Raw genomic sequence first — 54,189 nt, forward strand, 5'->3', positions numbered from 1 at the left:
AATACACGCGCTTTGTCCCCGTTCGACGCCGACGGCGGGCGGGGCCTGCAACGCCAGGCTCCCCGGACACGCTGAAGTAACCCCCTCCAGCCCAGTCCCGCTCGATCGCCCCCCGCCGCCGCATCGGTCGCTGGCCTTGCGCCCTTTCCATGCGACGAGGTGAGTCAAGGATACGGGCGGTCTGGAGGGTGAGGACAGACGCGGGTCGAGAAAGTTCAGGGCGTTGAAATCGCGGGGGTTTGTTCGCTGAACGCCGAGCATAAGCGGTCAAAAGCCCTCTCCTACAGGGAGAGGGGTCAAGACCGCGCGGGCTCTGGCGCGTCGTGGGCGAGGCCTTGCGCGCCGGCCCCCGCCACGGCGATAAATCGATCCGGACGTCGCGCCGCGTGCGCGGCCGGCGCGATGAGGCAAGCGTGACAATCACCTTCGACAAGCTGGTCGCCAACTTCTACCCGGTGGACGACCTGGGCGACGGCCTGGTCCGATGCGGCGACGAACTGCCCAAGAAGACGATCCACACCTACTTCCTGTTGCCCGCCGCGGACGGCTTCACGCCCTTTGTCGTGTCGGACGACCTCATCGACGACGCCTTCGCCGTGATGGTCCTGAAGACCGTCGGCGACCAGGCGGTCGAGCGTCTCACCAAGTCCGCGCTGCCAGCGAACGCCTACGGCTTCACCCATGTCCTGTCCGCGCCGCAGGCTTATCACGCCCAGCTCAAGGGGCGGCTGGACGCCGAGCGACCGCGCGCCACGCTCTGCGTCCCGATTTTCGAGAGCGAGTTCTCGGGATCGGAGACGCCGGAAGCGTTCGGCCTGCTGTTCGGCCGTGTCGTGCCGACGTCGGACTGGCGCCGAGCGCCGCACCCCAAGATCGCGCTGCGCTTCGACAACACCAAGACCAAGGCTGGGACGGGAGATGGCTACGTCCTGGCCGGCTTCGACCTGATGCTCCGAGAGATCGACAACCTGCTTGGCGTCGCCGACGGCTTCATCGAGATCCTGAACCACCGCGACGAGGTCGTCGAACTTCTGTTCTCGCACGCGGACACCTTCACCCTGATCGAGAACCGCGACGATGCGGCGGGCGTCCAGATCGGCCGGGAGGCGCTTCCAGAACACCTCCGGGCCTTCCTGACGCGATGAGCCACGCGCCATCCGCCGGGAAAACGGTGGAGTCCCCCGCCCGAGCGCCGCTATAAAAGCCGAAACAGGCGTTTTCGCCCTTGCCTTGCGCCCGGTCCGACGGGCAGCTTCACCACATCCATAGGTCGTAACTCGTGCAAGATCTCGCCCAAGCCGTCTACCTGTCCCTCGGCCTCACCATCCTCGGCGGCTATCTGCTGGGGTCGATCCCGTTCGGCCTGATCGCCACGCGGCTGGGCGGGGCCGGCGACATCCGGCAGATCGGCTCGGGCAACATCGGCGCGACCAACGTGCTGCGTTCGGGCCGCAAGGACCTGGCGGCCATCACCCTGGTCGGCGACGCCGGCAAGGGCGTGGCGGCGGTGCTGCTGGCCCGCTGGCTGAGCCACGACAACGCCTTCATCGTCGCCCTGGCCGGCGGCGCGGCCTTCACCGGCCACCTGTTCCCCGTCTGGCTGAAGTTCAAGGGCGGCAAGGGCGTGGCCACCTTCTACGGCGTGCTGCTGGCCGCCTGCTGGCCGGTGGGCCTGCTGGCCGCCGTCACCTGGCTGGCCGTGGCCGCCCTGTTCCGCATCAGCTCGCTGGCCGCCCTGGTCGCCGCCGCCCTGGCCGCGCCGTTCGCCCTGGCCACCGACCAGGAGGTCGCCTTCCTGGGCCTTTGCCTGTTCATGGCCGTGCTGATCTTCATCCGCCACAAGGACAACATCAGCCGACTGCTGAAGGGCCAGGAGCCCCGCATCGGCAAGAAGAAGACGGCCGAAGCGCCGCCTCCCCAAAACACAAACGCGGGGGCCTGATGTCGCGGGGCCTCTCGGACCAAGAGCGCCTGGCCTGGCTTCGGCTGGCGCGCACCGAGACGGTCGGCCCCGTCGCTTTCGACCATCTGCTTTCGCGGTTCGGCTCGGCCGAGCGCGCCCTGATCGCCCTGCCCGACCTGGCCCGTCGCGCCGGCCGCGCCTCGCCCCTGCGCCCGCCGCCCGAGGACGAGATCCGTCGCGAACTCGACAGCGGCGAACGCCTCGGCGCGCGGCTGATCTGCGCCTGCGAACCGGACTTTCCGCCGCGCCTGGCCGCCCTGGACCCGCCGCCGCCGGTCCTGTGGGCCCTGGGCCACGCCGAGCTGCTGTCCCAGCCCAGCCTGGCCATCGTCGGCGCCCGGATCGCCTCGGCCGGCGGTCAGCGCTTCGCCCGCCAGCTGGCGACCGAGCTGGGCCGGCACGGCTATGTGGTGGTGTCGGGCCTGGCGCGCGGCGTCGACGGCGCGGCCCACGAAGGCGCCCTGGCCACGGGCACGGTGGCGGTGCTGGGCGGCGGGGTCAGCGACATCTACCCGCCCGAACACGCCGAGCTGCACGCCCGCATCGCCGGCCAAGGCGGCTGCGTGGTCAGCGAGAGCGCCCCCGACCGCCGGGCCATCGCAAAGGACTTCCCCCGCCGCAACCGCATCATCTCGGGCCTGTCCTTGGGCGTGATCGTGGTCGAGGCCGAGCTGAAGTCCGGTTCGCTGATCACCGCCCGCCTGGCCGCCGAGCAGGGCCGCGACGTCTTCGCCGTGCCCGGCTCGCCGCTGGACCCGCGCGCCAAGGGCCCCAACGACCTGATCCGCCAGGGCGCGATCCTGTGCGAGGGCGTCGAGGACGTGCTGCGCTCGCTGTCGGGCCAAGCCCACCTGCGCGAGCGCGAGCGGCCCTACGCGGCCGAGGACGAGGACGTCGACATCGACCACGACGCCCTGCGAGAGGAGGTCGCCCGCCTGCTCTCCCCCACCCCGGTCTCCCGCGACGAACTGGTCCGCGCCACCCGCGCCCCGACCTCGGCGGTGATGGCGGCGTTGGTCGAACTGGCCTTGGCCGAGCGGGCGGAACTGCTCCCGGGCGGGATGGTGGCGGGGGTCTGAGCGGAGCTCAAATATTCCTCTCTCTATAGAGAGAGCCGGGAACCAAATGCGCCGTCCGCCACGGCCGCCGTTGACAGACCCCTGGCGCCGCCCCCACTTTCCGGCCCTCGTCGCCCTGGTTCGCCTGGGGGACGACCCCAATTCCCAGGCATCAAGGTCCTAATGATCGTCGTCGTCGTCGAGAGCCCGGCCAAGGCCAAGACCATCAACAAGTACCTCGGGTCCGGCTACACGGTTCTCGCCTCGTACGGCCACATCCGCGACCTGCCGTCCAAGGACGGCTCGGTCGAGCCCGACAACGACTTCGCCATGAGCTGGGAAGTCGACGCCAAGGCCGCCAAGCGGATCGGCGATATCGTCGACGCCATGAAGGGCGCCGACGGCGTGATCCTGGCCACCGACCCCGACCGCGAAGGGGAAGCCATCAGCTGGCACGTGCTGGAGGTGCTGCAGAAGAAGAAGGCGATCAAGGACAAGACCGTCCAGCGCGTCACCTTCAACGCCATCACCAAGGCCTCGGTGCTCGAGGCCATGGCCCATCCGCGCGACATCGACATGGAGCTGGTCGAGGCCTACCTGGCCCGCCGCGCCCTGGACTACCTGGTCGGCTTCACCCTCTCGCCCGTCCTGTGGCGCAAGCTGCCGGGCAGCCGCTCGGCCGGTCGCGTGCAGTCGGTCTGCCTGCGCCTGATCGTCGATCGCGAGCTGGAGATCGAGCGCTTCAAGACCCAGGAATACTGGACCGTCGAGGCCGACGTCACGGCCGGCGCCGAGCCGTTCCTGGCCCGCCTGGTCAAGCACGAGAACAAGAAGCTCACCAAGTTCGACCTGGGCAACGAGGGCTCGGCCCTGGCCGCCCGCGCCGCCGTGCAGAAGGCGACCTTCAAGGTCGCCGCCGTCGAGAAGAAGCCCGGCAAGCGCTCGCCCGCCCCGCCCTTCACCACCTCGACCCTGCAGCAGGAAGCCTCGCGCAAGCTGGGCTTCAGCGCCCAGCGCACCATGCAGGCCGCCCAGAAGCTGTACGAAGGCATCGACATCGGCGGCGAGACCGTCGGCCTGATCACCTACATGCGGACCGACGGCGTGTCGGTCGAGCCGGAAGGCATCGCCGAAGCGCGCAGCGTGATCGGCAACGTCTACGGCGCGTCCTACGTCCCCGAGACCCCGCGCTACTACAAGGCCAAGGCCAAGAACGCCCAGGAGGCCCACGAAGCCATCCGCCCGACCAGCCTGGGCCGCAACCCCGGTTCGCTGCGCCTGGAGCCGGACCTGGGCCGTCTGTACGAGCTGATCTGGAAGCGGATGATCGCCTCGCAGATGGAGAGCGCCCGCATCGAGCGCACCACGGTCGACCTGGAGAGCGCCGACGGCCAGACCGGCATGCGCGCCACGGGCCAGGTCGTGCTCTTCCCCGGCTATCTGGCCGTCTACGAGGAAGGCCGCGACGACGAGGGCGACGAGGACAGCGCCCGCCTGCCGATCATCGAGGAAGGCGCCGCCGCCAAGGTGCTGGACGCCCGCGCCGACCAGCACTTCACCGAACCGCCCCCGCGCTATTCGGAAGCCAGCCTCGTCAAGAAGATGGAAGAGCTGGGCATCGGCCGTCCGTCGACCTACGCCTCGGTCCTGACCGTGCTGCGCGACCGCGCCTACGTGAAGATGGAGAAGCAGCGCTTCATCCCCGAGGACAAGGGCCGCCTGGTCACCGCGTTCCTGGAGCAGTTCTTCCGCCGCTACGTGGAGTACGACTTCACCGCCGCCCTGGAAGAGCAGCTGGACCTGGTGTCGGACGGCAAGTTGGACTGGAAACAGTTCCTGCGCGACTTCTGGAAGGACTTCGCGGCCGCGGTCGGCGAGATCGCCGAGCTGCGCACCACCAACGTCCTGGACGCCCTCAACGAGGCCCTGGGCCCGCACATCTTCCCCGACAAGGGCGACGGCTCCAACCCGCGCTCGTGCCCGACCTGCGGCACCGGCCTGCTGTCGCTGAAGACCGGCAAGTTCGGGGCCTTCATCGGCTGCTCGAACTATCCCGAATGCCGCTTCACCCGCCAGCTGGCCACCAGCGAAGGCGAAGGCGAAGCGGAAGCCGCCGACAAGGAGCTGGGCATCAACCCGGCGACCGGTCGCGCCGTGTGGCTGAAGAACGGCCGCTTCGGACCCTATGTCGAGGAACTGGCCGCGGCCGACAGCGGCGACAAGCCCAAGCGCTCCAGTCTGCCCAAGGGCTGGGTGGCGGCGGCGGTCGACCTGGAAAAGGCCCTGCGCCTGCTGTCCCTGCCCCGCGAAGTCGGCAAGCATCCGGACGACGGCAAGACCATCACGGCGGGCCTGGGCCGCTTCGGGCCGTTCGTGCTGCACGAGGGCACCTACGCCAACCTCGAGAATCCGGAAGACGTCTTCGACATCGGCCTGAACCGCGCGGTGGCCCTGCTGGCCGACAAGCGGGCCGGCGGCGGGCGTCCGCAGCGCGGCCAGGCGGCGGCGTTGGCGGAACTGGGCAACCACCCGGAAGACGGCAAGCCGATCCGCGTCCTGTCGGGGCGCTTCGGCCCCTACATCAAGCACGGCGACACCAACGCCAACGTGCCCAAGGGCGCTGACCCGGCGGCCCTGACCCTGGACGAAGCGGTGGCCCTGATCGCCGACCGCGTCGCCAAGGGCGGCGGCGGCAAGAAGCCGGCGAAGAAGGCGGCCCCCAAGAAAGCCCCGCCCAAGGCGAAGGCCGTGGCCGACGGCGCGGCGCCGGCGAAGAAGGCTCCGGCCAAGAAGCCGGCCGCCAAGAAACCGGCGGCGAAAAAGCCCGCCGCCAAGAAGGCCAAAGCCGAGGCGTGACGCGCCTCGGCGGTGGAGTTAGGCTAGGGTCATGACGACGCTCGAACGCCCTCTTCCGCTGCCTGTCGTGGTCGTGATCCTGTCGGCGATCAGCGTCGGCGGCTTCGCGTTCGGGCTCAAGAACGCCCTGGTGAAGACCGACCGGCAGGCGGTCTCGACCGCGCCGCTGGCCGAGGTCTCGGGCGTGCCGGTGCGCGACGCCGCGCCGGTGGCCGCCGAGGTCGCCCCGCCTCCGCCGGTCGAGGCCCCCAAGCCCAAGCCGGTCGAAGAGGTCGAGGCGCCGCCCGCCGAGGAGGCCCCGGTCGTCGAGGCCCCGCCCGTCCCGACCGAGCCCGAAAAGAAGCCCGAACCGCCGCCGCAATCCACGCCGCAGCGGATCGAGGACCTGTACTGACGCCGTGAAACCCCTCTCTCATAGAGAGAGGGAGGGGCCCGCCGCGAAGCGGTGGGAGGGTGAGAGGTTTCACCGCCAGCCGGAAAACCTCGGGTCTTTCCGTTGCGCGCTCTTCGAGGAATCCAAGCTCTCGCATGGATGCGACCGCCAACTGACCGATCCCAGCGGGCCCATCGACGACCTCCTGGCAGTGCTCCGTTCGGCGAGGCTGTAACCTCTCACCCTCCCACCGCCTGCGGCGGCGGGCCCCTCCCTCTCTCTATGAGAGAGGGGATCGAACGTCCGCTCACTTCGGGGAATGAGGCGCATCCAGCGCCATTTCCCTTTCCCATCTCCCCCCTCGCCGCGTTAGACGAGGAGCATGGCTAAACCGCGCTCGCCCAAGTCGTCCAAGTTCCCCGCCGCCTCGAAAGGGGCCAAGGCTCCCAAGCCGCCCGCCGGCCTGCCCGATCGCGAGACGCTGATCGCTTTCCTCCGCGACGCCGGCGAGAGCGGCAAAGCCGACATCGCCCGTCATTTCGGCCTGAAGGGCGCGGATCGCCGGGCCCTGCGCGAAATGCTGCGCGCCCTGGAGGCCGACGGCAGTCTGGGCAAGCGCGGTCGCCGGGGCTTCGCCGAAGCCGGCGCCCTGCCCCCGGTCGGGGTGGTGGACGTGGTCGAGCGCGACGCCGACGGCGACCTCTATGTCCGCCTGACCAAGGGCGGCGAGGACCTGCCGCAGGTGCGGCTGGCCCCGGGCAAGGGCGACGCCGCGGCCGGCGGCGCGCCGGGCATGGGCGACCGCCTGCTGGTCCGCTTCGAGCAACTGGAGAGCGGCGAGACCGAGGCCCGCCTGATCAAGCGCCTGGGCCAGAGCGCCCACAAGGTGCTGGGCGTCATCCGCAAGCATCGCCGCGAGACCCGCGTCGAGCCGGTCGACCGCAAGTCCAAGGAAAGCCTGCTGCTCAACGAGCAGGGGGCCAAGGACCTCAAGGACGGCGACCTGGTGCTGGCCCAGGTGGGCACGGCCTCGGCCCGCTACGGCCCCAAGTTCGGCAAGGTGCTGGAGGTGGTCGGCAGCGAGGACGATCCGCGCGCCGCCTCGCTGATCGCCATCCACAGCCACGGCATCCCGACCGGCTTCTCGGAGGAAGCCGAGGCCGAGGCCGCCGCCGCCAAGCCGCCGACGCTGGAGGGTCGCGACGACCTGCGCGATCTGCCGTTCGTGACCATCGACCCGGTCGACGCCCGCGACCACGACGACGCCGTCTACGCCCATCCCGATCCGGAACCCGGCAATGTGGGCGGCTGGGTGGTCTGGGTGGCGATCGCCGACGTCGCCGCCTATGTGCGCCCCGGCTCGGCCCTGGACCGCGACGCCCGCGAGAAGGGCAACAGCGTCTACTTCCCCGACCGGGTGGAGCCGATGCTGCCCGAGACCCTGTCCAACGGCCTGTGCAGCCTGCGCGAAGGCGAGAACCGCGCCACCCTGGCCGTGCGGATGGTGTTCGACGCTCAGGGCCGCAAGAAGAGCCACAAGTTCGTGCGCGGCCTGATGCGCAGCGCCGCCAAGCTGTCGTACGAGCAAGCCCAGGCCGCCATCGACGGCGTGGCTCCGCCCGACGGCCAGGACGCCGACAAGGCCGGTCCGCTGCTGGATCCGATCCTGCGCCCGCTGTGGGCCGCCTTCCGCCTGATGGGCAAGGGCCGCGAGCAGCGCTCGCCCCTGGCCATCGAGAGCGACGAGCGCCGCATCATCATCCGCGAGGGCGAGATCCAGTCGATCACCCGCCGCGCCAGCCTCGAGGCCCACAAGCTGATCGAGGAGATGATGATCCAGGCCAACGTCTCGGCCGCCGAGAGCCTGGAAGCCAAGCGCACGCCGCTGATCTACCGGGTGCACGACACGCCCAGCCAGGAAAAGGTCATGAGCCTGACCGAGTTCCTGCAGACGCTGGAGGTGAAATGGTCGAAGGGCGAGGCCCCGACCACGGCGCGCTTCAACAAGCTGCTGGACGACACGCGCGAGAGCCCGCACGCGGCGATCATCAACGAGGTGGTCCTGCGCACCCAGATGCAGGCCCACTATTCCAGCGACAACCTGGGCCACTTCGGCCTGAACCTGGCCCGCTACGCCCACTTCACCAGCCCGATCCGCCGCTATGCCGACCTGATCGTGCATAGGGCGCTGATCCGCGCCCTGGGCCTGGGCGATGACGGCCTGACCGACCAGGACATCTCGCAGATCAAGGACACCGCCGAGGTAATCACCCACGCCGAGCGCCGGGCCATGGCCGCCGAGCGCGACGCCACCGACCGCTACATCGCCGCCTTCCTGGCCGACCGGGTGGGCGCGACCTTCACCGGGCGGATCACGGGGGTCACGCGCTTTGGCCTGTTCGTGAAGCTGGACGAGACGGGCGCCGACGGCCTGGTGCCGGTCTCGACCCTGGGCGAGGAATATTTCGTCCACGACGACCGCATGCACGCCCTGGTCGGCGAGCGCACGGGCAAGCGCTTCCCGCTGGGCCTGGCGGTCGAGGTGAAGCTGCGCGAGGCCACGCCGGTGACCGGCGGGCTGTTGTTCGAGATGCTGACGGATGCGCTGCCGGTGGATCCGAAGGCTCCACGGCCGCGGCTGGGCATCCGGGGCAAGCCCGCCATCAAGCCGCGCGGCGGGCTGCCGAAGGGCGTGCGGCGCGGGAAGCGGCGGTAGGCTTAGAAACCCTCTCCCAGAGGGAGAAGGTGACTAGGGCAGAACCGCCTTCGCCGCCGCCTCAAGCCGATCCGCCATCATCCGCTGGTCGGCGATCGACGGGTGCCAGTCGCAGGCGCCCAGGTCCATGCCGGTGATCCGCACCGGGGTCGCCAGGCCCGGCGTCTCGGCATCGACCGCTTTGACCACTTCATCGACATCGGCCGCGAAGCTGTCGCCCGCGATCAGCAGGAAGCGGGCCTGGGGTTGGCGCTTGGCCAGGTCCCGGACGAAACCGGCATAGGTCTGGCGGTAGGCGGCGTGCAAGGCCGCCTCGTCGGCCCAGGCCTCGCCCGGCGCCACAGGCGTGGAGAAGTCGTTGGTGCCCAGGCCGATGACGATCAGGTCAGGTCGCCAGGAGTCCGCCGGATCCACGCTGGGCGCGGCCTGGCCGGGGATCATGCGCGAATAGAGCACCGGCAAGGTCTGGCCCGGCGCGCCGCCGCCGTAGTTGCGCACCACGCCCCGCCCGGAGAAGGCGACGATCCGATAGTCGGCGTCCAGCCGCCCCGCCAGGGTCGGTCCGAAGGCCAGGCTGGTGTCGGTCAGGTCGTGGATCTCGGCCTGGGTGCAGCTGCGCTTGGTCGCGCGCACGCCATAGCCGACCGTGTGGGAGTCGCCGATGAACTCGATCCTGCGCGGACGGCTGGGCGGCGGAAGGGCCTGGCCGCCCCTGCCGACGGTGAAGCCCAGGAACCGCGCCGAGCCGGTCTGGCTCTCGGTCAGCTTGTCCACCCGCACGACATGCTCGCCCGGGCCCAGGTCGTCGAAACTCATGCGCGTGACGCCGGGCAGGTCCAGCTCGGTGCGGACCTTGCCGTCGATGCTCACCGCCAGGTGCTCGAGCTGCGGATCGACCGCCACCTCGACCGATCGCCCCGTGAAGCGTCCCTCGAAATAGACGCCGGGCCAACCGAACGCGTAACCGCCGCCGGGCAGGGCCACCGTCCGGCCGCCGATGTTGGGCGTCAGGGCGGTCTGCGCCGTCGCCGGACTCGACAGGGCCAAGGCCGCGACGGCGGCCAGGAACAGGGATCGCAAGCAGGTCTCCTTCGAAGCGGTCATCGCCCCGGCAACCGCAGTTTCTTGGCCACCAGGGCCGTCAGCTCCGCCATGAGCGTCCGATGCAGGGCGTCCTGCTGGGCATTCATCTGGGCGTTGGTGTAGCGCCCCTCCGGAACCTCGCCTTTGACCTGCAGGCCGGTCGGCCGGTGGGTCAGCGTCAGGATGGTGGAGCGAACGTCGGTGATCGGGGAGCCCGGCTTGCCGCGTGTACGCGGGCTCATCTTCAGATAGCCGACATCGTTCGGATCCAGAGAGAAGTGCTCAGCCTTCATCGCTACTTCTTCGCCAGATAGTCCAGCGCCAGCAGCACCTCGGCCTTCACGCCGGTCTCCAGCACCGCCTCGTCGACATCGAAATAGGGCGAGTGATTGGCCGGGGCCGTGGCGGCGGGCACGCTGGCCGGGCGGCCGCCCAGCTGGATGAACACCGCCGGGACCTTCTCGCCGTAGCGCGAGAAGTCCTCGGCCCCGGTGACCAGGGCCGCCTGGTCGTCGACCTTGCCGGGCGAGGCCTGCTCCAGCACCGGCTTGACCCAGGCCGACAGGGCCGCGTCGTTGCGGGTGACCGGATAGGGCTGGGTGAACACCGCCTGGGCCTTGGCGCCGTAGCGGTCGCCGATGGCGGCCACGGTCTTCTGGACCTTGTCGATGACGTCGGCCCGGCGCTCGGCGTTGAAGGTGCGCAAGGTGCCGGTCATGGTCAGGTCTTCGGGGATGATGTTGTTGCGCACCCCCATGTTGATCGTCGCCACGGTCAGGACGGTGGGCGAGGCGCCGACGTCGATCTGGCGGGCCGACAGCTGGTTGAAGGCCTGGACGATGTCGGCCGCGACGCTGGCCATGTCGACGCCCGCCCAGGGCCGCGCCCCGTGGGTCTGCTTGCCCTTGACCGTGATCGTCAGACGGTCGGAGCCCGCATAGAAGCCGCCGGCCCGGTAGTTCAGGGCGTGGGCGTCGCCGGGGCCGATATGCAGGCCGAAGATCGCGTCGACCTTGGGATGGTCAAGGGCGCCGTCGCGGATCATCAGGCCCGCCCCGCCCTCTTCCCCGGCCTGGGAGCCCTCCTCGGCCGGCTGGAACAGCACCACGACCGTGCCGGGAATGTCGGCCTTCATGCCCGCCAGCACCGTCGCCGCGCCCAGCAGCATGGCCACATGGGTGTCGTGGCCGCAGGCGTGCATGACCGGCAGGGTCCGCCCCTCCCACTGGGCGGTGACCCTGGAGGCGAACGGCAGGCCGGTCTTCTCCTCGACCGGCAGGGCGTCCATGTCGGCGCGCAGGGCCACGACCTTGCCGGGCTTGCCGCCCTTCAGCACCCCGACCACGCCGGTGCGGCCGACGCCCTCGCGGACCTCGAAGCCCAGGGCGCGAAGCTCCTTGGCCACCAGGGCGGCGGTGCGGACCTCCTGGTTGCCCAGCTCGGGATGCTCGTGGATGTCGCGCCGCCAGGCCACGACCTTGGGCTGGACGGCCCTGGCGGCGGCTTGAACCTGAGCGACGGAGGGCGCGGCGAAGGCCGGTGCACTAGCCAATCCGATGGCCAGCGCCAATGCCGAAACCCTTGCGAACATGGCCATCCCTCAATCCCCGAAATCCCTGGGCGGAGCTTGGACTGGGTTGGGGACACGCCGCAAGGGCATGTCCCCGTCGCGAGCTGGGGACATGCCCTTGCGGCGTGTCCTCTGACCACTCACCGCCAGTTGCCCCTACGGACGGATGGCGCTGACGTGAGTCGGGTCTAAGCTCGCGTCCATGGACGAGCCGATCGACGCCAAATTCGACACCCGCAACGACGGCGACGTCCGCGATCTAGGCGCCGGCGCGCTGAAGCCCCGCCATGCCGCCACCCTGATCGTCGTGCGTGACGACGGTCCCAAGCCCCAACTGCTGATGGGCCGCCGCAACCGAGGCCTGGCCTTCATGGCCGACAAGTGGGTGTTTCCCGGCGGCCGGGTCGACCGCGGCGACTACCTGGCGCCCTCGGCCAGCGAACTGGCGCCCGAGACCGCCGCGCGCCTGGCCCTGGAGCCGCGCCACGCCAATCCCCCTCGCCTGGCCCGCGCCCTGGCCCTGGCGGCGGTGCGCGAGACCTTCGAGGAGACCGGCCTGCTGCTGGCCCGAAAAGCACCCGCGCGACCCGGCGCGGGCGCCTGGCGGCCGTTCCTGGCCCAGGGCGCCCTGCCCGACCTGGCGCCGCTGGCCTTCGTGGCTCGGGCCATCACTCCGCCCTACCGCACCCGCCGCTTCGACGCCCGGTTCTTCATGGCCCCCGCCTCGGCCCTGCTGAGCCTGGAGCGCCAGCCCGACTGCGGCGAGCTGGACGAGATCGGCTGGTTCGACTTCGACGCCGCCCGCGAGTTGGACCTGCCCAACATCACCCGCTTCGTCGTCCACGAGGTGGCCCAGCGCCTGGCCGACCCTGGACGCCCCGCGCCGTTCATGCGCTTCCTGCGCGGGGCGCGGCAGTTGAGTTACCTCTAGGGCGCGAGCTCAGGCCCTCCCCCTGTGGGGAGGCGGCCGAAGGCCGGTGGGGGAGTTTGGGGTCGAAGGTCCGGGTTGTGGTTATCCGCCGATCACTCCCCCCTCCGTCGGCTTCGCCGACACCTCCCCCACAGGGGGAGGACCTGCTAATCCGACTAAGCGGAAGAGGCCCACATGCTCGCCCTGATCCTCGCGGCCCAGCTAGCCGGGCCGCCCGCCACCATCGACCAGATGACCTGGCTGCAAGGCTGCTGGATCCAGACCCGCCCCAACGACGTGATCGAGGAGCGGTGGATGGGTCCCGGCGGCGGGGTGATGCTGGGCATGGGCCGCACCCTCCGCGACGGCAAGCTGCGCGACTACGAATATACCCGCATCGTCGAGGCCGACGGCTCGCTGGCCTACATGGCCGAGCCTTCGGGCCAGGAGAAGGCGACCTTCCCGCTCAAGAGCCTGACGCCGGACATGGCGGTGTTCGAGAACCCGACCCACGATTTCCCCCAACGCGTGATCTATCGCCGCCTCGGCGCCGACCAGATCGTCGCCCGGATCGAGGGCCAGATCGGCGGCCAGGCCAGAAGCGTCGATTTCCCCTACAAGCGGTGCGCATCGGGCAATTGACTTTGCGCCGCCGGTGAGTATGTTCCGCGCCTCTTATTTCGACCGCGTAGGGACCTGCGCGACCATCGCAGGGATTCGACCATGGCCAAACCGGCTTCCATCAAGATCCGCCTGAACTCGACGGCGGACACCGGCTTCTTCTACGTGACCAAGAAGAACGCCCGCACCAAGACCGAGAAGATGGTGCTGAAGAAGTACGATCCGGTCATCCGCAAGCACGTCGAATTCCGCGAAGGCAAGATCAAGTAGGTCTTGCGACCCTTCGTGACGTGACAGACGCCCGGCTGCGAAGCCGGGCGTTTTTCGTTTGAGGCCGTTCGCCTGGACCGTCTTGTTTTCGCCGCCGAGGAAAGGCCTAGCTGGGCCATGCGCCGAATCCCGCTTCCGTCCCTCTGGCTGGCCTTGATTCTGTTGCTGGGCCTCGGTTCGCCGCTGGCCCAGGTTCAAGCCTCCACCCCGGTCTACGGCTACGAGGTGGTGCGCACCTACCCCCACGACCCCAACGCCTTCACCGAGGGCCTCTTCCTGCGAAATGGCTTCCTGTACGAGAGCACGGGCCTGGAGGGCGCCTCGTCGATCCGCAAGATCGTGCTGGAGACCGGCAGCGTCGAGAACGAGCGCTCGATTTCCAGCCAGTACTTCGGCGAGGGGATCATCGACTGGAAGGACCGGCTGATCCAGCTGACCTGGAAGAACCAGATCGGCTTCGTCTACGGCGTCGACGACTTCGAGACGCGCGGCGAATTCAGCTACGCCGGCGAGGGCTGGGCCCTGACCCGCGACGACAAGCGCCTGATCATGAGCGACGGAACGTCGCGCCTGCGGTTCCTGGACCCCGAGACCCTGAAGGAGACCGGCGGGATCACCGTCACCGACGAGGGCCGCCCGGTGGACCAGCTGAACGAGCTGGAATGGGTCGAGGGCGAAATCTACGCCAACATCTGGCAGACCGACCGCATCGCCCGCATCGACCCGGCCACGGGCAAGGTGAGCGGCTGGATCGACCTGACGGGGCTGCTGCCCGAGGCCGACCGCGACCGCGCCGACGTGCTGAACGGCATCGCCTACGACGCCAAGGCGGACCGGTTGATCGTGACGGGAAAGCTGTGGCCGCGGATGTACGAGATCAGGGTGGTGAAGCGCTGAGCCGGGGACATGCCCTTGGGCGTGTCCCCATCGCTAGTCGCGGCGTCTGAAATTGGGCACACGCCCAAGGGCGTGTCCCCGGCCGTAGTTAGGCCGCCTTGCCCACCACGGCGTTGCGGCCGGACTTCTTGGCCTCGTACACCGCCTCGTCGGCCCGTTTCATCAGGGTCTCGGGGGTGTCGTTGGGGCCGCTGGTGGCCGAGACGCCGATCGAGATGGTCACGGTCAGCAGCTCGCTGCCCTGGGCCACGCGGAACGGCGAGCCGGAGACGTGCATGCGGATCCGCTCGGCGATGCGCAGGGCGTCGACCAGCTGGGTGTCGGGCATGATCACCGTGAACTCCTCGCCGCCGTAGCGGCAAGGCAGGTCGATGGCGCGGACGTTCGAGGCCAGGCGCAGGGCGAACTCGCGCAGCACCTCGTCGCCGACGTCGTGGCCGAAGCCGTCGTTGATCTTCTTGAAGTGGTCGATGTCGATCAGCAGGGCCGCGACCGGATCGCCGCCCAGGGCCGCGCGCTTGACCAGCGAGTCCAACTGGCCGGCCATGTAGCGACGGTTGTGCAGGCCGGTGAGCTGGTCGGTGACCGCCAGCTCCAGGCTGTGGTCGAGGTTCTGGCGCAGGTAGTCGGTGTAGCGCTTGCGCTGGATCTGGGTCTTGACCCGGGCGGCCAGCTCCTGCGGATCGATCGGCCGCGGCAGGATGTCGTTGATGCCGATCTCCAGCGCCTTGACCAGGCGCTGGCGCTCGTCGGGATCGACCATGGCCAGGATCGGCAGGTGGCGGGTGCGCTCGTCCGACCGCAGGCTGGCGGCGAAGCGCAGGCCGTCGAAGCCCTTGGCGGCGGCGTTGATGATCACCAGGTCGACCGGACCGCCGGCGCTGATCTGGGCCTTCACGGGATCGGATTCGATGACCGGGCGGTGCTCGATCGCCAGTTCGGCGGCGACGCGCTGGGCCTGGCGTTCGTTGTCGTCGACCACCAGCACCCGACCGCCCAGGCCGTCCAGGCGCGAGGCGGCGCCGGCGATCACGCCCATGCGGCGGCCCGAGGCCTCGCGCTGGCGCAGTTCGTCGATCACCAGCTTGAAGCGGGTCAGGCTGCGCACGCGGGCGAACAGCATGACGTCGTCGATGGGCTTGGTCAGAAAGTCCGAGGCGCCGGCCTCCAGCCCCTGGATGCGGTCGGCGCGGCCGTCCAGCGCCGTGACCAGCACCACCGGGATGTGGCGGGTGGTGGGATCGTCCTTGAGCTTCTTGCAGACGGTGAAGCCGTCCATGCCGGGCATCATCACGTCCAGCAGGATCACGTCAGGCAGCTCGCTCGCCGCCAGGGTCAGGGCGGTGGGGCCGTCATAGGCGACGGAGACCTGATAATACTCAGCCGAAAGCTTGGCCTCGAGCAGGCGGACATTGGCCTCGATATCGTCGACGACCAGGATGCGCGCGCTCACGGGCCTACCTCTCCAGCAACCGGCGAATGGTGTCCAGGAAGTGCGACACCGAGATGGGCTTGGAGATATAGGCCTCGCACCCGCCCTCACGGATGCGTTCCTCGTCGCCCTTCATGGCGAATGCCGTAACGGCGACGACAGGGATATGTGACAGATCGTCATCCTCCTTGAGCCACTTGGTGACTTCGAGGCCTGAGATCTCGGGCAGTTGGATATCCATCAGGATCAGGTCCGGACGGTGCTCACGGGCGATCGACAGCGCCTGCAGACCCTCGCGGGTCTGCAGGGTCTCATAGCCCTGGGCTTCGAGCAGGTCATGAAAGAGTTTCATGTTCAGCTCGTTATCCTCGACGATGAGGACCTTCTTCGTCATCCTGACCCCGACCATTCCGGTCCGTGGCGATGCGTGAGGGATTCGCGTCGCTTCTGGATTCCAGATCGCACGAATATCCTTAAGCCCGCGCTAATCGCGTTTACCTCGACCTATCGTAGATCATGGAACCCTGTTTCTCCGACCTCCAAGCCTGCACCGTGCGCCCAGATACGCCGCTGGTCATCGTCGATGTGGACGAGGTCCTCGCGCGCTTCATGCATGGCTTCGGAACGTTCATCGGACGCCACGGATTCGAGCTGCGATTCGACCGCTACGCCCTGTTCCAGAACATCTATCGCCCCGGCGAGACCGAGCACCTGGACCTGATCGCCGGGCGGGCGCTGTTCGACGACTTCTTCCGCGACGGGGCTGACGACCTGCTGCCGGCCGAGGGCGCGGCCGACGCCCTGGCCGACCTGTCGACCCGAGCCGACGTGGTGATCCTGACCAACGCCCCCGAGCACGGCCGCCAGTCGCGCGCCCGCTGGCTGAAGACCCATGGCTTCGACTATCCGCTGGTGATCAACAGCGGCCCCAAGGGTCCGTCGGCGGCCGACCTTTCCCAACGCACGGCCTCGCCGTCGGTGTTCATCGACGACCTGCTGCCGCAGCTGGAATCGGTGGCCGAAAGCGCACCGTGGGTGAACCGCTTCCAGATGGTGGCCGACGAACGCCTGCGCCCCCTCGCGCCGGGCGATCCCGAGCGGCATCCCAGGTTCGACCTGTGGCCGGACCTGAAGACGGCCATCGAGCGCAAGCTGTTCCCATGAAGGCCCTCCTCTAATGAAGGCCCTCTGCCGCGACTGCCTGGCGACGGGCGAGGCCAAGGTCTCGCGCTGTCCGGCCTGCGGTTCGCCACGCGTGATCTTCCACGAGGAACTGGGCCAGCTGAGCATGGCCCACATGGACTGCGACGCCTTCTACGCCTCGGTCGAGAAGCGCGACGACCCGACCCTGCGCGACAAGCCGGTGATCGTGGGCGGCGGCAAGCGAGGGGTGGTGACGACGGCCTGCTACATCGCCCGCATGAGCGGGCCGCGCTCGGCCATGCCGATGTACAAGGCGCTGAAGCTGTGCCCCGAGGCCGTGGTCATCAAGCCCAACTTCGCCAAGTACAAGCACGAGAGCCGGCGGATCATGGCCAAGCTGGAGGCCCTGACGCCCCTGGTGCAGCCGCTGTCGCTGGACGAGGCCTGGATCGACCTGTCGGGCACCGAGCGCCTGCACGGCGCCCCGCCGGCGGTGATGCTGGCCCGCGTGCAGAAGGAGATCGAGGCCGAGGTCCAGATCACCGTCTCGATCGGCCTGGCGCCCAACAAGTTCCTGGCCAAGATCGCCTCCGAGCTGGACAAGCCGCGCGGCTTCTCGGTAATCGGGGCGACGGGGATCGCCGAGTTCCTGGCCCCCAGGCCGGTGTCGATCCTGCCCGGCGTCGGCCCGGCCACCGTCACGGCCCTGGCCTCGGAGGGCCTGCGCACGGTCGGCGACATCGCCAACGCCGACCTCAAATGGCTGGTCAAGGTGCTGGGCTCGAGCGGCCTGCGGCTGCACCACCTGGCCCATGGCCGCGACACCCGGCTGGTCGATCCTGACCAGGAGCGCAAGACGATCAGCGCCGAGACCACGTTCAACGACGACCTCTACAAGCGCGAGGAGCTCGAGGACGAGCTGTGGCCGCTGTGCGAGAAGGTCGCCCGCCAGGCCCGGGCCGGCGGTGTGGCGGGCCGGGTGGCGACGCTGAAGCTGCGCACGCCCGACTTCAAGATCCATACCCGCCGCCGCACCCTGCCCGTCCCGATCCAGACCGCCCGCACCCTGTTCCAGGTGGCGCGCGAACTGCTGGCGGCCGAGCCCGGCGGTCTGCACTACCGCCTGATCGGCGCGGGGCTGACCGACTTCGTCCCCGCCGAGGGCGCGGCCGACGACTTCTTCGCCGGCGACGAGCGCAAGGCGCTGAAGAGCGAGACGGTGATCGACGGGCTGCGGGGGAAGTATGGGGCGGGAGCGGTGATGACCGGGCGGGCGCTGAAGGGGAAGTAGCTCACCCACTTGCCCCCACCTGACCGCTTCGCGGTCTGTCCGCCCCCATAGGGGGCGGAGGACGAAAGCGCGGCGCCTCTTCCCCCTGTGGGGGAAGACGATCGCGAAGCGATCCGTAGGGGGCAAGTGCTCGCCCCCACTAGCCCCTACATCAGCGAACCCTTGCCGCTGGTCACTTCGGTGTATCGGTGCACCCTCACCGCCTGCACCAGCCCGAAGCCGATCATGACCGTCAGCATGACGGTGCCGCCGTACGACAGCATCGGCATGGGCACGCCCACCACCGGGGCCATGCCCATGACCATCGCGCCGTTGATCAGCACGTAGAGGGCGAAGGTGGCGGTGACGCCGGCCGCCGACAGGCGTCCGAAGTGGCTGTGGCTGATCGAGGCGATGCGCAGGGCCATGAAGATCGCCACGCCGTACAGGAACAGCACGCTGAAGCAGCCGATGAAGCCGAACTCCTCGGCCAGGGTGGCGAAGATGAAGTCGGTCTGCTTTTCCGGCAGGAAGTTCAGCTGGCTCTGCGAGCCCAGGCCGAAGCCCTTGCCCATCAGCCCGCCCGATCCCAGGGCGATCTTGGACTGCATGATGTGGTAGCCGTTGCCCGACGGATCGCTCTCCGGGTTCATGAAGGTCATGATCCGGTTTCGCTGGTACTCGTGCAGCACCAGGAAGATGAACGGCGGCAAGGCCGCCAGGCCGGCCACGATCCCGCCGATGATCAGCCGCAGCGACAGGCCGGCCAGCACCATGATCGACAGGCCCGGCAGGGCGATCAGCACGGCCGTGCCCAGGTCGGGCTGGTGGGCGACCAGCAGGGTCGGCGCCCCGATCAGGGCCAGCGGGACCAACAACTTCCAGGACAGACGGGCGCTGTCGGCCGACAGGCCGTGATAGTAGCGGGCCAGGGCCAGGACGACGCCGATCTTCATGATCTCGGACGGCTGGAAGCGCAGCGGGCCGATGGCCAGCCAGCGCTGGGCGCCCAGCGACACGTCGCCGACCGCCTCCACCGCCACCAGCAGCAGCAGGGCCACGCCATAGACGGGATAGGCCATGGTGAACCAGACCCGCAGGTCAATCATCGCCAGGGCGATCATCATCACGAAATAGATGCCGAAGCGCAGCAGGTGCTTGTCGGCCCACGGCTCCCACGAGGCGCCGGCGATCGAGAACAGCATCAGGGCGCCGGTGCCGGCGATCAGGCACAGGACCAGACACAGGGTCCAGTCGATCTCCATGAACTTGATGATCGGCCGGTCGCGTTCGCCGGGCCGGCTGAGGCCGCCGCTGAGGGTCATCGGGGAGCTCCAGGAGCGGGAGACGCGGGAACAATGGGAGTCGTGGCGGCGGGAGCCGGGGGCGGCGCGCCCACGGTCGGGTCTTCGGGCGCGGCGCCCTCGACCGAACCGTCAGGCGTGGTCTCGACCGGCTCTTCGGGCAACGGCATGGGCCGTTCGATGCGGGCGCGGACCTCGGGGTCCTTCAGCAGCGCCACGCGCATCACCTCGCGGGCCCGCGGGGCGCCGGCGGTGGCGCCGCCCAGGCCCCCGTGCTCGATGATGACCGCCACGGCGTAGCGCGGATCGTCATAGGGCGCGAAGGCCACGAACAGGTTGTGGTCCTTCAGCCGCCAGGCGACGCTGTCGCTCTTGCGGTTGGCGACCTTGTCGTAGCTGCGCACCTGGGCCGTGCCCGTCTTGCCGGCCATCTTGACGTCGCCCAGGCCCAGCTGGCTCTGGCGGTAGGCGGTGCCGCGCACGTCGTTGGCCACGGCCTCCATGCCGCCGCGCACATAGGTCAGGTGTTCTTGGGTGAACGGCAGGTCCGGCACGGCGGCGCCGCTGGGCTGCTCGACGCCGCCGACCGACTTGATCAGGCGCGGATTGAGCGCCTTCTTGCTGTTGGCCAGGCGGGCGGTCATCACCGCCAGCTGCAGGGCGTTGACGCTCAGGGCCCCCTGCCCGATCCCGTAGCTGGGGGTCTCGCCCGGAAACCAGATCTGGTTGGCGGGATTCTTCTTGAAGGCCCGCTTCTTCCACGCCCGATCGGGCACCAAGCCCTTCTTCTGGCCGGGAATGCCGATGTCGAAGGTCTCGCCAAAGCCCATCGCCCGGGCGGCGGTGGCGATCGCGTCGGGGCCGATCTTCAGCGACGTCTGGTAGAAGTAGATGTCGCACGAGTTCTTGATGGCCTCGTGCAGGTTCTGCGAGCCGTGGCCGCGCTTTTCCCAGCACCGCCAGGTCCGCCCGCCGTAGTACCAGCTGCCGCCGCAGTTCACGCGGACCTCGGGATCGATCCCGGCGGTCAGGGCCGCCAGGCCGACGGTGGGCTTGAAGGTCGAGCCGGGCGGGAAATTGCCGCTCAGCGCCTTGTCCAGCAGCGGCTTGCGCTCGTACTCGGCCAGCGCCTTGTACTCCGGACCCGACAGTCCCTTCACGAAGCGGTTGGCGTCGAAGCTGGGGGCCGAGACCATGGCCAGCAGGTCGCCGTTGCGGATGTCCATCACGACGATGGCGCCGCTTTCGTCGCCCATCACTTCCAGGGCGCGGTTCTGGATGTCGGCGTCGAGGGTCAGCCGCACTTCCTTGCCCGGAGTCGGCGGGATGTCGCCCTCGGGGTCCAGGCGCACGGTGCGCCCCTGGGCGTCGACCTCGGCCTTGGTGGCGCCGGGACGGCCGCGCAGCTCGCGGTCCAGGGCCTTTTCCACCCCCTGCTTGCCGATCCGGAAGCCCGGATGGTGCAGCAGGTCCTGGTCGGGCTCGTCCTTGGCCTTCTCCAGGTCGCGGTCGGAAACCTTGGCGACATAGCCGATCACATGGGCGAAGGCGCCGCCGAACGGATAGACCCGCACCTCGCCCATGTCGGCGGTCACGCCGGGCAGTTCGGGCGCGCGGATGTTGACCCGGGAGAACTCCTCCCAGGTCATGTCCTCCATCACCGCCACCGGCGCCTTGCGGGGCGCGCGGGCGATGTCCTTGATCAACCGGGCGCGGCGCGTGCCGTCGATCGGCACCAGCAGGGCCAGGTCGTCGAGGGCGGCCTCTACGTCGAAGTCCTTGGATTCCTTGGTGATCATCAGCCGGAAGTTCGGCCGGTTGGAGGCCAGGGCCACGCCGTTGCGGTCCAGGATCAGGCCGCGCGGCGGCGGCGTCAGGCGGTAGTTGAACTGGTTGCCGGCCGACAGCTTCTGATAGCGCCGGGCCTCGACCAGTTGCAGCTGGGCCAGGCGTCCGCCCAGGGCCAGCAGGCCGCCGCCGGCCAGGCCGCCCATCAGGAACGCGCGGCGGTGGAACACCCCCTGCCGCTCGTTGACCTCGAAGAAGAAGATTGACGGTTCGCTCATGGCGTCACCGGAACCGAACGTCCGCGTCCTCGAACCGGTCGATCAGCCGGTGGGCGAACGGGAACAACAGGGCCGTGACCAGGAACTGCCAGAAGACGGCCAGCAGGCTGGGCATGGCGAGGCTGTCCAGCATGCTGAACAGGAAGCCGGCGGCCATGGCCACGGCGCTGACCCCGGCGAACCAGGCCCACATCATCGGCCGGCTCTGGCCGGTCATCATGTTGCGGCCGGCCAAGGCGGTGGCGTAGGCGACCAGCAGCGACAGGCCCCACAGGCCGGTCGGTCCGCCCCAGAACATGTCCAGGAACAGGCCCAGCAGCAGCAGGGCGAAGGGGGCCAGGATCGACGGCCGGATCAGGGCCCAGGCGAAGGCCGGGACCATGGCGAACACCGGCTCGGGCAGCTGCAGGCCGTAGATGCGGATCGGCGCGGCGAAGGCGATGGTCGCCAGCACGCAGAACAGCGCGGGCACGCCCAGCCAGCGGCCGGGATGCAGAGGCCGCGCGCCGCCCATCCTAGATCCCCCCGCCGGTCGGCTGACCGGCCGTCGGCGCGGAGGCCGCGGGCTTGGACGGCGTCGGCGCCGCGGGATTGGGGGCCGGCGTCGTCGTCGGCGGCTTGGCGGCGGGCGGCGTCGCGGCCCCCGTCTGGGCCGGCGGCTTGGGCGCGGTGGCGACCGGGCCCAGGATCGAGACGTCGGGATCCTCGGTGGTGACCGGCGGCAGGCTGCGGGTCAGCAGCGCCTTCTGGTCGGCCAGCTGCGAGAAGTCCTTGAACAGCAGGATGCGGACATAGTCGATGGCGGTGTCGTCGGCGAACAGCACCACGCGCCAGCGGCCGTCCAGGCCCTTGACCGCCGCGCCCACCGGCAGGCCGCGCGGCACCACGCCGCCGTCGCCCGAGGTGACGACCCGGTCGCCCTCCTTGATCGGATCGACGCCGCGCAGGTATTCGAGCTTCGGATTGGGGCCGCCGTCGCCGGTCAGGATGGCGCGGGCGTTGGTGCGATCGATCATCACCGGCGTGCGCGAGGCGATGTCGGTCAGCAGCAGCACCCGGCTGGCCCCATGGGCGACGCCGACCACGCGACCGACCAGGCCGCGCTCATTCATCACCGGGTTGCCGACCACCACGCCCTTTTCCGCGCCGGCGTCGGCCAGGCGGGTGTTGGCGAAGGGGCCGCGGGTGTCGCTGACGACGCGGGCTGCGACCATCGGGATCGGCGGATCGGTGCGCAGGCCCAGCAGCGTGCGGTAGCTTTGGTTCTTGTCCACCTCGGCCAGGTACTGGTCGCGATAGCCGCGCATCTCCTTCAGCTCGGCCTTCAGTCGGCGGTTCTCGGACGCGGTGAAGAAGTAGCTGCTGATGAAGTCGACGCCCAGGCCGGTCCACCGCCCCGGGGCGGCGATCACGCCGCTGACCGGCTTGGACACCGTGTCGACCGTCTGGCGGGTGACGCCGTAGGCCTGCTGCTGAAGGGTCTCGCGACGATCGGCCAGCAGGAACGCCACCGCGATCACGATCGCGACGATCAACGCCACGGCCGCGGTCCAGGTAAGCGGCACTTTCAGGTCGCCGAGCGGACCTTCGCGAAAGGGCACGTACTAGTTCTCCCGACGCCCCCCGCGGCGTCCTAGCGGATTGTGGCGCCTAGGCGAGAGTCGATTCAAGGACGCCCTTCATCCACTTGGGATGCTCGAGCACCTTGCCGCAGCCCAGGGCCACGCACGACAGCGGATCGTCGGCCACGGTGACCGGCAGGCCGGTGTGGTCGCGGATCTCGGCGTCCAGACCGCGCAGCAGCGCGCCGCCGCCGGTCAGCATGATGCCCTTGTCGGCGATGTCCGACGCCAGTTCCGGCGGGGTGGCTTCCAGGGCCACCTTCACGGCTTCGACGATCTGCCCGACCGGTTCGGCCAGGGCGTCGGCGGCTTGCTTTTCCGAGATACGGACTTCGCGCGGCACGCCCTGCATCAGGTCGCGGCCCTTGACGTCGATCGACAGGCCTTCGCCGTCGGCCGGAGCGCGGGCCGTGCCGATTTCCTTCTTGATGCGCTCGGCGGTGGTTTCGCCGATCAGCAGGTTATGGTGGCGACGCATGTAGCTGATGATCGCCTCGTCCATCTTGTCGCCGCCGACGCGGACCGAGCGCGAATAGACGATGCCCGACAGCGACAGCACGGCCACCTCGGTGGTGCCGCCGCCGATGTCGACGACCATCGAACCGGTCGGCTCGTGGATCGGCAGGCCGGCGCCGATCGCGGCGGCCATCGGCTCGTCGATCAGGCCCACGCGGCGGGCCGAGGCGTTCAGGCAGCTGTCGTTGATGGCGCGGCGTTCCACGGCGGTGGCGCCCGACGGCACGCAGACGATGACCTTGGGGTTCACGAAGCCCTTGCGGTTGTGAACCTTGCGGATGAAATACTTGATCATCTCTTCGGCGACTTCGAAGTCGGCGATGACCCCGTCCCGCATCGGGCGGATGGCTTCCATGTGGCCCGGCGTGCGGCCCAGCATCTGCTTGGCTTCGATCCCCACCGCGTGGACGATCTTGCGGCCGCCGACATTGCGCAGCGCGACCACCGACGGCTCGTTCAAGACGATGCCCTTGCCCTTCATGTAGATGAGGGTGTTGGCGGTGCCCAGGTCGATGGCGATGTCGTTGGAGATGACGCCGAAGAGGGAAGAAAACATTGAAAGCCCTGACTGAGGGGATAAGGGGCGAGGCGGCTGGGTCGTTCGAAAAAGAAGATGGCGGGTATGCGAAACGGAGCCATTTGCGCCGCCGAAGCGGCGAAGGCGAAGGGTAAAGATGGCTCCTACTTCAATTCCAAAGGAGGACAACATGATTCCCGCGAAATGCGGGGTTATGTCCCATTAGACGAGCGCCTGCCGCACGACGGGAGCGCTGGCCCCTGCCGCGCCGTCGTCTGACTGCCACAAAGCTGCCGACGAAGCCCGTTTGCCCTGCGAAAGCGTTGATTTCAAGGTCTATTACAGACCCCGGATCACCTGTTTTCGCAGAACGGCGGCGCGGGGGGTTTCATCTTAGAAACATGGCGTTTTCTAGCCGAGCGCCGCCATGGCGACTCCGGCCGCCGCGATCAGGCCGAAGATCACTTGCACGGGGGTCAAGCGTTCCGCGAACAGACGGCGTCCGACCAGGGCGGCGATCGGCGCCTCGACCACCCCCACCGCCCTCACCTGCCCGGCCGGAGCCAGGGCCAGGGCGATGAACCAGCCGGCCGAGGCCGCCGCCCCCCAGAACCCCGCCCCCAGCGACGGCCGCCAGGCCCGCGCCACGGCGACCAGGGCGGCGCGGTCGGTGATCGCCAGGAACAGGCCCAGGGCCAGGGTCTGGGCGATCTGGACGGTCATCAGGGTGACCACCGCGGCGAAGATCGGATGGGCCGGCTCCAGGGCGTGGCCGGCTTGCCGGAAAGCGTTCAGGCAGAAGCCGAACGCCAGGCCCGACAGCAGGGCGTAGACCGCGCCGCTGACCGGCTGCTGGCCCGAAGCCCCCGTGCGCGGCCAAGTGACCACCAGCAGCGCCACGCTGGTCACGGCCACGCCCGCCCAGCCGACCGCGCTCAACCGCTCGCCATACACCAGCAGGCCCAGCAGGGCGGCCAGGGGGATCGAACTCTGCTGGACCGCGGTGGCCACCGCGAAGCCCGCGCGGCGCATGGCCACCAGGAGAGCGGCCGTGGCGGCGATCTGGCTGGCCCCGCCCAGCAGAGCCGCCGCCCAGAAGGCCGGGGTCGCGTGCGGTTGCTCGCCCCGCGTCAGGGCCAGGGCGACGCCGACGAACACCGCGGTGAACGGCAGGCCGAACAGGAACCGCACCAGGGTCGCGCCCCAGGGACCGGCTCCGCCGCCCTTGCCGTCCATGATCGACCGCTGGGCGGCGTTGCGGGCGACCTGGGCGAACGAGGCGGCGATGGTGATGGGAATCCAGATCATGACTGTACTCGTAGCGACGAACAGGCCCGCGCCCAATCAGGGTCGCTCGCCAGGTCGGTATGGGGATTGGGGACGCGTCATCGGAACGTCGACGCGCGCCAGGGGCGCGGCGTCTCGTTCAGCGCGAGGATGAGCGGTGTGCGCGGGCGCCTAGTCTCGTTCGAAGGCGAAGGCCCGACCAAGCGACTGATCGACTCTCAGCACGAAGCCCTGCTTGAAGAACGACTCGATGATCCGCGTGATGGCCGCATCGCCGACGATGTGCGGATGCATCTCGCCGCAGACCACCCGAACGAAGGTCGGCAGCGGGTCGGCGAAGATCTCCACCTCGCCGCCCTCGATGTCGAACACCACGACCGACGGCTTGATGTCCCGAAGGAGCCGGTCGAAGGCGAGGGTCTCGACGACCGTGGCCTGCGCGCCCAGGCCGCGATCCAGCGTCGACGAAGAATGGAAATTGTTGGCGAAGAAGAACTCGGCGGAGCCGTCCCTCGCGCCGACCGCGCCCTGGAGCACCTTGAGCTTGAGGCCGTTCTGAGCGGCGACGGCTTCTATCGACGGCAGCAGGCGCGGATTGGCCTCGACCGTCGTCAATTGCTCGGGCGAGTTCAGCCGCTTGGCGATGAACGTTGAGACGACGCCCAGGCCGGCGCCGAGTTCCAGAACCACGTCCTCCGGCTTGATCAGCTTCGCCAGCGCCTGCAGCTCGTGCCCCTCGTACGCGCCACGATACATCGAGCGCCGCACGGACTCGAATTCGGGCGTCGCGGCCAGCGGAATGGTCAGGCCCCGGTATTCGAAGACTTTCGGGTGCCGGATTCGAGCCGTCGTGTAGTGAACCAGATTGGCGAAGAGTGTTCTGATCACAGCCGATCTCCTCGTTCAAGATTTGATAACATCGGAATGTGACGCGGGGAAGTTGTCTTACAGTCAAGCTTCGTCGATTGCGTGTAGCTTGACCGTAGTTCGGCGTCGTGGGTTCGAGACCCAGCCGTCGAAGAACTTCCGCGGAGCGTCGTGAGATCCGCTACCTCCAGGCCGTTGATGGACGGGATCTTCCGTCCTCCCGGATAGCGGAACGCTTATGCGGCCCTTATGCGGCGAACCCGTTTCCGAATGGAGGCTTTAGGCCCGTCTGCCGCATACCCTGGCGGTCGGCCCGTCCGGTGACAGGCTCGACAAGTCAGAGGTTTCGACCATGTCGTCCCATCCATTCCGTCAGGCCGCGCAGTTCCTGCTCGGCGTTCCGACCGACGGGATCCAACACACGCTAGGGCGCATGCTCGCCCTCGCCGAAGCCACCCCGCTGTGTTTCGTGGCGGTGACCGGACCCGAGGCGGGCGAGGCGATGAGCGTGCTGTGGCGCAAGGGCTACGACCGCGTGGAAGCCGCCCGCCGGGCCACCTGCCGCGCGGCCGACGAGCAGAGCGACCTGCTGCTGATCGTGGGCTGCTCGACGGTGACCGACGCGCGCGCCGCCGCGGCCTCGACCATGACCATGCTCCGCCCGGGCGGGGCGCTGGTCATCGACGCCGGCGCGTTCCTGGATCAGGAACCGCGCCGGGCGCTGTGCGAGGATCTGCGGGCGATGGGCCTGGAGGTCGAACCCCAGGCCTGCCTGTCGGCGGAGCTGCTGGCGACGCGGCCGTTCAGCAAACGGTCAGCGGCCTAGAAGCCGCTGGCGATCGCCGTGTCCGGCCGGCTCTTTTCCTTGCGCGCCATGAGGTTGTTCAGGGCGTTCACATAGGCCTTGGCCGAGGCGGTCAGGGTGTCGGTGTCGGCGGCCTGGCCGGTGGCGATGCGGCCGTCTTCTTCGAGGCGGACCGAGACCTGGGCCTGGGCGTCGGTGCCTTCGGTCACCGCGTGCACCTGGAACAGGCGCAGGGCGGCGTTGTGCGGCACGATCTGCTGGATGGCGTTGAACACGGCGTCCACCGGACCGTCGCCCGAGGCTTCCGAGGTCTTCACTTCGCCGTCGACTTCCAGCGTCAGCTCGGCCGACTGGCCGTCAGTGCCGGCCACCACGCGCAGGCGCTGGACGCGGATGCGTTCGGAGCCGCGCGCCAGGGCGTCGTCGACCAGGGCGATGATGTCGTCGTCGTAGACGTGCTTCTTTCGGTCGGCCAGGTCCTTGAAGCGGCCGAAGGCCTCCTTCAGGGCGTTCTGGCCCAGCTCGTAGCCCAGGTCCTTCAGCTTGGCGCGGAAGGCGTGGCTGCCCGAGTGCTTGCCCATGACCAGGCTGGACGGCGCCTGGCCGACCGATTCCGGGGTCATGATCTCGTAGGTCTCGCGGTTCTTCAGCATCCCGTCCTGGTGGATGCCGCTTTCATGCGCGAAGGCGTTCTTGCCGACGATGGCCTTGTTGTATTGCACCGGAAAACCGGTGATGGCCGAGACGTAGCGGCTGGCGCGGGTGATGTGGGTGGTGTCGATCCTGGTCTCGAAGGGCAGCTTGTCGCCGCGCACCTTCAGGGCCATCACGATCTCTTCCAGCGCCGCGTTGCCGGCGCGCTCGCCCAGGCCGTTGATCGCGCACTCGATCTGGCGCGCCCCGCCCTGCACGCCGGCCAGGCTGTTGGCCACGGCCAGGCCCAGGTCGTTGTGGCAGTGGGTCGAGAAGATCACCTTGTCGGCGCCGTCGACGTTCTTGGTCATCCAATCAAACAGGTCGGCGTACTCGGACGGATAGGTGTAGCCCACCGTGTCGGGCAGGTTGATCGTCGTGGCCCCGGCCTTGATGGCCGTCTCGATGGCGCGGCGCAGGAACTGGCGGTCGCTGCGGGTGGCGTCCTCGGCCGACCATTCGATGTCGTCGCGCAGGTTGCGGGCGTGGGTCACCGAGCGGGCGATCACGTCGATCACCGCGTCGGGCTCCATCTGCAGCTTGTGCTTCATGTGCAGGTCGCTGGTGGCGATCACCACGTGGATGCGGCCGCGCTGCGTGCCCGTCAGGGCTTCGGCGCAACGGTCGATGTCGACCTGGTGGGCGCGGCACAGGCCGGCGATGGTGCTGTTCTTGACGATCTTGGCGATCTCGCGGACCGCCTCGAAGTCGCCGTTCGAGGCAATCGGGAAGCCGGCCTCGATGACGTCGACCCCCATCTCCTCGAGGATCTTGGCCAGTTCCAGCTTCTCGTCATGCGACATCGAGGCGCCGGGCGATTGCTCGCCGTCGCGCATGGTGGTGTCGAAAATGACGACGTTGTCGCGCTTGTCGAAAGCGGCGGGAGATACGGGGGCGGTCATGGAGCTACTCGTCGGAAAGTGTCTGCGTGGGGGCGGCGGCGGGTTCAGTCATCCCCTGCGCGCCCGGCCACGACGAAGCGCGGCCCCTAGAGCGCCCAGGGGGTGGTAAGCCGAAGCAGAAGCAGTTGGCGCGCGACGTTCATGGTTGCTTTCTACACAGCAGCCCAAAAACCGGCAAGCATTTTGCTTTAATCGAGCAATTCGCCGCACTCGGAGCAATTTTCGACCTCGGCGTGCAGAAATCGAGGTCGACCGTGTCGCGAGATCATGGGCTTGGCGCGTCAAACGTCCCGGAGACGACGCCGATCGGGCGCGAAACCGCCTCCTCCCAGCCCGCCTCTCCTAGTCCGCGGCGGCTTCGCGCTTCTTCAGCCAGGCGCGGGCGACCAGGCCGGCGACGATCCAGACCACCACCGCGACGACCAGCATGACGATGTGCCGTTGGCCGCCGCCCTTCAGCGCCTGGACGATGGAATTGCCGGCGAAGGCGGTCAGGGCGATCTTCGGGATGATGCCGATGGCGGTGCCGGCCGCGAAGTCGCGCAGCTTCATCGGCGTGACGCCCGCCGCCATGTTGACGACGATGAACGGCGCGGAGGGCACCAGCCGGACGATCAGGCTGGCCAGGAAGCCGTTCTTGCCGATCAGCTTCATGAACTTGGCCACGCCGTCGCCGGCCAGGTCCTGCAAAAGCCGGCCGCCGAACGTCCGCCCCAGCCAGAACCCCACCAGGGACGACACCAGGGTGCCGATCCAGCTGTAGGCGAAGCCGGTCCAAGGGCCGAAGGCGACCACCGCCGCGGCGATCAGCACGAATTGCGGGACGCCGATGAAGGCCAGGGCCGCGAAGGCCCCGACCGCGACCGGCAGGGCCCAGGGTCCGTGCGCCGCGCTGAGCCACTGCTCGACCGTGACCTCGCCGTTCAGGCCCAGCAGCTGGGCCCCAAACAGGAAGACCACGCCCACCCCGCCGAACAGCACGAACGACACCGCGACCGTGCGCCAGGCCCGGGCGTCCATGTTGGTGAAGAAGTCGATCAGGCGACGAAGCATCCGTCTGCCTCGCCCATGCCCCAAGCGCGGTCAAGGGGGCGCGGTGAGCACGGCGCGAATGCAAATCACGCGTCGGCCGCTCATTTTGTCGTCACGCTTCCCGTGGCGCGGGCCGCGCCATGGTTAAGTTTCTCCCAACACGACATTCCCGTTGCGAAGCTGTCGTAAGGCGCGGCTAAGTTATCCACAGGACCCTGCCCTGGCGGAAAGCGCTTTGGACGGGGCGCGTAGGGAGCGTCGGACGTGAAGACCCTGGCTTTGATCTCCCGCAAGGGCGGGGCCGGTAAGACGACCCTGGCGATCAACCTGACCCTCACCGCCCATCTGGCGGGATGGAAGACCCTGCTGGCCGACATCGACCCGCAGCGCTCGGCCTCGGACGCCTTGCGGGCGCGCGGCGAGCCCGGTCCCAGCCTGGCCGAGATCAACGCCGGCAAGCTGTTCCAGACCCGCTCGCAGGCCGTGCACGACGCCTATGACGTGATGCTGATCGACACGCCCGCCGCGCCGGACGCCGACGTGGCCGTGGCGGTCAATTCCGCCGACCTGTGCGTGCTGGTCTGCCGCCCGACCTTCCTGGACATCGCCTCGGTGGCGCGTTCGGCCGAGATGGTCCGGCGGCTGGGCAAGGCGGGGCTGATCGTCCTGAACCAGGCGCCGTCCAAGCGCGGCGGGCTGGAGCCGGCCAGCGTGCAGCAGGCCATCGAGGCGCTGCGCTTCTGCGGCCTGCCCATCGCTCCGGTGGGCCTGCGCTCGCGCGCCATCTACCAGCAGTCCATCGCCCGGGGCCGATCGGTCGGCGAATGGGACGCCGAAGCGCCGGCCGCCCAGGAGATCGAGCGCCTCTGGAGCCACGTCGCCGCCCTGCTGGCCCTGGACGGCCAAGGACGCGACGCCCGCGCCGTCTGAGCAATCCAACCGGACCGCGTTTCCCTGGCGGGCCAACGGGTTGCGACGAATTTTCGCTCGGGCGTCAAATAATCCACAGGTTGAAGTTCTGTTCATACCTTCGCCATAACAGTTACGCACCTTGGGGAACCTTGCGGCCGGGGAAACCGGTCGGACGGTTTGGGCAAAGAGTGCAAGTCGTGAAGACAATTACTGTGCTTTCCCGAAAGGGCGGATCGGGCAAGACGACCCTCGCCGTGAACCTGGCGCTGATGGCCTTCCTGCAAGGCCACAAGGTGCTTCTGGCCGACATGGACCCGCAGCGGTCCGCATGGGACGCCCTGCGATCGCGCAGCGAACCTGGCCCCGCCCTCGCCGACATCACCGCCGGCAAGCTTTTCCTGACCAAATCCAATGCGATGCGGGAAGGCTTCGACTACCTTTTCATCGACACCCCCGCCGCGCCCGAGGCCGACGTCGCCCAGGCGGTGAACATCGCCGACTTCTGCCTGGTGGCGGGCCGGCCCTCGTTCCTGGACCTGGCCCCCATCGTGCGCTCGGCCGAAGCGGTCCGGCGCCTGGGCAAGAGCGGCCTGGTCGTGCTGAACCAGGCCCACACCAACAAGCCGGAAGTCGCCCCGGTGGCCTTCCCCGAGATCATGGAGGCCCTGCGGTTCTGCGGCCTGCCGCTGGCCCCGCACGGCCTGCGCTCGCGCGAAGCCTTCCAGAAGGCGATGGCCCAAGGCCGCTGCGTCGCCGAACACGAGCCGGGCAGCCCGGCCGCTCGCGACCTGGAACGCCTGTGGGCGCATGTCGAGGCGCAGTTGGGCGGGGTGAGCGAAACGCCCATGAAGGCCGTCCTCACCGCCTGATCCGGCTTTCGCCGAAGGGCGACGCTCTCTAGGTTCGCCGCATCACGGCGGAGCCTTTTGCATGAAACTTCTCGGCGTCTCCGGCAGCCTGCGGGCCGCCTCGTTCAACACCGCCCTGCTGCGCGCCGCCCAGGAGTGCGCGCCCGACGGCGTGACGATCGAGATCTTTCGCCTGCACGACCTGCCGCTGTTCAACCAGGATGTCGAGGACCAGGGCGACCCCGCGCCGGTCAAGGCCTGGAAGGACGCCGTGCGCGACGCCGACGCCCTGCTGCTGGCCTGCCCCGAATACAACGGCGGGGTCACCGGCGTGTTGAAGAACGCCATCGACTGGGCCTCGCGCGGCTCGCCCTCGGCCCTGTCGGGCAAGACCGCCTGCATCGTCGGCGCCTCGCCGGGCGTCACCGGCACGGTCCGCGCCCAGGACGGCCTGCGCCAGTCGCTGCGCAAGGTCTCGGCCGAATACTGGCCGCTCAGCGAGATGCTGGTCGGCCAGGCCCACACCAAGATCGAGAACGGCCAGGTGATCGACGAGAAGACCCTGGCCTATCTGGGCAAGCACCTCACCGCGTTCATCCAGCACATGCGCGAGGCCGCCTAGGACCGATTGGCGGCCTTGAACAGGACGATGACGATCGCCACCAAGACGACCCCGGCCGCGGCGAGCCCGCAGGCAATCAGACGGTATGTCGGGTAATCGGGGATCTCGGCCTGATTCTGGGACATGAAGAGAAAGCTCGCGATCCCGACCGTGACCAGCATCATGGCGAACTGAAGCGCCCAGGCGAACGGGCCGCTGCGGATCGCCGGCTGGGTCTTGGCCGCTTCAAGGTTCGGCGCGGCGACATGCTTTGAAAAGTAGCGGACCGCGATTGTCGTCGCCACGCCGGCGACGATAATCGCGACGATCGCCAGCCATGGATTGCGGATGGCGTGCGCGTAGACGCCCGCCGCCAGACAAGCCGCCAGGCCGAGGATCGCGAACAGATATCTAAGCCGCTGCATGATCCTGTTTTCGCATGAACGGCGCGACTGTCGAGCTTCCCGACCCTACTTCATCGTCGCCGGGTCGTAGTTGGGGCCGAAGTCCAGCACGAACAGCGGACCCAGAACGACCGTCTGCTTGGCGCTTCCCAGGTGCAGGGCGACGCCCGCTCCGCCCTTGTCGGCGTCCATGCTGGCGCGGCCGCTGACCGTGTAGATCTGCCAGTCGCCGCTGGTCACGGCGACCTTGCCCTCGACGATGCCGCCCCAGGGCTCGGCCGCCTGCTGGACGCGAACAGAGGTGATGTTGGCCGTCGCCGGCCCGCCGTCGACCGGCTCGGCCTTGGCCCAGAAGGCGATGGTGATGACGTCGCCCTTGGTGATCTTGCCGCCCACCGCCTGGCCGGCGCTGCTGTCCCAGGGCTTGTCCGGCGTCGGCCCGGTGACCTGGACGCGGACGCCGCCCCCGCCGATCACGCCCTTGTCCTTGACCGGCGCGTTGGTCTGGCCCGGCCCGTAGACGTTCCAGGCCGTGGACGGCTTGTTGATGGCGTATTTCATGATGCCTTGGGCCGCCGGTTCGGCGGCGTGGACCGTAAGCGGCGCGGCGAGGCCAAGCGCGGCCACGGCGGCCAGGATCGCGATCTTCGTCATGTTTCCCCCTTCAAGAGACGTCGTTGCGTCAATCGTCCGCCGTCGGCGGCCGGTATGGTCGTTTCCTCCTGGACCGCCCGCCATGCGGCGCGGCCTCGTGCTTATGATGATAGCGGTACCGCGCGCTGCGAATTGGCGCAAGAACCGCGCGCCAAGCGGCCTTTGTTGCGTTGCACCGCGGCAAGCGCGGGCGTAAAGACCGCCGCAATCCTGAAACGGACTTCCGAGTCCACGTCCTCCCAGGGGAGCCCTGAACCATGTCGCTCGAGTCCGCCGCCCTGCGGCGCATCGCCCCGTCCGCCACCATCGCCATCAGCGCCAAGGCCCGCGCCCTGAAAGCGACCGGCCGGGACGTGATCGCCCTTTCCGCCGGCGAACCGGACTTCGACACCCCCGACAACATCAAGGACGCCGCGATCGCCGCGATCAAGGCGGGCAAGACCAAGTACACCGACCCCGACGGCATGCCCGAGCTGAAGGCCGCGATCTGCGCCAAGTTCAAGCGTGAGAACGGCCTGGAGTACAAGCCGAGCCAGGTGCACGTCGCCCCGGGCGGCAAGCCGGTGATCTACAACGCCCTGGTCGCCACCCTGAACCCGGGCGACGAAGTCATCATCCCCGCCCCGTACTGGGTGTCGTATCCCGACATGACCCTGCTGGCCGGCGGCACGCCCGTGTCGGTCGAGACCACCGCCGAGAGCGGCTTCAAGATCACGCCGCAAGCCCTGGAAGCGGCGATCACGCCCAAGTCCAAGTGGCTGATCATCAACAGCCCGTCCAACCCGTCGGGGGGCGCCTATACGCGCGCCGAGCTGCAGGCCATCGCCGACGTCCTGCTGCGCCACCCGCAGGTCTGGGTGCTGACCGACGACATGTACGAGCACCTGGTGTTCGACGACTTCGAGTTCACCACCATCGCCCAGGTCGAGCCCAGGCTCTATGACCGTACGCTGACGATGAACGGTGTCTCCAAGGGCTATTCGATGACCGGCTGGCGGATCGGCTACGCGGCCGGTCCCGAGGCGCTGATCAAGGCCATGGGCAAGATGATCAGCCAGACGACGTCCAACCCCTGCTCGATCTCGCAGTGGGCGGCGCTGGAGGCCCTGAACGGTCCGCAGGACTTCATCAAGCCGAACGCCAAGCTGTTCCAGGAGCGCCGCGACTTGGTCGTGTCGATGCTGAACCAGGCGACCGGCCTGCACTGCCCGACCCCGGAAGGCGCGTTCTACGTCTATCCGTCGTGCGCCGGCCTGATCGGCAAGACCGCGCCCAGCGGCAAGGTCATCGAGACCGACGAGGACTTCGCCGTCGAGCTGCTGGAGACCGAGGGCGTGGCCGTGGTGCACGGCGCGGCGTTCGGCCTGTCGCCGTTCTTCCGCATCAGCTACGCCACCGCCAACGACGTTCTGGAGGACGCCTGCGCGCGCATCCAGCGCTTCTGCGGCAACGTGAAGTAGCCTTTCTTCTCCACTTTGGCCGTCATTCTCGCCCTTTCGGTGAGGATGACGGCTGTAAGTCGGCGCCGAACCGCGCTAGGGCTCCTTTTTGCCGCCTCCCGCGGCCAGGAGATCGTCATGGCGCGCACCCCGAACTACTCCTTCGAACGCCAGGAACGCGAGCGTCTCAAGGCGAAGAAGGCCGAACAGAAGGCCGCCGAGAAAGCCGCCGCCAAGGCCGCCGAAAATCCGACCAAGCCCCCGACCGACGATCAGTGAAAGACGGCGCATGCCCAGCTCGACGAACTACAACCATGAAACCGTCTCGCTGGACGGCGAACATTTCTCCGACTGCGAGTTCCGAGACTGCCGCCTGACCTTCGCCGGCGGCCAGGCTCCGGTGTTCCAGAACTGCAAGATCGTCGACTGCGAGTGGAAGTTCGAAGGCGCCGCCGAGCAGACCCTGGCCCACTTGAAGGCCGTGTGGAACGCCGGCGGCAAGGCCCCGGTCCAGGCGATGATCAAGGAAATCACCGGCGGCGGCCGCTAGGGTCCTTCGGAGCCTTGCGCGCCGCGCGGGGTTAATATCCCTGCGGCAACGCACAGGATTGAAGGGATCGGCCCATGTTCACCGCCAAGAGCTGCCTGGCGCGGGCTCACGAAATGGAACGATGGGCCGGGTCGTGCGGCGCGGCGGGCCTGAAGGCGGACATGCTGTCGACGGCCGAGACCTGGCGCTATCTGGCGCAACAGGCGCTGTGGCAAGACTCGTTCGCCGCTCAAACCGTTCAGGACTCCGGCCAGGATTGAGCCTAGGGTGAAGCTATCGGCGCCCATCCGTCGCCGTCCGCGAGCGTCCCTGCGCCTAGGATCGGATTCCCATTTCGCCATGAAGCGTCCGATCCCCGGGATTGAAGACGCACAGACGCTGGCCCAGGCCATCGTGGACACCATCCACGAGCCGCTGCTGGTGCTCGACTCGGCGTTTTCCGTACTGGCGGCCAGCCGGTCCTTCTACGAAATCTTCCAGGTCGATCCCGAACAGACGATGGGCTGCCTGCTCTACGCCCTGGGCGACGGCCAGTGGGACATCCCGGCCCTGCGCGTGCTGCTGGAGACCATCATTCCCGAGCAGGTGGTCATGAACGGCTTCGAGGTCCGTCATGATTTTCCGGGCTTGGGCCCTCGGGTCATGCTGCTGAACGCCCGCAAGGTGATCTATGAGACCAGCACCAACTCGACGATCCTGCTGGCCTTCACCGACATCACGGCGCGAAGGGCGATAGAGCGCGAGAAGGAAAGCCTGCTGGACCGCACGCGCGACCTGCTGGGCCAGAAACAGGTGCTGCTGCAGGAAATGCAGCACCGCGTCGCCAACAGCCTGCAGATCATCGCCAGCATCCTGCTGCTCAAGGCCCGGGCGGTCACCTCCGAGGAGACCCGCTTCCATCTGAAGGACGCCCATCAGCGGGTGATCTCGGTGGCCGAGGTGCAGTCGCACCTGCACGCCTCGGGCGGCGTCGACCAGATCGAGGTCGGCCCCTATCTGACCAAGCTGTGCGCCAGCCTGGCCGCCTCGATGATCGGCGACAGCCAGCCGATCACCCTGAAGGTCGTCGCCGATCACGGCACGATCGGTTCGGACAAGGCCGTCAGCATCGGCCTGATCGTCACCGAGCTGCTGATCAACGCCGTCAAGTACGCCTTCCCGGTCTTGAAGAAGGACGCCCGGGTCACCGTCACCTTCGCCAGTGACGACGACGCCTGGACCCTGACGGTTGCCGACAACGGCGTCGGCAAGGCCACCAACGCCGCGTCGGACAAGCACGGCGGCCTGGGCACGGTGATCGTCGACGCCCTGGTCAAGCAGCTCAACGGCCACATGACGGTGGTCAACACCGACGGCATGACGGTGACGATCCGGCATGAACATGTCGCGGTCCTGACGCCCGCCGCGGCCTGAACGCGGCAGGTCTGACCGCGACATTCCGCGCGACTGCACACATCACCGGAGCATGCTAGGTCAGGCCTGGGGCGTCTGATTCACGGGAGCGCGCGCATGCGCATTTCCGGCCGCAAGGCCTTGGTTCCGGCGATCGCCGGACTGCTGTTGCTCGCCCTGGCGCCCGCCGCTCAAGCCGCTCGTCTCGACGAAGCCGTCCTCGATGAGCTGAACTTCGCGCGCGCCCGGCCGGCCGAGTACGCGCGCGAACTGCGCCGCGACCTCCATCGCAGCGACGATCCCGCCGCCGTCGAGGAGGCGATCCGCTTCCTGGAACGCCAGGACTCGCTGCCGCCCCTGGAGTCCGACCGGCGCATCGCCGCCGCCGCCCGCCAGTACGCCCAGGTCCAGGGCGCGCGCGGCGACGTAGGTCACGGCGCGGCCGGGGGCCTGGGCCAACGGCTGCGCGGCCAGGGCGTCTGGGCCGGCCTTTCCGCCGAGAACATCTCGTACGGCTTCGACGACGCCCGCGACGTCGTCCGTCAACTGATCATCGACAGCGGCGTTCCCGGCCGGGGCCACCGCCGCAACATCTTCGCCGCCGGCTACCAGCTGGCCGGCGTGGCCTGCGGCCCGCATCGCGCCTACGGCTCGATGTGCGTGATCGACTTCGCCGGCGCCCTGCCCCAGCGCTAGGCGGCCCGACGCCGAGGCGCCGGCTCCGGCAACGCCCTCTCATATCGCGCCTGATTATGAGAGTGACTTGCAGTTGCGTCACGCGCGGCCTAATCAACGCCTCTGTCCCTGCTTGCCCGTCGAGACCGATCGTGAACACCGCCATGCCGCCGAAGTCCGGGTCGCTCGCGTGACCGCGACCGTCGAGACCCCGCTGGCCCTGGCCGCGACCGTGATGGTCGCCGTCGGCGTCTGGCTGCTGTGGCTGGCCTGGAAGCGCAATCCCAAGCCGCGCGGCGGGCTGATCGCGGGCGGCTGGGCCCTGCTGGTCGCCGCCGCCGTCCTGCTGGCCCCCTGGGCCGGCGGCGATCGGGGCGTGGCGATCTCGACCCTGCTGGTCGCGCTGGCCGCCACCGTGTTCATCGTCGTCAGCGGACGCTGGACCGCGCCGCACGGCAAGAAGGCCAAGCCGATCCGCGCCACCGCGGGCGGGGCCGATCCCGCCACCGGCCCGGCCACGACCTGGCCGCGCACGCTCGCGGCCGTGCTGCTGGCCCTTCCCGTCTCGACCGCCGCCAGCGTCGCCGCCGGCGTCGCCATGGTCGTCTGGACGCCCGGCTCCCAGGCCGACAAGCTGGTCACCGCCGCCTTCGGCGCGCCGCTGATCCTGGCCGGAGCCATGGTCTGGACCTGCGCCGACCGCAAGCTGCTGCGCACCACGATCGGACTGGTCGCCCTCACCGCCGTCTGCGCCCTCGCCGTCGTCCTGCGGCCCCGATAGGAACCTCGCCATGGACGCCGCGACGCCCCCCGAAGCCGCCAACGCCGCCGCCAAAAACAGAAATGGGGCCGAACCGGCCAGCCGCCCTTCGATCTGGCCCAAGGTCCCGCCGACCTTCGTGCGCACCGTGTTGTCGGGCCACTCGGGGCTGGGCCTGGTCGCCGCCGCCCTGATCTACATCGTCTGCCTGTCGGGCACGGTCGCGGTGTTCCTCAACGAACTGAAGCTGTGGGAAGAGCCCGCCGCCCCGACCCAGACCGTCGCCAGCCCGCAGGCCGTCCAGGCCTTCGCCGAGGCGATCACCAAGGCCCATCCCAAGGCCGGCGTCGTCTATATGGGCCTGCCGACCGCCGACATGCCGCGCCTCTACGCCTTCGTCGGCGAGCAGGTGTTCGTCGCCGACGCCCAAGGCCGGATCGCCGGCGAGGCCAGCTCGCCCTGGGTGCACTTCCTCGAGCACCTGCACATCTATCTGCATCTGCCTGAGACCCTGGGCCTGATCGTCGTGGGCCTGATCGGCGCGGCCCTGACCGGCCTGATCGTCTCCGGCTTCCTGGCCCATCCGAAGATCTTCCGCGACGCCTTCGCCTTCCGCTGGGCCGGCGCCAAGCGGCTGTCGCAGGCCGACCTGCACAACCGGCTCAGCGTCTGGGGCGCGCCGTTCCACTTCGTGGTCGCCTGGACGGGCGCCTATATCGGCCTGGCCAGCCTGCTGCTGTTTGCCGTAGCCGGGGTGACGACCAAGGGCGACATCGCCAAGGTCACCGCCCCGATCTACGGCACGGTCCCCAAGGCCGACCCGACGCCCGCCCCCTTCCCCGACCTGGTCAAGGCCCTGGCCTGGTTCGACGACAAGCCGGAGCTGGAACCGACCCTGATCTCCCTGACCGCCCTGGGCGCCAAGGGCCAGATGGTCGAGGTCAACGCCCTGATGCCCAAGCGCCTGATCTATGCCGAGCGCTACACCTTCGACGTCCAGGGCCGCATGACCCACAAGCTGGGCCTGTCGGACGACGGCCTGGGCAAGCAGGTCTTCGCCTCGTCCTATCCGCTGCACTTCGGCTCGTTCGGCGGCCTGCCGGTCAAGATCGCCTACGGCCTGCTGGGCGTGGCGCTCTGCGTGGTGACCAGCAGCGGCGTGACCATCTGGCTGATCCGTCGCCGCGATCGCGGACGTCCCGCACCGCGCCTGGAGAAGGCCTGGGCGGCCGTCGTCTGGGGCTCGACCGCGACCCTGGCCCTGTCGGCCGCCCTGTGGCTGGCGCTCAAGGTTCCGCCGGTCTGGGTGTTCTGGGCGCCGCTGGCCGTGCTGGTGGCAGCCGCCGTGGCCGCGAAGGACACGCGGTTCTGGATCGTCAGCCTACGGATCGCCACCAGCGCGGCCCTGGCGGCGGCCGTCGTGGTCCAGACCGTGAAGTTCGGCGGTCTGGCGCTCGGCGGAGTGGCCTTGGGCGTGAACCTGACCCTGCTGGTCCTGGCCGCACTGATCGCGCCGTGGCGCAAGCCGATGGCGCGGGCGGAAGCGGCCTAGCCGTCGATCCAGTCGGTCAGTCCCTCGCGGGCGTGGACCTCGCGCAGCGACGGCATGGCGCGCATGCGGGCCAGGTAGCGGGCGATGTTCGGCCAAGTAGTCGCGGGCTTGGGCATGTTCCGCGACCAGCGCGTCAGCATGGTCGCCAGGAAATCGACGGTCGAGAGCCGCTCGCCCAGCATGTAGGGACCGGCCTGGGCGGCCAGATGGTCGTCGACACGGTCCCAGATCCCTTCCAGCCGGGCCTGCGCCACGGCCGTGGCTGCCTCGGTCCCCGCCTCTCCCGCCGGTTCATGCGGATAGAACCAGGCCCGGAACGCCGGCATCACCGTGTTGGTCAGATAGACCATCCACTGCAGATAGGCCGCCCGCTCGGGCGCGCCGACCGCCGGGGCAAGGCCCTTCTCCGCATGGCGTTCGGCCAGCAGCATCAGGATCGCCGCCACCTCGCAGACCGGCGCGCCGTCGACGATCAAGGTCGGCACCACGCCGCTGGGATTGAGCTTGAGGTATTCCGGGGCCTTCTGGGCGCCGGTCGCGGTGTCGGTCAGGACCAGCTCGAACGGGGCGCCGATCTCGATCAGCATCCAGTGCGCCGCCAGGCTGGCCGTGCTGGGGCTGTAATAGAGCTGGTACATGCGCGCGATCCCTCACCCGTTGGCGGGCGAGGGATCGGCCAGCACGGCGAAGCTGTCAATCACAGAGCGACGAACGCCGACCGGGACGCGGCCCGGTGTTTCTCGCGCCCCTAGTGCTTCTCGCGCCAACGCGCCTTGGCGTCGTCCTTGGTCAGGTTCAGGTGCACGCCGTCGTCGTCGACATGGTCGACCCAGGTGACCGGGATCAGGTGGTGCTTGAGGCCGCCGCCCAGGTCCAGCTTGGCCAGCTCGATCTCGCCGCCGACCACGTGGTCCACCCGGCCGACGTGACCGCCGTCCGATCCGACCACTTCCAGATGTTCGCGGATTTGCGAGGCGTCGATCATGGTGTTCCTCCTTTGATGGACGTCAGGCAGGGCAAACGGGCGAGGTCGCGGCGCAGTTTCCAACTGGCTTGCCGATAAGGATTGTTCGCGTTATGTTCCTGTCAAGGTTGTAACTTTGAAGCGCCACCCGTTCTGGCTATCACTTGCGCCGGGACACGAACGCGCTGGCTTTTCCCGGGACACGCTGATGATCAGATCGCTCGCCKCCTTGCTCGTGCTGACCAGCGCGACGGCCTGGACAGGAACGGCCGGGGCACAGACGGCGGAAGCCGCGTCCGCGACGGCCGCGCCGCCGGCCGCCGAAACCCCGCCGCCAGCGCCGCCGCCCGCCGCGCCGCCGCCCGTCACGCCCCTGCCCAGGGTCGACGCGGTGTTCGCCGCCGACGGCGTCACGATCACCGACGGCGGCAAGAGCGTCCTGTTCTACCGCACCGCCCCGGCCGATCCGCGCGAGCCCGGCCGGCTGAACTACGTCCATCCGATCTATGCCCCGGACGGCACGGTGCTGACCGAGGACCGGCCCGCTGACCACCTGCACCAGCGCGGGGCCTTCTGGAGCTGGCACCAGGTGCTGGTCGACGGGAAGAACGTCGCCGACGGCTGGTTCATGAAGGGCCTGACCTTCCATGTCCGCGAGAAGCGCTTCAAGGGCGACAGCGCCGGCGGCGGGACCCTGGTGGTCAACGCCGACTGGATCGTCAATTCGACGCCCGAGGTGAACTATGTGGCGCGCGAAACCACCAAGGTCCGGGTCTATCCGCTGAAGGACGGCGCGCGGCGCATCGACTTCGACACGGTGATCACCGCCCGCAGCGACACCCTGGCCCTGGGCGGCAGCGACGACGTGAAAGGTTATGGCGGCTTCTCGGTGCGGCTGATCAAGCCCGACCGCCTGACCTTCGGCTCGGGCGGCAAGACCGTGACCCCGGCGGTCGGTCCTGTCGAGGCCGGCAAGGCCATGGGTTTCGCCTGGACGCCCGGCGGCGGCTCGCCGGCCTGGACCGTGGGCCTGGCCTGCAAGGCCAACGGCGCGCCGATCACCCGCTGGATCCTGCGCAAGGAACTGTCGATGCAGAACTGCGTCTTTCCCGGGCGGGCGCCGTTTGTCCTGAAGAAGGGCGAGACGCTGCGCCTGCAGTCGACGTTGATCCTGCGGCCGGCCACGCCCCCGAAGCCTGTCGCGGCCAAGAAGGGCTAGCCGATGGCCGAGATCCTCAACCTGAACCAGGCCCGCAAGGCCAAGGCCAAGACCGACGCCAAGACCAAGGCCGTCGAGAACCGCGCCAAGTTCGGCCGCGCCAAGGCCGACAAGGCCCTGGACGCGGCGCGGGCCGACAAGCTGAAGCGCGACCTGGACGGCGCCAAGCGCGAGGACTGAGGCTGGGCCGCCCCTAGCGCGGCGCGAGGTGACGCCGGGGCGCGGCCTTGGCCGCCTCGGCCGCCTGCTCACGCGCCAGACGGGCCAGCCGGGCGCGATAGGCCGCGATCAACTGCTGAACCGCCAGCACCCAGCCGAACGTGGTTTCCTTATGGGTCTTGACTGCTTCGTCCATCACCGTCGCCTCCTGTGCGTTGCGATGAAGGGAATTTCGCGCCTCGGACGACGCGTGACAAACGCGGCTTCCTTGCGTAATCATAAGCACCACTTATGCCAGACATCCTCGCCAGCCTGCCGCTCAGCGCCATCCGGATCTTCGAGGCCGCCGCGCGCCTGAAGAGCTTCACCCGCGCCGCCGACGAACTGGGCGTCAGCCAGGCCGCCGTCAGCTGGCAGGTGAAGGCCCTGGAACAGCGCCTGGACCAGCCGCTGTTCACCCGCCTGCCCCGCGAGGTGACCCTGACCCCGGCCGGCGAGCGCCTGTCGCGCGCCGCCAGCGAGGCGATGAGCCTCCTGCGCACGGCGGTGTCCGACCTGGTCGACACCGAGGAGGGCGTGCTGTCGATCACCACGGTCCAGAGCATCGGCGGCCACTGGCTGGCGCCGCGCCTGGGCGGCTTCCAGATCGCCCATCCCCGCATCGCCGTGCGGCTGGACGCCTCCAGCCGGGTCGTCGACCTGCAGCGCGAGCCCTTCGACTTGGCCCTGCGCGCCGGTTCCGGCGAGTGGCCCGGGATGGAGGCGCACTTCCTGATCCCCTCGGCCCAGACCGTGCTGTGCACGCCGGACCTGCTGGCCCAACTCGGCGGCCTGGCGGCGCCGGCCGATCTGCTGCGGGCTCCGCGCATCGGCGCGCCGGAGTTCTGGGCGGCCTGGTTCGAGGCGGCCGGCGTCGACGCCCGCGGGGATCATCCGCCGCCGCGCCTGTCGGCCGACGCCCAGGCGCTGGAAGTGGCCACGGCCCTGGCCGGGCAAGGCGTGGCGCTGGGCTCGCCGATCTTCTTCGCCCAGGAGATCGCCCAGGGCCGGCTGGTCGCGCCGTTCGACATCACCGCCAGCTACGGCGGCGGCTACTGGCTTGCTTATCCGGCCGAGCGCCGCCGGGTGCGCAAGATCATCGCCTTCCGCGACTGGATCCTGGCCCAGGCGGCCGCGGACCCGCTGGTCGCGCGCTACCGCCGGTCCTAGCCCACCTAGCGACGGACCTCGTAGCCGTAGCGCTTGATGATGGCGATGGCGGCGGGCGACTTCAGGAAGGTCACGAACGCCCGGGCGGCGGGGTTCTTCTCGCCGGTCTTCAGCAGCACCGCCTGCTGCTCGATCGGCGCATGGTCGGCGGCCGGAACCACCCAGCGCGACCCGCCCGGCTCGTCGATGACCTGGGACAGGGCGACGAAACCCAGCTCGGCGTTGCCCGTGGCGACATACTGGTAGGCCTGGGTGATCGACGAGCCCTTGACGATCCTGGGCGCCAGGGCGTCGTAGACCCCCAGCTTCCGCATCGTCTGGATCGCGGCCGCGCCATAGGGGGCGGCGGCGGGGTCGGCGATGGCCAGCTTGGCGAACCTGTCCGACTTCAGCACCGCCCCCTTGGCGTCGACCAGGCCCGGGGTCTTGGAATACAGCACCAGCCGGCCGAAGGCGTAGGTGTAGCGCGTGCCCTTGACGGCCAGGCCCTCGTCCTCGGCCTTCTTGGGACGCTCGGCGTCGGCTGACAGGAACACCTCGTACGGCGCCCCGTGCGCCATCTGGGTGTAGAACTGCCCCGAGGCGCCGAAGCTGAGGGTGGCGGTGTGGCCGGTCTTGGCCTTGAAGGCGGCCGCGATCTCCTTGGCCGGCTCGGTGAAGTTGGCGGCGACCGCCACCTGGGCGTCGGCGGCCAGGGCGGGCGCGGCGGCCAGGGTCAGGGCCGCCCCGAACAGGGCCAGACCGATCAGCTTGAAGCGACGGGTGATCATGAAGACTCTCTGCAATCCGACGCTTCGCGCGTTGTGCAGTTGAACTACCGAACGCCGAAGCGGGTCAAGAGCCGCCGGCCCGTTCCGCGCGCCTAGCCGCGCAGGAACCCGTCCACCAGCGCCTGGTCTCCGTCATAGACCCAGCACTCGGCCAGCAGGTCGTCCTGGATGCGGTAGACCAGCACGCGGTCCAGCTCGGTGACGACGCCGTCGCGCTCGAAGGCCTCGCGGGCGATCACCACCGCCCGCTCCGGTCCGGCCGTCACGTCGACGATGCGGACCAGCTTGCGGCGGGTTCGGCGGCTGACCTCGGCCAGGGTCGCCAGGGCGGCGGCCAGGCCGACATGATCGCCGCTCAGCGGATGGTCGCCGAAGTAATGCAGGGTGAAGTCGGGGTGGTAGCAGGCACGCAACGCCGCTAGGTCGCCGGCCAGCCAGGCCTGGGCGTAGCGCTGGGCGACCGCAAGGTTGGCCGCCCCCTGGGCCCCCGGGCTCACGCCGCCTCTTTGTAGCGGTCGCGATATTCGGCCGGGATGGCGAGATAGGCGGTGTTGGGCGCGACCCTGTAGGTCCGGCGAGCCTCTTCCAACGACATGGCGAACAGGGCCGGATAGTCGACCGCCGGCAGCCAGGCGGCCGAGCGGCCGTTGCGCCAGGCCTCGCGCACCGCCCTGCCGTAGGGCTGACCCAGCCGGGCCTTCTGGAACTGGCGCGCGCCGGCCAGGGCGATGACCGCGAAGCCCAGGCTGCGGGTCTGGGCGTAGGAGAAGGCCACCACGCAGACCTCGCCCAGGGCGTCGGTGCCGTAGCCGGTCAGCACGTGCCAGACGTCGTGCACGTCGCGCATGCGACGCGCGTACCAGGCCAGCGGGTGGGCGGCGTCGACGTCGGACTCGGGGATCTTGCGGCTTTCCTCGGCCAGCCCCTCGGCGGACAGGCCACGCGGGGCGATGAAGTCGCGATAGGCCGCGCCGACCGTGCCGGGACCGAACCGCTCCAGCCAAGCCGGGTCCGACAGCCGCTCGGCGAACTCGTCGCGCTCGTAGGCGATGCGGCCGCCCTCCGGCGTGCTCAGCAGGCGGCGATAGCCCTTGGGGATCGCGTTGCCCGCCAGGGCGCGCATGATCTCGAACACCTGGGCGGTGTCCTCCTTGTCAGCGATCAGGCGCCGGACGGCCCGAAGCGCCCGCAAAGGCTGCAGGTTGAAGGACTGACGCCCCCGTTGCATCGGTTGATGCGCCTTTGGCTCACCGAGCACTTGCGTGGCTGCAATCATAAGGCATGCTCCTGCTGAACCCGATAAAGATGACATGGCGTCATTTTTATTCAAGTGGGTTCAGCGACCCCCGATCTGGGACCTTGGCCGGACGTTGATCGGCCAGGCGGCAAAATGGGGACGGGCGAGATGGGCAGTCTGAAGAAGCGTTCGATCAATCTGGCCGGCCACGCGACCTCTCTGGCTCTGGAGCCTGAGTTCTGGGCCGTGCTGCAACTGGCCGCGAGCACCGACAAGATCAGCGTCGCCAGCCTGATCCAGCGCATCGACGCCGGACGGGGCGAACGCCCTCTGGCCTCGGCCTGCCGCGTGTTCGCCCTGCAACACGCCCAGGCGGGCGAGGCGGGAACGGTCTAGAGCGGATCGACCGTCAACGCGGCCCCAAAGGCCTCCGCGACGACCTCTTCGAGCACGCCGAGGTCCACGTCCTTCACGGACCTGAAGCTGATGCAATATCCGGTGACCTTGGCCTTCCCGAGTCGCGATCCATAGGTCTCGGACAGGTGTTTCTTGTCCTTGAGACCCATCACGTAGACCGACAGTCCGGACGTATTGGCGCTCAGACCGATCTTGTAGAACGCTCTCGAATTGCCGGCGGCATAGCTGAGCGCCTCCGATCCATATCCAATATTCGGGTTGGAAACGACCTTGCCGTCGCCGTCGCGGCCATCCAGGAACCAGAGCTCGGCGTCGGGCGAGATCGCAAGGATGCGCCGGTGCAGATCCCGCAATTCCTCGCTCTTCGCTGGAGACTGAGCATCGATGTAGCCGTCGATCTGCTCGCGCACGCCCATGCCAAGGTCTCCCTTTCCATCTTCGCCCGGCCGCCAAGCCGGATAGCGAACATCAACCTCCTCAGGACGATGGAACCTGTCTGGAACCGACAGGGTCCGCTGACTTTCTTCAGCGGTCGACGACGCTCCCGCCCCCTCCAGGATGCGGGGCGTCGTGGGAAAGGCGGGAGGTCGCGGGAACGACGGCAAAACTTGGCGATCATGCCCCAAGGCCGGCCAAGCCTAGCCCTGCTGGACGCCCGGACCAGGCTTGGGCAGCGGAATGGGCTCCGGCGTCGGCGTTCGCCTGGGCAGGGGCGGAGGCTTCGGCATCTGCATCGACAGGTCGGCCGAGCGCACGGTCAGCAGGCCGGAGCGCCAGCCGCCGATCACCAGGGCGGCGATCAGCAGCAGCACCCCCAGCAACGCCAGACCGGCCACGCCCAGATGCTGGGGCCGGATGTCGTCGTGACGGGCCATGACGCCCTCCCCTAACCCGCGGGCTTGGGCGCGTCCGGAACCTTGGGCGCGTCGAGCTGCGGCGCGGACACGTTGACATCGACCGTCTTCTTCTGGGTCATGCCGCCGGTGAAGACGAAATAGGCGATCACCGCCACGACCACGACCAGGGCGCCGATGATGAACGCCATGCCGGTCCCGCCACCGCCGCTCGAGTTGGTTTCTTCAGCCACGTCAGTCTCCTGTGATTTCCATCCCCGCCGAACAAACGGGAGGTGGCGGTCGAGGTTCCGATCAAGAGCGCGGCGGATGGGCGCGAGGGCTTAAGTCGGGCGATGTTTGTGCTACATATGTTCCATGTCTCAAGGCTTCGACTCGTCCGACTTCCCCGGCGACTTTCCCGGCGATCTCCCCGCGCCCCGCATCTCCGACCTGGCCCGTGCTCGCGGACCGGACGGCCCAAGCTCGCTTGAGCGGCCGAACTATCTGGAGGGACTGAACCCCGAACAGCGGGCGGCCGTCGAGGCGACCGAGGGCCCCGTGCTGGTGCTGGCCGGCGCGGGCACGGGCAAGACGCGGGTCCTGACCACCCGCCTGGCCCACATCCTGGCGACGGGCCGCGCCCGACCGTGGGAGATGTTGGTCGTCACCTTCACCAACAAGGCCGCGCGGGAGATGCGGGAACGCATCACCCACATCATCGGCGACGAGGCCGAGGGCCTGCGCTGGCTGGGCACCTTCCACTCGGTGGCCGCCCAGATCCTGCGCCGCCACGCCGAGCTGGTGGGACTGAAGTCCAGCTACACGATCATCGACACCGACGACCAGGAACGGCTGCTGAAGCAGCTGATCGAGGCCGCCGACATCGACGCCAAGCGCTGGACGCCGCGCGCCCTGGCCGGCCTGATCGACACCTGGAAGAACCGCGGCTGGACGCCCGACCGCGTGCCGCAGAGCGAGGCCGGCGAGTTCGCCAACGGCCGGGGGATCACCCTCTATCGCCAGTACCAGGAGCGGCTGCGCATCCTGAACGCCTGCGACTTCGGCGACCTGCTGCTGCACAACATCACCATCTTCACGGCCAATCCGGACGTGCTGGCCGACTTCCAGCGGCGTTTCCAGTACGTGATGGTCGACGAGTACCAGGACACCAACGTCGCCCAGTACCTGTGGCTGCGGCTGCTGGCCCAGGGTCGCCAGAACGTCTGCTGCGTGGGCGACGACGACCAGTCGATCTACGGCTGGCGCGGGGCCGAGGTCGACAACATCCTGCGCTTCGAACGCGACTTCCCGGGCGCCAAGGTCATCAAGCTGGAGCGCAACTACCGCTCGACCGAGCACATCCTGGCCGCCGCCTCGGGCCTGATCGACGCCAACAAGAGCCGGCTGGGCAAGACCCTGTGGACCGAGGCCTCGGGCGGCGAGAAGGTCAAGGTTTCGGGCGTCTGGGACGGCGAGGCCGAGAGCCGGATGGTCGCCGACGAGATCGAGAAGGCCAAGCGGGCCGGCCGCAAGTACAGCCACATGGCCATACTGGTCCGCGCCTCGTTCCAGATGCGGGCCTTCGAAGAGCGGTTCGTGATGCTGCAAATCCCCTACAAGGTGGTCGGCGGCCCGCGGTTCTTCGAGCGCGCCGAGATCCGCGACGCCCACGCCTATCTGCGCCTGATCCAGTCGCCCGACGACGACCTGGCCTTCGAGCGGATCGTCAACACGCCCAAGCGCGGCATCGGCGACACCTCGGTGGCGAAGCTGCTGCAGATCGCCCGGCTGGAGGGGATCTCCACGGTCGACGCGGCCCGGGTGATCATCGGAAGCGACGACCTGCCGGCCCGCACCCGCACGGCGCTGAGCAACTTCCTGCGCGACCTGGACCGCTGGCGCGCGCTGGCCGCCAACACCCCGCACCAGCGGGTGATGGAGGCGGTGCTGGAGGAGAGCGGCTATACCGACGCCCTGCGCCTGGACAAGGGTCCCACCAGCCAGACGCGGCTGGAGAACCTGAAGGAACTGGTCCAGTCGATGAGCGCCTTCGACACGCTGGAAGGCTATCTGGAGCACGTGTCGCTGGTCATGGACCTGGACAAAGGCGCCGGTGACGACGCGGTCTGGATCATGACGCTGCACTCGGCCAAGGGGCTGGAGTTCCCGCTGGTCTTCCTGCCCGGCTGGGAGGAAGGCGTGTTCCCCAGCCAGCGCAGCATGGACGACAAGGGCGAGAAGGGCCTCGAGGAAGAGCGCCGCCTCGCTTACGTCGGCATCACCCGGGCCCGCGAGGAGGCCCGGATCAGCTTCGTGGCCAATCGCCAGGTCTACGGTCGCTGGACGTCGCAGCTGCCCAGCCGCTTCGTCGACGAACTGCCCCTGGCCCACGTCGATGCGGCCTCGGAGACCGGCTATTACGGCGGCGGCCCGGGCATGCAGCAGACGGTGTCGTCGCGCTGGGACGATCCCGGGACCAGCACCTTCACGGCCGGCAGCTATGACAGCCCCGGCTGGAAACGGGCCCAGGAACGGACCTCCGGATTTGGCGAGCGCGGAGCCACCTGGCGCAGCGGCGGTTCGGCCGCCCGCTCGGCCCCGATCGAGGGCGAGGGCCGACTCGTGGCGGTCTCGGCCAGCTCGGCGGCCAGCGCCTACAAGCGCGGCGACCGGGTGTTCCACGTCAAGTTCGGCTACGGCAAGGTCACGGGCGTCGAGGGCAACAAGCTGTCGGTGGCGTTCGACAAGGCCGGCGACAAGAAGGTGATCGACAGCTTCGTCGAGAAGGCGTGAGCGGAGCTTTTACATAACGCCGGTTGACGAAATGGCGCCCCGGGCGGAAGCTCGCCAAAAGAGAGTATAACCTGGGGAAATCGCCTTGAAGAAGATCGCATTGATCGCCGCGCTCGGCGTCGTCCTGACGCCCTGCCTGGCCCAGGCCGCCGGCGCCTGCGACGGGTTCAAGAACGTCACCTACGCCGGGGTCATTCGTGGCAAGTTCGACAACTTCCCGGACGCCTTCGGGGCGATGAGCTTGAGGTTCGACGCCAACGGCGTCGGCGCCGGACGAGGCCTGATCGGCGTCGATCCCGCCAGCACGGCGGCGGTTCAGACCCCTTATGCCGGGGTGACCTGCCAACCCAATGCCGACGGCAAGTCGGGTCTCCTGAATTTCGGCCCCAGCCTGGGTTCAAGCAGCTTCACGATCTTCGACGGCGGGTCCCGCATCTGGACGCGTCACGAGATTCCTGGACGACCGGTAACCGGTTGGCTGTTCCGCCAGCCGCCGGCCCCGATCGCCACCCCCACGAAATGAAGCCGTGCTTTCGGCCGGGCGCTCGACCTCACGGCGCAATAGCCATCAAATGAGCCTCGCGAACGGGCGCTATCCAGGCGTCACGTTTCGTGAGCGCCCATATTCAACCGATGCTCATGCCCCGCGTCCGCGTCATTGATCTGGAGACCGCCGGAAACGGTCCGCACGACGTCTGCGAGATCGGCTGGCAGGACGTCACCTTGGGCCCGGACGGCCGCTGGCGTGTCGACGAGGGGCGCGGGTCGCGACTGGTCAATCCCGGCCGCCCGATCACGCCCGAGACGATGGCGGTCCACCACATCATCGACGCCGACGTCGCCGGCGCGCCGTTCTGGAAGGACGTCGCGGCCGGCGTCCTGAAGCCCGAAGGCGAGATCCAGGCGCTGGCCGCCCACCGCGCGGCCTTCGAGCAGCGATACTGCACGCCGAGATTCACGGGCGGCGCGCCCTGGATCTGCACCTGGAAATGCGCCCTGCGGCTCTGGCCGCACCTGACCAGCTTCTCCAACCAGATGCTGCGCTACCAGCGCATGCCCGAGGGCTTGGTCCGAGAGCTGGGCCTGCCGGCGCACCGGGCCCTGCCGGACGCATATGTCACCGCGCATCACCTGCGCGACATGCTCAACGAAGCCTCGTTGGAGCAACTCCTGGCCTGGAGCCGCGAGCCTGGCCTGCTGCCACGCGTACCGGTCGGTCCGGAACGCGGCAAGCCGTGGGATCGTCTCGCCGCCGACGCGCTGCGGGCGCTGGCCCAGGACCGCGACCCGAACCTCCGCTTCAGCGCCGAGACCGAACTGCGCCGCCGGGGCGAAGGCTTGACGCCGACGACGATCGAACCGGCTCAGCGGACTTTGCTCTGAGCGCAATCGCGATCAAATAGGCCAACGAAGCCCACGCTATCCAGATCGCACGCTTCGTCACGAGACCCGTTCATGAACCCCGTCGAACAAGCCATCTGGTTCATCGAAAGCCATTTCGCCCAGCCTCTGGACCTGGACGAGATCGCCCGGAGCGGCGGGGTCTCGCGCTTCCACATGTCCCGCGCCTTCGTGGTCGCCACCGGTCGTCCGGTGATCGGCTATCTGCGCGCGCGGCGGCTGACGGAGGCGGCGCGACAGCTGGCCGATGGGGCTCCCGACATCCTGTCGGTGGCCCTGGAGGCCGGCTACGGCTCGCACGAGGCGTTCACCCGCGCGTTCCGCGACCAGTTCGGGATCACCCCCGAGCAGGTGCGGGCGGCGCGCGACCTGGAACCCCTGAACCTCGTGGAGCCCATCGTGCTGGACAGCAGTCTTCGAACCGACCTTTCCCCGCCGCGCATCGAACAGGGCCGCGCCCTGCTGATCGCCGGCCTTGGCGGCCGCTACGGCTGCGAAGGCCCCGGCGGCATCCCCGCCCAGTGGCAGCGCTTCGGCGAGCACATCGGCCACATCCCGGGCGAGCTCGGCCCAAAGGAAACAGGAGGGGTGGCCTACGGCGTCGTGCTGAACAGCGACGACCTGGGCAATTTCGACTATGTCAGCGGCGTCGAGGTGGCCGACTTCTCCGACCTGCCCGAGGGCTTCGTCTCAGTGCGGATTCCGGCCCAGCTCTATGCGGTGTTCCACCACGCCGAGCACGTCTCGACCATCCGCCGGACCATGCACACCATCTACACCCAGTGGCTGCCGGAGTCGGACTACGAGCCCGAGGACGCTCCGTTCTTCGAACGCTACGGCCCGGAGTTCAATCCACGGACCGGCGACGGCGGGCTGGAGGCGTGGATCCCCGTGAAGCCTAAGGCCTGACGCGGGCCGGATTGCCGACGACAGTGGCGCCCGCGGGCACGTCGCGGGTGACCACGCTGCCGGCGCCGATGATCGCGTCGTCGCCGATCGTCACGCCGGGCAGGATGATCGCGCCGCCGCCGATCCAGACGTTCTCGCCGATCACGACGGGCTGCGAATACTCGATGCCCGTACGACGCTCGACCGGATCGCGCGGATGCTCGGCGGTGTAGATCTGGACCTGCGGCCCGATCGTCGTGGCCGCGCCGATGGTCACCTTGGTGACGTCCAGGATCACGCAGTTGAAGTTGAGGAACGCCCCCTCGCCGATCGAGATGTTGTAGCCGTAGTCGCAGTGGAACGGCGGCCGGATGCTGACCCGGTCGCCGACCTGGGCGAACAGCTCGCGCAGCAGGGCGTGCCGCCCGGACGGCGGCAGGTCCAGGGCGTTGTAGCGCCCCATCCAGGCCACCGCCGCCTCGTGGTCGGCCATGATCTCCGGATCGATGGGACTGTAGAGGTCGCCGGCCAGCATGCGCTGCTTCTGGGTGCGGACGTCGGTCACGAGGCGAAAGCTCCTTACTCGCCTCCTCCATGCCAGACGGTGGGCTCGACGACAAATCCGGCTACGCGCGCTCCAGCGCCTCGCGGACGACGTCCGGCGCGTGGTCGATGACCCGCAGATAGGCCGTCAGGGCCGCGTCGGGGCGAGCCTGGCCCAGCTCAAGCGCCGCCAACTGGGCCAACGGGATGCAGAAGGCCCGCGCGAACTCGTCCTGCGAAAGACCGCTGCGCCAGCGCACGCCCTGCACCAGGGCCCGGGCCGAGCGGACATGACCGGGGTCGGCCTGCTCGTCGACGGCCATGTCGGCGGTGATCTGGGATCTGGTCATGCAAACGCTCCTGGCACTTCCCCCCCGACGCGGAGGTGTGTAGGCGCGTTCCGTTGCAGGAATTCGACGCCTTTGCGTCGGACAGGCGACTCTATCAGGGCTTTTTGGGCGTGAGGACCTTCACCGGCTGGGCGGTCATGGCCCGGGCCTTGGCGTCGACGGCCTCGACGCCCTTCAGCGGATCGCCGGCCGCCTCTAGCATGCTGTTGAACACCTTCAGGTCCTTGGTGCTGATCTTCTGGACGTCCTTGTCCTTGGCCCATTCCAGGCCGATCAGCTGGCCCAGGCGACAGGCCTTGGGCAGCAGGGTCGGCTGCTCGTTCGGCCCGCCCTTGACCAGCAGCTTGCCGACGATGTCGTTCCAGTTGGGCGAACCAGAGAAGCAGAACGACAGGTGGTCGCAGGTCCCGGTCCAGAACCGCTTGTACCAGCGCAGGTGCTCGTCGGTGTCGAAGCGGATGGCGTCGGTCGGCTTGACCAGGGCGCGGCAGTCGGCGCGCACGAACTCGCCGGCCTGGGCGACCGGCGCGATCCCCAGCAATGCAACGGCCGAAAGGGCCGCCAAACCTCTAGCCAACGCCAAACTTCAACATCCCAACCGACAAACGCCCCCGCATATAGGCGGGGCGAGCTTCACCGAAACCCTTCAGGGTGCTGATTAAGAGCGATCTTCCGACAAAAATGCGGCGGTCGCCTCGATCGCCTCGACCAGGCCGACGCGCTCGATGGTCACGCCTTCCGGCAAGCTGGAGAACAGGCGGGTCGGGGCGGCGGCGTCCAGCATCACGAACACGCCCTTGTCGTCGGCCCTGCGGATCAGGCGGCCAAAGGCCTGGCTGATGCGGGCGCGGGCGGTGGAGTCGTCATAGCCCTTGCCGCCAAAGCGCGCGCGGCGGGCCTTGTGCAGCACGTCGGGACGCGGCCAGGGCACGCGGTCGAAGACCAGCAGGCGCAAGCTGCGGCCCGGCACGTCGATGCCGTCGCGGATGGCGTCGGTGCCCAGCAGGCAGGCGTCCTCCTCGGCCCGGAAGATGTCGACCAGCGCCCCGGCCTCCAGCGGATCGACGTGCTGGGCGTAGAGGGCCAGGCCCTGGTCGGCCAGGGGCGCGGCGATCCGCTCGTGCACGGCCTTCAGCCGGCGGATGGCGGTGAACAGGCCAAGGCCTCCGCCGCCGGCCGCCAGGAACAGCTCGCGCATCGCGGCCGAGACCTGGCGCGGATCGTCCTTGCCCACGTCGGTGACCACGAAGGCCCGGGCGTTCTTCTCGTAGTCGAACGGCGAGACCAGGCGCAGCACCTTGGGGCTCTGCGGCAGGCGCGCGGCGCCGGTGCGCATCTCGGCCAGGGCGAAGGGGTCCTCCAGGGCCGGGTCGGTCAGGGTGGCGCTGGTCACCAGCACGCCGTGGGCGGGTGAGAGGACCGCCGCGCGCAACGGCTCGGTCGGGTCCACCCAGTGGCGACGGCAGGCGGCGTCGACGACGCGGCCGTACAGGAACGTCGCCTCGAACCAGTCGACGAATTCCGGATCGTCCTCGGCGTCCTCGTCGATGGCCTTCAGGATCGAGCGCCAGGCCGGCAGGGTCATGCGGGCCCGGCGGTCCAGGCCGCGCAGCGCGCCCTCGATCCGCGCCCGCTCCGACGTCGGCAGGGTGTCGGTCTCCTCGTCCAGCACGTCTTCCAGATGACGCGCCAGGGCCAGCAGCGGGGCCTCGATGGCCGCCAGGGCCCTGGACGCCTCGCCGGCCCGTTCGCGGACCAGGTCGATGGCCGGCCGCGCGGAGCATTGCAGCCCCTGCTCGGCCGCGCCCGGACGGTCGGTGACTCGAGCCCTCAGCTGTTCAAT

61 protein-coding genes and 1 pseudogene (1 of these 62 only partly in view) are annotated in these 54,189 nt (G+C 68.9%); 33 read left to right on the plus strand and 29 right to left on the minus strand.

The window, feature by feature from the left end; all coding sequences use genetic code 11:
• Window positions 1–75: 75 nt before the first annotated feature.
• The 7 genes and pseudogenes from AC1DMQ_RS10930 to rnr form a co-directional block, all read left to right on the plus strand.
• Window positions 76–161 (plus strand): annotated as a pseudogene (locus AC1DMQ_RS10930) (hypothetical protein); the annotation flags it as partial.
• A 252-nt stretch (window positions 162–413) separates the two neighbouring features.
• On the plus strand, window positions 414–1,145 hold the full coding sequence (locus tag AC1DMQ_RS10935; protein ID WP_477033588.1) for a hypothetical protein: 732 nt from the start codon (window positions 414–416) through the stop codon (window positions 1,143–1,145).
• A gap of 134 nt (window positions 1,146–1,279) precedes the next feature.
• Entirely contained in the window at window positions 1,280–1,942 is a 663-nt protein-coding gene (plsY, locus tag AC1DMQ_RS10940; RefSeq protein WP_477033589.1) for a glycerol-3-phosphate 1-O-acyltransferase PlsY, read from the plus strand.
• Complete coding sequence (gene dprA / locus AC1DMQ_RS10945; RefSeq protein ID WP_477033590.1) at window positions 1,942–3,042, plus strand: DNA-processing protein DprA; 1,101 nt, start codon at window positions 1,942–1,944, stop codon at window positions 3,040–3,042. The genes plsY and dprA overlap by 1 nt, the downstream gene beginning before the upstream one ends.
• Before the next feature lie 162 nt (window positions 3,043–3,204).
• Complete coding sequence (topA, locus tag AC1DMQ_RS10950; protein WP_477033591.1) at window positions 3,205–5,877, plus strand: type I DNA topoisomerase; 2,673 nt, start codon at window positions 3,205–3,207, stop codon at window positions 5,875–5,877.
• A gap of 31 nt (window positions 5,878–5,908) precedes the next feature.
• Window positions 5,909–6,271, plus strand: a complete 363-nt coding sequence (locus AC1DMQ_RS10955; protein WP_477033592.1) for a hypothetical protein — start codon at window positions 5,909–5,911, stop codon at window positions 6,269–6,271.
• Between the two features lie 361 nt (window positions 6,272–6,632).
• A complete protein-coding gene (rnr, locus tag AC1DMQ_RS10960; protein WP_477033593.1) occupies window positions 6,633–8,966 on the plus strand; it encodes a ribonuclease R in 2,334 nt (777 codons plus the stop codon).
• 33 nt (window positions 8,967–8,999) lie between these two features.
• Here rnr and AC1DMQ_RS10965 read toward each other — a convergent pair whose 3' ends face one another.
• From AC1DMQ_RS10965 to AC1DMQ_RS10975, 3 genes are read right to left on the minus strand one after another with little or no spacing between them, the layout of a single operon-like run.
• Window positions 9,000–10,046 (minus strand): SGNH/GDSL hydrolase family protein, encoded by a 1,047-nt coding sequence (locus tag AC1DMQ_RS10965; protein ID WP_477033594.1) that lies wholly within the window; start codon window positions 10,044–10,046, stop codon window positions 9,000–9,002.
• 20 nt (window positions 10,047–10,066) lie between these two features.
• Window positions 10,067–10,342 carry a hypothetical protein gene (locus AC1DMQ_RS10970; protein WP_477033595.1) on the minus strand — a complete coding sequence of 92 codons (276 nt, stop codon included), beginning with the start codon at window positions 10,340–10,342 and terminating at the stop codon, window positions 10,067–10,069.
• 2 nt (window positions 10,343–10,344) lie between these two features.
• Window positions 10,345–11,640, minus strand: a complete 1,296-nt coding sequence (locus AC1DMQ_RS10975) for an amidohydrolase (protein WP_477033742.1) — start codon at window positions 11,638–11,640, stop codon at window positions 10,345–10,347.
• A 181-nt stretch (window positions 11,641–11,821) separates the two neighbouring features.
• On the opposite strand from AC1DMQ_RS10975, the gene AC1DMQ_RS10980 reads away from it, so the two are divergent.
• From AC1DMQ_RS10980 to AC1DMQ_RS10995, 4 genes are all read left to right on the plus strand, one after another.
• Entirely contained in the window at window positions 11,822–12,550 is a 729-nt protein-coding gene (locus tag AC1DMQ_RS10980; RefSeq protein WP_477033596.1) for an NUDIX hydrolase, read from the plus strand.
• Window positions 12,551–12,724: 174 nt separating this feature from the next.
• On the plus strand, window positions 12,725–13,171 hold the full coding sequence (locus tag AC1DMQ_RS10985; protein WP_477033597.1) for a DUF6265 family protein: 447 nt from the start codon (window positions 12,725–12,727) through the stop codon (window positions 13,169–13,171).
• Between the two features lie 81 nt (window positions 13,172–13,252).
• Window positions 13,253–13,420, plus strand: coding sequence for a 50S ribosomal protein L33 (gene rpmG, locus AC1DMQ_RS10990; protein ID WP_010920317.1), 168 nt, complete (start codon window positions 13,253–13,255; stop codon window positions 13,418–13,420).
• 117 nt (window positions 13,421–13,537) lie between these two features.
• Window positions 13,538–14,317, plus strand: coding sequence for a glutaminyl-peptide cyclotransferase (locus AC1DMQ_RS10995; protein ID WP_477033598.1), 780 nt, complete (start codon window positions 13,538–13,540; stop codon window positions 14,315–14,317).
• 88 nt (window positions 14,318–14,405) lie between these two features.
• Here the strand turns inward: AC1DMQ_RS10995 and AC1DMQ_RS11000 are convergent, their stop codons facing one another.
• Together AC1DMQ_RS11000 and divK are read right to left on the minus strand one after the other, a co-directional pair.
• Window positions 14,406–15,770 (minus strand): PleD family two-component system response regulator, encoded by a 1,365-nt coding sequence (locus AC1DMQ_RS11000; protein ID WP_477033599.1) that lies wholly within the window; start codon window positions 15,768–15,770, stop codon window positions 14,406–14,408.
• A gap of 4 nt (window positions 15,771–15,774) precedes the next feature.
• Complete coding sequence (gene divK / locus AC1DMQ_RS11005) at window positions 15,775–16,143, minus strand: cell-cycle response regulator DivK (RefSeq protein WP_029916211.1); 369 nt, start codon at window positions 16,141–16,143, stop codon at window positions 15,775–15,777.
• A 122-nt stretch (window positions 16,144–16,265) separates the two neighbouring features.
• Here divK and AC1DMQ_RS11010 point away from each other — a divergent pair, with 122 nt between their 5' ends.
• Both AC1DMQ_RS11010 and AC1DMQ_RS11015 read left to right on the plus strand, forming a co-directional pair.
• On the plus strand, window positions 16,266–16,913 hold the full coding sequence (locus AC1DMQ_RS11010) for a hypothetical protein (protein ID WP_477033600.1): 648 nt from the start codon (window positions 16,266–16,268) through the stop codon (window positions 16,911–16,913).
• A gap of 13 nt (window positions 16,914–16,926) precedes the next feature.
• Entirely contained in the window at window positions 16,927–18,183 is a 1,257-nt protein-coding gene (locus AC1DMQ_RS11015) for a DNA polymerase IV (protein ID WP_477033601.1), read from the plus strand.
• Window positions 18,184–18,329: 146 nt separating this feature from the next.
• Here the strand turns inward: AC1DMQ_RS11015 and rodA are convergent, their stop codons facing one another.
• The 7 genes from rodA to AC1DMQ_RS11050 form a co-directional block, all read right to left on the minus strand.
• A complete protein-coding gene (rodA, locus tag AC1DMQ_RS11020) occupies window positions 18,330–19,487 on the minus strand; it encodes a rod shape-determining protein RodA (protein ID WP_477033602.1) in 1,158 nt (385 codons plus the stop codon).
• Window positions 19,484–21,532 (minus strand): penicillin-binding protein 2, encoded by a 2,049-nt coding sequence (mrdA, locus tag AC1DMQ_RS11025; RefSeq protein ID WP_477033603.1) that lies wholly within the window; start codon window positions 21,530–21,532, stop codon window positions 19,484–19,486. The genes rodA and mrdA overlap by 4 nt, the downstream gene beginning before the upstream one ends.
• Window positions 21,533–21,536: 4 nt before the next feature.
• Complete coding sequence (locus AC1DMQ_RS11030; protein ID WP_477033604.1) at window positions 21,537–22,046, minus strand: hypothetical protein; 510 nt, start codon at window positions 22,044–22,046, stop codon at window positions 21,537–21,539.
• A gap of 1 nt (window position 22,047) precedes the next feature.
• The gene (gene mreC / locus AC1DMQ_RS11035; protein ID WP_477033605.1) at window positions 22,048–23,133 is read right to left on the minus strand and encodes a rod shape-determining protein MreC; all 1,086 of its coding nucleotides are present in this window, start codon (window positions 23,131–23,133) and stop codon (window positions 22,048–22,050) included.
• 49 nt (window positions 23,134–23,182) lie between these two features.
• On the minus strand, window positions 23,183–24,226 hold the full coding sequence (locus AC1DMQ_RS11040) for a rod shape-determining protein (protein WP_004623009.1): 1,044 nt from the start codon (window positions 24,224–24,226) through the stop codon (window positions 23,183–23,185).
• 372 nt (window positions 24,227–24,598) lie between these two features.
• Complete coding sequence (locus tag AC1DMQ_RS11045) at window positions 24,599–25,495, minus strand: EamA family transporter (protein ID WP_477033606.1); 897 nt, start codon at window positions 25,493–25,495, stop codon at window positions 24,599–24,601.
• 150 nt (window positions 25,496–25,645) lie between these two features.
• A complete protein-coding gene (locus tag AC1DMQ_RS11050; RefSeq protein ID WP_477033607.1) occupies window positions 25,646–26,362 on the minus strand; it encodes an FkbM family methyltransferase in 717 nt (238 codons plus the stop codon).
• Between the two features lie 412 nt (window positions 26,363–26,774).
• Between AC1DMQ_RS11050 and AC1DMQ_RS11055 the strand changes: the two genes are divergently transcribed.
• Window positions 26,775–27,167 carry a hypothetical protein gene (locus AC1DMQ_RS11055; RefSeq protein ID WP_477033608.1) on the plus strand — a complete coding sequence of 131 codons (393 nt, stop codon included), beginning with the start codon at window positions 26,775–26,777 and terminating at the stop codon, window positions 27,165–27,167.
• On the opposite strand, the gene AC1DMQ_RS11060 is transcribed toward AC1DMQ_RS11055, so the two are convergent.
• Both AC1DMQ_RS11060 and AC1DMQ_RS11065 read right to left on the minus strand, forming a co-directional pair.
• On the minus strand, window positions 27,164–28,741 hold the full coding sequence (locus tag AC1DMQ_RS11060; protein WP_477033609.1) for a 2-isopropylmalate synthase: 1,578 nt from the start codon (window positions 28,739–28,741) through the stop codon (window positions 27,164–27,166). The genes AC1DMQ_RS11055 and AC1DMQ_RS11060 overlap by 4 nt on opposite strands.
• Before the next feature lie 342 nt (window positions 28,742–29,083).
• Entirely contained in the window at window positions 29,084–29,794 is a 711-nt protein-coding gene (locus tag AC1DMQ_RS11065) for a TVP38/TMEM64 family protein (RefSeq protein ID WP_477033610.1), read from the minus strand.
• A gap of 243 nt (window positions 29,795–30,037) precedes the next feature.
• Here AC1DMQ_RS11065 and AC1DMQ_RS11070 point away from each other — a divergent pair, with 243 nt between their 5' ends.
• The 3 genes from AC1DMQ_RS11070 (at window position 30,038) to AC1DMQ_RS11080 (ending at window position 32,155) form a co-directional block, all read left to right on the plus strand.
• The gene (locus AC1DMQ_RS11070; protein ID WP_477033611.1) at window positions 30,038–30,703 is read left to right on the plus strand and encodes an AAA family ATPase; all 666 of its coding nucleotides are present in this window, start codon (window positions 30,038–30,040) and stop codon (window positions 30,701–30,703) included.
• 179 nt (window positions 30,704–30,882) lie between these two features.
• Window positions 30,883–31,554 (plus strand): AAA family ATPase, encoded by a 672-nt coding sequence (locus AC1DMQ_RS11075; protein ID WP_477033612.1) that lies wholly within the window; start codon window positions 30,883–30,885, stop codon window positions 31,552–31,554.
• 61 nt (window positions 31,555–31,615) lie between these two features.
• Entirely contained in the window at window positions 31,616–32,155 is a 540-nt protein-coding gene (locus AC1DMQ_RS11080) for an NADPH-dependent FMN reductase (RefSeq protein WP_477033613.1), read from the plus strand.
• Here AC1DMQ_RS11080 and AC1DMQ_RS11085 read toward each other — a convergent pair.
• Together AC1DMQ_RS11085 and AC1DMQ_RS11090 are read right to left on the minus strand one after the other, a co-directional pair.
• On the minus strand, window positions 32,152–32,559 hold the full coding sequence (locus tag AC1DMQ_RS11085; RefSeq protein ID WP_477033614.1) for a hypothetical protein: 408 nt from the start codon (window positions 32,557–32,559) through the stop codon (window positions 32,152–32,154). The genes AC1DMQ_RS11080 and AC1DMQ_RS11085 overlap by 4 nt on opposite strands.
• A 45-nt stretch (window positions 32,560–32,604) precedes the next feature.
• The gene (locus AC1DMQ_RS11090) at window positions 32,605–33,192 is read right to left on the minus strand and encodes a hypothetical protein (RefSeq protein ID WP_477033615.1); all 588 of its coding nucleotides are present in this window, start codon (window positions 33,190–33,192) and stop codon (window positions 32,605–32,607) included.
• Window positions 33,193–33,449: 257 nt separating this feature from the next.
• Here AC1DMQ_RS11090 and AC1DMQ_RS11095 point away from each other — a divergent pair, with 257 nt between their 5' ends.
• From AC1DMQ_RS11095 to AC1DMQ_RS11130, 8 genes are all read left to right on the plus strand, one after another.
• A complete protein-coding gene (locus AC1DMQ_RS11095) occupies window positions 33,450–34,652 on the plus strand; it encodes a pyridoxal phosphate-dependent aminotransferase (RefSeq protein ID WP_477033616.1) in 1,203 nt (400 codons plus the stop codon).
• Between the two features lie 117 nt (window positions 34,653–34,769).
• Window positions 34,770–34,910 (plus strand): hypothetical protein, encoded by a 141-nt coding sequence (locus tag AC1DMQ_RS11100; protein ID WP_477033617.1) that lies wholly within the window; start codon window positions 34,770–34,772, stop codon window positions 34,908–34,910.
• 10 nt (window positions 34,911–34,920) lie between these two features.
• Window positions 34,921–35,181, plus strand: coding sequence for a hypothetical protein (locus AC1DMQ_RS11105; protein WP_477033618.1), 261 nt, complete (start codon window positions 34,921–34,923; stop codon window positions 35,179–35,181).
• A gap of 74 nt (window positions 35,182–35,255) precedes the next feature.
• Complete coding sequence (locus AC1DMQ_RS11110; protein ID WP_477033619.1) at window positions 35,256–35,441, plus strand: hypothetical protein; 186 nt, start codon at window positions 35,256–35,258, stop codon at window positions 35,439–35,441.
• Window positions 35,442–35,520: 79 nt separating this feature from the next.
• Window positions 35,521–36,594, plus strand: coding sequence for a sensor histidine kinase (locus AC1DMQ_RS11115; RefSeq protein WP_477033620.1), 1,074 nt, complete (start codon window positions 35,521–35,523; stop codon window positions 36,592–36,594).
• Window positions 36,595–36,690: 96 nt separating this feature from the next.
• Window positions 36,691–37,269, plus strand: a complete 579-nt coding sequence (locus tag AC1DMQ_RS11120; protein ID WP_477033621.1) for a CAP domain-containing protein — start codon at window positions 36,691–36,693, stop codon at window positions 37,267–37,269.
• A gap of 169 nt (window positions 37,270–37,438) precedes the next feature.
• A complete protein-coding gene (locus AC1DMQ_RS11125; RefSeq protein WP_477033622.1) occupies window positions 37,439–38,029 on the plus strand; it encodes a hypothetical protein in 591 nt (196 codons plus the stop codon).
• 10 nt (window positions 38,030–38,039) lie between these two features.
• Window positions 38,040–39,560, plus strand: coding sequence for a PepSY-associated TM helix domain-containing protein (locus AC1DMQ_RS11130; RefSeq protein WP_477033623.1), 1,521 nt, complete (start codon window positions 38,040–38,042; stop codon window positions 39,558–39,560).
• On the opposite strand, the gene AC1DMQ_RS11135 is transcribed toward AC1DMQ_RS11130, so the two are convergent.
• Both AC1DMQ_RS11135 and AC1DMQ_RS11140 read right to left on the minus strand, forming a co-directional pair.
• On the minus strand, window positions 39,557–40,198 hold the full coding sequence (locus AC1DMQ_RS11135) for a glutathione S-transferase family protein (protein ID WP_477033624.1): 642 nt from the start codon (window positions 40,196–40,198) through the stop codon (window positions 39,557–39,559). The genes AC1DMQ_RS11130 and AC1DMQ_RS11135 overlap by 4 nt on opposite strands.
• Window positions 40,199–40,308: 110 nt before the next feature.
• Window positions 40,309–40,545 carry a DUF2171 domain-containing protein gene (locus AC1DMQ_RS11140; RefSeq protein ID WP_035081512.1) on the minus strand — a complete coding sequence of 79 codons (237 nt, stop codon included), beginning with the start codon at window positions 40,543–40,545 and terminating at the stop codon, window positions 40,309–40,311.
• A gap of 187 nt (window positions 40,546–40,732) precedes the next feature.
• Here AC1DMQ_RS11140 and AC1DMQ_RS11145 point away from each other — a divergent pair, with 187 nt between their 5' ends.
• Window positions 40,733–41,743: a DUF6807 family protein gene (locus AC1DMQ_RS11145; protein WP_477033625.1), complete on the plus strand. Its 1,011-nt coding sequence runs from the start codon at window positions 40,733–40,735 to the stop codon at window positions 41,741–41,743.
• A 3-nt stretch (window positions 41,744–41,746) separates the two neighbouring features.
• A complete protein-coding gene (locus tag AC1DMQ_RS11150) occupies window positions 41,747–41,923 on the plus strand; it encodes a DUF4169 family protein (protein WP_477033626.1) in 177 nt (58 codons plus the stop codon).
• 13 nt (window positions 41,924–41,936) lie between these two features.
• Here AC1DMQ_RS11150 and AC1DMQ_RS11155 read toward each other — a convergent pair whose 3' ends face one another.
• Window positions 41,937–42,098, minus strand: coding sequence for a hypothetical protein (locus AC1DMQ_RS11155; RefSeq protein ID WP_477033627.1), 162 nt, complete (start codon window positions 42,096–42,098; stop codon window positions 41,937–41,939).
• A 95-nt stretch (window positions 42,099–42,193) separates the two neighbouring features.
• On the opposite strand from AC1DMQ_RS11155, the gene AC1DMQ_RS11160 reads away from it, so the two are divergent.
• Window positions 42,194–43,111, plus strand: coding sequence for a LysR substrate-binding domain-containing protein (locus AC1DMQ_RS11160; RefSeq protein ID WP_477033628.1), 918 nt, complete (start codon window positions 42,194–42,196; stop codon window positions 43,109–43,111).
• A gap of 5 nt (window positions 43,112–43,116) precedes the next feature.
• Here the strand turns inward: AC1DMQ_RS11160 and modA are convergent, their stop codons facing one another.
• From modA to AC1DMQ_RS11175, 3 genes are all read right to left on the minus strand, one after another.
• Window positions 43,117–43,881, minus strand: coding sequence for a molybdate ABC transporter substrate-binding protein (modA, locus tag AC1DMQ_RS11165; protein WP_477033629.1), 765 nt, complete (start codon window positions 43,879–43,881; stop codon window positions 43,117–43,119).
• 92 nt (window positions 43,882–43,973) lie between these two features.
• The gene (locus tag AC1DMQ_RS11170; RefSeq protein WP_477033630.1) at window positions 43,974–44,378 is read right to left on the minus strand and encodes a nuclear transport factor 2 family protein; all 405 of its coding nucleotides are present in this window, start codon (window positions 44,376–44,378) and stop codon (window positions 43,974–43,976) included.
• Window positions 44,375–45,109, minus strand: a complete 735-nt coding sequence (locus tag AC1DMQ_RS11175) for a Coq4 family protein (RefSeq protein ID WP_477033631.1) — start codon at window positions 45,107–45,109, stop codon at window positions 44,375–44,377. Before AC1DMQ_RS11175 ends, AC1DMQ_RS11170 begins: the two co-directional genes overlap by 4 nt.
• Before the next feature lie 177 nt (window positions 45,110–45,286).
• Here AC1DMQ_RS11175 and AC1DMQ_RS11180 point away from each other — a divergent pair, with 177 nt between their 5' ends.
• Window positions 45,287–45,514, plus strand: a complete 228-nt coding sequence (locus AC1DMQ_RS11180) for a ribbon-helix-helix domain-containing protein (RefSeq protein ID WP_477033632.1) — start codon at window positions 45,287–45,289, stop codon at window positions 45,512–45,514.
• Here AC1DMQ_RS11180 and AC1DMQ_RS11185 read toward each other — a convergent pair.
• The 3 genes from AC1DMQ_RS11185 to AC1DMQ_RS11195 form a co-directional block, all read right to left on the minus strand.
• A complete protein-coding gene (locus AC1DMQ_RS11185) occupies window positions 45,511–45,951 on the minus strand; it encodes a DUF1801 domain-containing protein (RefSeq protein ID WP_477033633.1) in 441 nt (146 codons plus the stop codon). The two genes, AC1DMQ_RS11180 and AC1DMQ_RS11185, sit on opposite strands and share 4 nt — an antisense overlap.
• A gap of 222 nt (window positions 45,952–46,173) precedes the next feature.
• Window positions 46,174–46,410, minus strand: a complete 237-nt coding sequence (locus tag AC1DMQ_RS11190) for a hypothetical protein (RefSeq protein ID WP_477033634.1) — start codon at window positions 46,408–46,410, stop codon at window positions 46,174–46,176.
• An 11-nt stretch (window positions 46,411–46,421) separates the two neighbouring features.
• Window positions 46,422–46,622 carry a hypothetical protein gene (locus AC1DMQ_RS11195; RefSeq protein ID WP_477033635.1) on the minus strand — a complete coding sequence of 67 codons (201 nt, stop codon included), beginning with the start codon at window positions 46,620–46,622 and terminating at the stop codon, window positions 46,422–46,424.
• Window positions 46,623–46,746: 124 nt separating this feature from the next.
• Between AC1DMQ_RS11195 and AC1DMQ_RS11200 the strand changes: the two genes are divergently transcribed.
• The 4 genes from AC1DMQ_RS11200 to AC1DMQ_RS11215 all read left to right on the plus strand — a co-directional run bounded on the left by AC1DMQ_RS11200 (window position 46,747) and on the right by AC1DMQ_RS11215 (window position 51,474).
• The gene (locus tag AC1DMQ_RS11200; protein WP_477033636.1) at window positions 46,747–49,164 is read left to right on the plus strand and encodes an ATP-dependent helicase; all 2,418 of its coding nucleotides are present in this window, start codon (window positions 46,747–46,749) and stop codon (window positions 49,162–49,164) included.
• Between the two features lie 85 nt (window positions 49,165–49,249).
• Window positions 49,250–49,687: a hypothetical protein gene (locus AC1DMQ_RS11205; RefSeq protein WP_477033637.1), complete on the plus strand. Its 438-nt coding sequence runs from the start codon at window positions 49,250–49,252 to the stop codon at window positions 49,685–49,687.
• A 116-nt stretch (window positions 49,688–49,803) separates the two neighbouring features.
• Window positions 49,804–50,547 (plus strand): DNA polymerase III subunit epsilon, encoded by a 744-nt coding sequence (locus tag AC1DMQ_RS11210; RefSeq protein ID WP_477033638.1) that lies wholly within the window; start codon window positions 49,804–49,806, stop codon window positions 50,545–50,547.
• A 72-nt stretch (window positions 50,548–50,619) separates the two neighbouring features.
• The gene (locus AC1DMQ_RS11215) at window positions 50,620–51,474 is read left to right on the plus strand and encodes an AraC family transcriptional regulator (RefSeq protein ID WP_477033639.1); all 855 of its coding nucleotides are present in this window, start codon (window positions 50,620–50,622) and stop codon (window positions 51,472–51,474) included.
• Here AC1DMQ_RS11215 and AC1DMQ_RS11220 read toward each other — a convergent pair.
• The 4 genes from AC1DMQ_RS11220 to AC1DMQ_RS11235 form a co-directional block, all read right to left on the minus strand.
• A complete protein-coding gene (locus tag AC1DMQ_RS11220; RefSeq protein WP_477033640.1) occupies window positions 51,464–52,018 on the minus strand; it encodes a sugar O-acetyltransferase in 555 nt (184 codons plus the stop codon). The genes AC1DMQ_RS11215 and AC1DMQ_RS11220 overlap by 11 nt on opposite strands.
• Window positions 52,019–52,079: 61 nt before the next feature.
• Complete coding sequence (locus AC1DMQ_RS11225) at window positions 52,080–52,346, minus strand: helix-turn-helix domain-containing protein (protein WP_477033641.1); 267 nt, start codon at window positions 52,344–52,346, stop codon at window positions 52,080–52,082.
• A gap of 94 nt (window positions 52,347–52,440) precedes the next feature.
• On the minus strand, window positions 52,441–52,911 hold the full coding sequence (locus AC1DMQ_RS11230; protein WP_477033642.1) for a hypothetical protein: 471 nt from the start codon (window positions 52,909–52,911) through the stop codon (window positions 52,441–52,443).
• 93 nt (window positions 52,912–53,004) lie between these two features.
• On the minus strand, window positions 53,005–54,189 hold the 3' portion of the coding sequence (locus AC1DMQ_RS11235) for an ATP-dependent DNA helicase (protein ID WP_477033643.1). 1,632 nt of this gene lie beyond the right edge of the window; 1,185 of the gene's 2,817 nt are visible here — the last part of the coding sequence; its start codon lies off the right edge, out of view; it ends in the stop codon at window positions 53,005–53,007.

Source organism: Caulobacter sp. 05L422 (assembly GCF_056397765.1).

Bases quoted from the DNA above. Each gene is read 5' to 3' on its own strand.
- AC1DMQ_RS11095 (WP_477033616.1), top strand. From the start codon at position 33,450: ATGTCGCTCGAGTCCGCCGCCCTGCGGCGCATCGCCCCGTCCGCCACC.
- rodA (WP_477033602.1), bottom strand. From the start codon at position 19,487: ATGACCCTCAGCGGCGGCCTCAGCCGGCCCGGCGAACGCGACCGGCCG.
- AC1DMQ_RS10955 (WP_477033592.1), top strand. From the start codon at position 5,909: ATGACGACGCTCGAACGCCCTCTTCCGCTGCCTGTCGTGGTCGTGATC.
- AC1DMQ_RS10970 (WP_477033595.1), bottom strand. From the start codon at position 10,342: ATGAAGGCTGAGCACTTCTCTCTGGATCCGAACGATGTCGGCTATCTG.
- dprA (WP_477033590.1), top strand. From the start codon at position 1,942: ATGTCGCGGGGCCTCTCGGACCAAGAGCGCCTGGCCTGGCTTCGGCTG.
- AC1DMQ_RS10995 (WP_477033598.1), top strand. From the start codon at position 13,538: ATGCGCCGAATCCCGCTTCCGTCCCTCTGGCTGGCCTTGATTCTGTTG.
- AC1DMQ_RS11150 (WP_477033626.1), top strand. From the start codon at position 41,747: ATGGCCGAGATCCTCAACCTGAACCAGGCCCGCAAGGCCAAGGCCAAG.
- AC1DMQ_RS11030 (WP_477033604.1), bottom strand. From the start codon at position 22,046: ATGGGCGGCGCGCGGCCTCTGCATCCCGGCCGCTGGCTGGGCGTGCCC.
- AC1DMQ_RS11040 (WP_004623009.1), bottom strand. From the start codon at position 24,226: ATGTTTTCTTCCCTCTTCGGCGTCATCTCCAACGACATCGCCATCGAC.
- AC1DMQ_RS11215 (WP_477033639.1), top strand. From the start codon at position 50,620: ATGAACCCCGTCGAACAAGCCATCTGGTTCATCGAAAGCCATTTCGCC.
- AC1DMQ_RS11155 (WP_477033627.1), bottom strand. From the start codon at position 42,098: ATGGACGAAGCAGTCAAGACCCATAAGGAAACCACGTTCGGCTGGGTG.
- AC1DMQ_RS11130 (WP_477033623.1), top strand. From the start codon at position 38,040: ATGGACGCCGCGACGCCCCCCGAAGCCGCCAACGCCGCCGCCAAAAAC.
- AC1DMQ_RS11200 (WP_477033636.1), top strand. From the start codon at position 46,747: ATGTCTCAAGGCTTCGACTCGTCCGACTTCCCCGGCGACTTTCCCGGC.
- AC1DMQ_RS10980 (WP_477033596.1), top strand. From the start codon at position 11,822: ATGGACGAGCCGATCGACGCCAAATTCGACACCCGCAACGACGGCGAC.
- modA (WP_477033629.1), bottom strand. From the start codon at position 43,881: ATGATCACCCGTCGCTTCAAGCTGATCGGTCTGGCCCTGTTCGGGGCG.
- AC1DMQ_RS11015 (WP_477033601.1), top strand. From the start codon at position 16,927: ATGAAGGCCCTCTGCCGCGACTGCCTGGCGACGGGCGAGGCCAAGGTC.
- AC1DMQ_RS11120 (WP_477033621.1), top strand. From the start codon at position 36,691: ATGCGCATTTCCGGCCGCAAGGCCTTGGTTCCGGCGATCGCCGGACTG.
- AC1DMQ_RS11225 (WP_477033641.1), bottom strand. From the start codon at position 52,346: ATGACCAGATCCCAGATCACCGCCGACATGGCCGTCGACGAGCAGGCC.
- AC1DMQ_RS11085 (WP_477033614.1), bottom strand. From the start codon at position 32,559: ATGCAGCGGCTTAGATATCTGTTCGCGATCCTCGGCCTGGCGGCTTGT.
- rpmG (WP_010920317.1), top strand. From the start codon at position 13,253: ATGGCCAAACCGGCTTCCATCAAGATCCGCCTGAACTCGACGGCGGAC.
- divK (WP_029916211.1), bottom strand. From the start codon at position 16,143: ATGACGAAGAAGGTCCTCATCGTCGAGGATAACGAGCTGAACATGAAA.
- AC1DMQ_RS11045 (WP_477033606.1), bottom strand. From the start codon at position 25,495: ATGATCTGGATTCCCATCACCATCGCCGCCTCGTTCGCCCAGGTCGCC.
- AC1DMQ_RS11135 (WP_477033624.1), bottom strand. From the start codon at position 40,198: ATGTACCAGCTCTATTACAGCCCCAGCACGGCCAGCCTGGCGGCGCAC.
- AC1DMQ_RS11110 (WP_477033619.1), top strand. From the start codon at position 35,256: ATGTTCACCGCCAAGAGCTGCCTGGCGCGGGCTCACGAAATGGAACGA.
- mrdA (WP_477033603.1), bottom strand. From the start codon at position 21,532: ATGAGCGAACCGTCAATCTTCTTCTTCGAGGTCAACGAGCGGCAGGGG.
- AC1DMQ_RS11190 (WP_477033634.1), bottom strand. From the start codon at position 46,410: ATGGCCCGTCACGACGACATCCGGCCCCAGCATCTGGGCGTGGCCGGT.
- AC1DMQ_RS11090 (WP_477033615.1), bottom strand. From the start codon at position 33,192: ATGACGAAGATCGCGATCCTGGCCGCCGTGGCCGCGCTTGGCCTCGCC.
- AC1DMQ_RS11010 (WP_477033600.1), top strand. From the start codon at position 16,266: ATGGAACCCTGTTTCTCCGACCTCCAAGCCTGCACCGTGCGCCCAGAT.
- AC1DMQ_RS11210 (WP_477033638.1), top strand. From the start codon at position 49,804: ATGCCCCGCGTCCGCGTCATTGATCTGGAGACCGCCGGAAACGGTCCG.
- topA (WP_477033591.1), top strand. From the start codon at position 3,205: ATGATCGTCGTCGTCGTCGAGAGCCCGGCCAAGGCCAAGACCATCAAC.
- AC1DMQ_RS11080 (WP_477033613.1), top strand. From the start codon at position 31,616: ATGAAACTTCTCGGCGTCTCCGGCAGCCTGCGGGCCGCCTCGTTCAAC.
- AC1DMQ_RS10975 (WP_477033742.1), bottom strand. From the start codon at position 11,640: ATGTTCGCAAGGGTTTCGGCATTGGCGCTGGCCATCGGATTGGCTAGT.
- AC1DMQ_RS11140 (WP_035081512.1), bottom strand. From the start codon at position 40,545: ATGATCGACGCCTCGCAAATCCGCGAACATCTGGAAGTGGTCGGATCG.
- AC1DMQ_RS11065 (WP_477033610.1), bottom strand. From the start codon at position 29,794: ATGCTTCGTCGCCTGATCGACTTCTTCACCAACATGGACGCCCGGGCC.
- AC1DMQ_RS11160 (WP_477033628.1), top strand. From the start codon at position 42,194: ATGCCAGACATCCTCGCCAGCCTGCCGCTCAGCGCCATCCGGATCTTC.
- AC1DMQ_RS11060 (WP_477033609.1), bottom strand. From the start codon at position 28,741: ATGACCGCCCCCGTATCTCCCGCCGCTTTCGACAAGCGCGACAACGTC.
- AC1DMQ_RS11180 (WP_477033632.1), top strand. From the start codon at position 45,287: ATGGGCAGTCTGAAGAAGCGTTCGATCAATCTGGCCGGCCACGCGACC.
- AC1DMQ_RS11100 (WP_477033617.1), top strand. From the start codon at position 34,770: ATGGCGCGCACCCCGAACTACTCCTTCGAACGCCAGGAACGCGAGCGT.
- AC1DMQ_RS10985 (WP_477033597.1), top strand. From the start codon at position 12,725: ATGCTCGCCCTGATCCTCGCGGCCCAGCTAGCCGGGCCGCCCGCCACC.
- AC1DMQ_RS11185 (WP_477033633.1), bottom strand. From the start codon at position 45,951: ATGGGCGTGCGCGAGCAGATCGACGGCTACATCGATGCTCAGTCTCCA.
- AC1DMQ_RS11115 (WP_477033620.1), top strand. From the start codon at position 35,521: ATGAAGCGTCCGATCCCCGGGATTGAAGACGCACAGACGCTGGCCCAG.
- rnr (WP_477033593.1), top strand. From the start codon at position 6,633: ATGGCTAAACCGCGCTCGCCCAAGTCGTCCAAGTTCCCCGCCGCCTCG.
- AC1DMQ_RS11105 (WP_477033618.1), top strand. From the start codon at position 34,921: ATGCCCAGCTCGACGAACTACAACCATGAAACCGTCTCGCTGGACGGC.
- AC1DMQ_RS11175 (WP_477033631.1), bottom strand. From the start codon at position 45,109: ATGCAACGGGGGCGTCAGTCCTTCAACCTGCAGCCTTTGCGGGCGCTT.
- AC1DMQ_RS11055 (WP_477033608.1), top strand. From the start codon at position 26,775: ATGCTCGCCCTCGCCGAAGCCACCCCGCTGTGTTTCGTGGCGGTGACC.